This is a genomic window from Bacillus cereus group sp. BfR-BA-01356 (assembly GCF_022663635.1).
GTDB classification, from domain to species: Bacteria; Bacillota; Bacilli; order Bacillales; family Bacillaceae_G; genus Bacillus_A; species Bacillus_A cereus.
Window position 1 is genome coordinate 173,014 of the sequence record NZ_JAKUFX010000001.1, and the last position, 55,125, is coordinate 228,138.

Genomic DNA, 55,125 nt, shown 5'->3' on the forward strand with positions numbered 1-55,125 from the left:
TGTATGCTTCTTCGCAAACATTTAGAAGGTGGATTTATTGAAAAAATTGAACAAATCGACTTAGAACGCATTATTCAAATTACAGTTCGCAGTCGTAATGAGATCGGAGACGAATCATTAAAAACATTAGTAATTGAAATAATGGGACGACATAGTAACATTATCTTATTAGATACGAAAACAAACGTGATTTTAGATAGCTTAAAACACGTTTCATTAGCCGTAAACCGTCACCGAACTGTATATGCTGGTGCTGAGTACGTCGCGCCACCAGCCCAACATAAAATCAATCCTCTGCAAATTGAAACCGCAGATGATTTTATTAGACCGCTAGACTTTCTATCTGGAAATATGGATAAACAACTCGTCGGTGCTTTCATGGGAATATCCCCATTATTTGCAAAAGAAGTAGTAAAGAAAGCCGGTATGGTAAACGAGAAAGCATTATCAGAAGCATTTTTCTCTGTACAAACACCATTACTATCTCATGCATATACACCTACAATGATTACTGCAAATGGAAAAGAATTCTTTTATCTTTTCCCTCTTACACACTTGCAAGGAGAAGAAAAAACATTCTCATCAGTGAGCGAATTGTTAGATCGTTTCTTCTTTGGCAAAGCAGAACGTGATCGTGTAAAACAACAAGCTCATGATTTAGAACGCTTTATGCAAAACGAAAAAAATAAAAACGAGAAAAAACTCATTAAACTCGAAAAAACACTGCAAGATGCTGGAAAAGCAGATAAATATCAACTATTTGGAGAGCTACTTACAGCCAATATGTACGCTTTAAAAAAGGGCGATAAAGATATTGAGGTCGTTAATTATTACGATGAGAATGGTGGAACTGTAAAAATCACATTAGATCCTTTAAAAACACCATCTGAAAATGCACAACGCTATTTCCAAAAGTATCAAAAAGCAAAAAATTCAGTTGTTGTTGTAGAAGAACAAATTGAAAAAACAAATGAAGAAATTCTTTATTTTGATAGCTTACTTCAACAAATGGAAGCTGCTTCTTCAAAAGACATTGAAGAAATTCGTGAGGAATTAGCTGAAGAAGGTTATGTGCGCAATCGCAAAACGAAAAACGCAAAGAAAAAGCCTACTAAACCAGTATTAGATAAATATGTAGCAAGTGATGGCACAGAGATTTTCGTTGGTAAAAACAATAAACAAAATGATTATTTAACAACGAAGTTTGCCCGCCGTGATGAAATTTGGTTACATACGAAAGATATACCTGGCTCTCACGTTGTCATTCGTTCTTTAGAGCCTGCTGAAGAAACTTTACTAGAAGCTGCCAAAATTGCTGCCTATTACAGTAAAGCGAAAGAGTCTAGCTCTGTACCTGTTGATTTCACCAAAATACGCCATGTCAAAAAACCGAGTGGTGCAAAACTTGGTTTTGTTACGTACGACAATCAGCAAACCGTATATGTAACACCAGATGCTGATATTGTAATGAAATTAAAAGCATAAATAAAAAAATGCGTTGCTTGTATGCAGCGCATTTTTTATATGTTTTCAATTTCGTTGCTATATCCATTCAATATTGTCAAAAAAATTGACAGTATCATTTCACATTTGTATAAATTTTTTTACAGCATGTAAATAAAGTACAAGTGTAACTCCAATCATTTTTCCCCATCCCCCTGCTATTCATTGAAGCAATCTAGATTTTATGAACAAACCGTCTCCCACAAATTACGGGCTATTTTTTTATCTCCCCTAAAATATATGTTGTCCCTACTATCCTTTCTTCAAATATACATTTTGGCACGCTATTTGCTTTATTCAATACTATGAATAGGAGGAATTAACATGACTTTAAAAATTAATAAAATCCAAAATCAACTACAAAACTATGAAATTGACGGGTTACTTATTACAAAAAAAGAAAATCGCCAATATGCAACAGGCTTTACAGGTAGCGCTGGCGTCGTCTTAATCTCTGCCGATCAAGCTGTTTTTATCACTGATTTCCGCTATGTAGATCAAGCGAAATCACAAATAAAAGATGCTGAAATTATTATGCATAAAGGAAATTTAGAAAAAGAAATTGCACATCAAGTATCGAAATTAAACATTCAAAAACTTGGAATTGAAGAAAACAACATGACATTGCAACAATATAAAAACTTGCAAAAATACGTACAGGCGGAAATGATTCAAGTGTGCGAAATTATCGAAAATATTCGTATCATTAAAGACACGCCTGAAATAGAAACAATGAAAATTGCAGCTAATATCGCGGACGAAGCATTTCACCACATTCTTACGTTTCTAAAACCAGGAATAAGTGAAAATGCTGTACGAGATGAATTAGAATTTTTCATGCGAAAAAAAGGTGCTGCATCTTCATCATTTCAAATTATTGTAGCTTCTGGTGTTCGTTCTTCTCTTCCACATGGAGTTGCATCAAATAAAATAATTGAACGAGGCGACATCGTTACATTAGATTTCGGTGCACTTTATGACGGATATTGTTCTGATATAACACGTACTGTAGCAATAGGGGAACCATCGGAAGAATTCAAAAAAATATACAATGTTGTACGAGAAGCGTTAAAACGTGGGACTGAAGCGATTAAGCCTGGAGAAACCGCGAAAAGTATCGATGATGTAACAAGAAACTACATTACAGATTGTGGATATGGTCAATATTTTGGTCATTCTACTGGTCATGGTCTTGGCTTAGAAATACATGAACCTCTTCGCTTATCCCAAGAAAGTAAAGCTACATTAAAAGAAGGTATGGTTGTTACAGTTGAACCAGGTATTTACATACCAAACTGGGGCGGTTGTAGAATTGAAGACGATATCGTCATTACAAAAGACGGATATGAAGTTATTACAAAATCAAATAGAGAACTAATTGTAATCCCTTGTTAAAATCATGGCCTTTTTAAAAGGAGTTTTTCTCTACACATAGAATTCCTTCTCTGGAGTATTCGTTTAAAGAGGGGGAATTTAAATTGAATTTTGTAATTGATAAAATAGAGGGTTTACAAGTAGAATTTTCAAATCTTGTTTCCATGATGAATTACGCTCGCTATACAACAATGCAAGCAGTGGAAGGTTTAACAATTGAAGAACTTGATTATTTATATGATAAGGACGCAAATTCAATTGGTATGTTATTGTACCATATGGCTGCTATTGAATTTTACTACCAAATTCATACCTTTGAAGACCGTGAACCGACGGAAGCTGAATTAGAACATTGGTTACCTGCTATTGAGTTAGGGAACCTTGGACGCGAGAAAATAAAAGGAAAATCTATAAAATTTTACATCAATACATTACAAGAAGTACGTTCCAAAACGATTGCAACATTTCAATCATTACCTGATGAATGGCTGTTTAAAACAACAGACTTTTGGTATGACAAACCAGCTAACAACTACTTTAAATGGTTTCACGTTTTTGAAGATGAAATCAATCATCGCGGACAAATTCGTTTAATTAAAAAAATGCAAAAAGCCCATTCAGTAAAATGAGAAAATGCCACCGAATAAGGTGGCATTTTCTTTTATTCATTAACGAATAACTTTTCGTTTAATTTTTTAGTGACTATCGCTACCAACATTAAAATGCAAATTAAATATAGTAATTTCGCAATAAACAACCATCCTTGAAACATTACAATTCCATCTATTATTTCATTTCCTTTTAATAACAAAAATGGGATCATACTAATTATAATGATAAACTCGATACTGAAAAGCATTTTCTTTTTTCGACTATATGCTTTCCATTCATTCCAGCGATACATAGGAGCAAAAATCAATACGCCAATACATAATATAACTGGTACCCATCCACTGTTAAGAAATTGCCCTGAAATAACTGATAATAGTAAACAAACGAGCACACCATAATATCCTATTCTCTCTCTTATTCGTACTCCCCCATTCTACTTCTCCTCAAATTCCATTTTTAGGATCAATTGTATTGTAACATCCATTTATCGTCCTTACCATTACAGTACATGAAATTTTACTTTTTTCTTTTTCCTATACTCACATACTTTCACTGCTTTCATACAATAAACTACACGAATGCCTAAAGGATGTGAATGTTATGGGAGTTGAATTAACGCTATTACACGCTCTCTACATTATTTGTTTACTCACTATTATTACATTTTTTATTCTCCGGAAAGATACGACGATTATTTGTATCGTTTTTATCTTTTTATTAGCATTAACTGCAACAAGTTCTATCCCTCTTGCCATTAGCGGGATTTTTCAAAGTTTCATTTACGCCATTACTGAGCTATTACCAACTATATTAATCATCTCCATTATCGTATCAATGAGCAATTTACTCGTTCATACTGGCATAAATGATACGATGATTTCACCATTTACAAAAATGATTCGTACACCTACACTCGCCTACTGGATTATCGGCCTTTTAATGATGACCATTTCTTTCTTCTTTTGGCCTTCTCCAGCTGTCGCCTTAATGGGAGCTATTTTATTGCCGGTTGCTGTACGTGTCGGTCTTCCTCCAATTGGGGTTGCAATTGCTATGAACTTATTCGGACACGGCATCGCCTTATCTGGCGACTTCGTTATTCAAGGTGCACCGAAATTAACTGCAGACGCGGCTGGTCTCCCTGTTTCCAGCGTCGTATCTGCAAGTGTTCCACTTGTTATCGTTATGGGCATTGTGACAACTTCCGTCGCTTTTTTCTTCTTACGAAAAGAGTTTCATACAGGCTTATCTATACAAGAATCTATTCCATTAACTGCGTCTTCTAAAACGCTCACTTCATTATCTCCTCGCACAAAGAAATGGCTCGCTATATGTATCCCTACCGTATATATCATTGATATCCTTTGCATGATTCAATTTAAACTACAAGGAAGCGACGCAACTGCACTTATCGGCGGAACGACTGTTATTATGATTATCATCATTTCACTCATCGCCTACAAAGGTAATGGACTAAATAAAACAACCGATTATTTTATAGAAGGGCTCCAATTTGGATTTAAAATCTTTGGTCCAGTTATTCCAATTGCTGCACTCTTTTATTTAGGAGATAGCGGCTTTGTGAAAATTATCGGAGACTATTTACCGAAAGGTTCACATGGAATCATTAACGACTTAGGGATTGCCTTATCTCAAACGGTCCCTTTAAACCAATACGTATCGGCGGGAACATTAACTATCGTTGGTGTCATAACAGGCTTAGATGGATCTGGTTTTTCCGGTATATCGCTTGCTGGTTCCATTGCAAACCTTTTCGGAACAGCTTTAGGTCATGGAACAGCTACATTAACAGCACTCGGACAAATTGCGGCTATATGGACCGGGGGCGGGACGTTAATTCCTTGGGCGCTTATTCCTGCTGCTGCAATTTGCAAGGTAGATCCATTTGAACTGGCACGCCGAAACTTTTTACCGGTTGTTATCGGTTTAATTGTCACCACTATCTTTGCGATGTTTATTTTATAACGTAAGCAAGTGTTCTCTTGCTTACGTTTTTTCTTGTAAAATTCATCATGAATTACTGGTTTTCAACAGGGATTCGTTATCCCTTAGCGAAATTATATTAGGAGAGTAATTTTTTCAAAACGTTTACGAGAAACAGATTACTGCAATTAGAAAAGGGGACATAACTATGAATGAATTGATTTTCGTCTTATTAATTTGTCCGTTACTTATCTTTATCGTTTCTGTTATTGGAACGCGCAAGTCGAAAACGTATTACGTAATGCCGATTGTAACGTTTGCTAGTTTTTTAATAATAGGTGTTATCGCCTTTACTCCAAAATTTTTCTTTTGGGTCGGCATGTATAGCATTTTCTCATTTATTGTTTCTTATGTGACTCTATTGTTTGTAAGAGGATATAAGCTTGCAGAAAGCACTAAGTAGTTAAGGAGATTGTAATATGATTTTCTTTGATATTGATGGAACTTTACTTGAATTTTTAACAATGATATAAAAAAACGACCGCGTTCCCCCGCAGTCGTTTTTTTCGTGTTACGCTGTGATCCAAGCTTCGTTAGCTGGATTTTTACGCCACTCTTGTAATTTTTTCGTTTCAGCTTGTCCAATCATACCTTTTTCTGCTGCTACTTCAGTTAATGCACTGTAATCGCTTAAAGAGTATGATACTACGTTAGCTGCTTCTAGTTTTTCTTTTCCTGCTTCAAGCTCGTATGTGAAGATTGATACGATTCCTAATACTTCACATCCAGCTTCGCGAAGTGCTTCTACACATGTAATTGCACTACCGCCAGTTGAAATTAAGTCTTCTACTACTACGACTTTTTGACCTTTTTCAGCTTTTCCTTCGATTTGGTTCCCTTTACCGTGACCTTTTGCTTTACTACGTACGTAGCACATTGGTAAATCCATACGATCGCTTACCCATGCAGCGTGCGCAATACCAGCAGTTGCTGTTCCTGCAATAATTTCTACAGTTGGGAAGTGCTCTTTAATTAACTCTTCTAATCCAGCTGCAATCGCTTGACGTACTTTTGGATAAGATAAAGTTAAACGGTTATCACAATAAATTGGTGATTTCATACCTGAAGACCAAGTGAATGGATCATTCGGTTGTAAAAATACTGCTCCAATTTCTAATAAATGCGATGCGATTTCTTTTTTCATACTGTTACACCTTCCCACTGTTGTTTTACTGTTTTATACGCTTCAAGCGGATTTTCTGCTTTTGTAATACTACGTCCAACTACGATGTAGCTTGAGCCAAGTTCCCTCGCACGTTTCGGTGTTGCTACGCGCACTTGGTCATTTACATCATCGCTTGCAAGACGAATCCCCGGTGTTACTGTTACAAATTCATTTCCGCATACTTCACGTAATTTTGGAACTTCAAGTGTTGAACAAACAACGCCATCAAGTCCACTTTCTTTCGTTAATTTTGCATAATGAGCAACCGCTTCTTCTAACGTTTTCTCAATGCCGATCTCTTTTTTCATCATAGCTTCCGAAGTGCTTGTTAGTTGTGTAACTGCAATACAAATCGGTCTCTCTTTTCCTTCTTGCTTACCTTCCTCTAATCCCTCAATCGCAGCTTTCATCATGCTGCTTCCCCCAGCAGCATGAACATTTACCATATCAACATCTAGACTAGCTAGGCTACGCATAGCGCTTTTTACTGTATTCGGAATATCATGAAGTTTTAAATCTAAGAAGATCTTATGTCCCTTTTCTTTTAAGTACGTAATAATCGCAGGGCCTTCTTTGTAAAATAACTCCATACCTACTTTGACAAATAACTCTTCCCCTTCAAAGTGGCGTAAGAATTGTTCTACTTCTTGTTTCCCTGGAAAATCTAGTGCAACGATTAACGACTGTGACATGTTTGCTTCCAGCTCCTTCCTTGACATTCCGAAATGTGATCAAATCCTAATTCATCTAATAATGCTGGTAACTCTTCAATAATTGTCGGACATACGAACGGATCGATAAAGTTCGCTGTACCTACTGCAACTGCGCTTGCGCCAGCATAGAAGAATTCAATTACATCTTCAGCTGTTTCAATACCACCCATTCCGATAATTGGAATGTTAACCGCTTGGCTTACTTCATGTACCATGCGAATTGCTACTGGCTTAATCGCAGGACCTGATAATCCGCCTGTACGGTTTGCTAAAATTGGTTTAGCTGTTTTTAAATCTAGACGCATACCAAGCAATGTATTAATCATCGTTAAACCATCTGCACCTGCATTTTCAATCGCTTTTGCAATTCCTACTATGTTTGCCACGTTCGGTGACAATTTCACGTATACAGGTACTTCAGAAACCTCTTTTACTCGCTTCGTTAAATCAGCAGCAATTTCAGGATTTGTACCAAAGGCGATACCACCTGTTTTTACATTCGGACAAGAAATGTTTAATTCTAGTGCATGGACATTAGGCGCTTTAGAAATTTCCTTCGCAACCGCTACGTAATCCTCAGCTTGTGAGCCTGCAACGTTTGCAATAATTGGAAGGTCAAATTGTTCTAACCATGGTAATTCCGAATTCATTACTTTGTCTAATCCCGGGTTTTGAAGTCCGATTGCATTTAGCATGCCGCCTGGTGTTTCAGCAACACGAGGCGTTGGATTTCCATAACGTGGTTGTTCTGTCGTCGCTTTAATCATGATTGATCCTAGTACACTTAAATCGTAAAACTGTGCATATTCACGACCAAACCCAAAGCATCCAGATGCCGGTATAATTGGATTTTTTAATGATAATCCTGGTAATTCAACTTGCAATCTGTTCATAGTACAACCTCCCCGATTGGAAATACTGGTCCGTCGCTACACACCTTCTTGTAAGAATGTCCACTTGGATCTTCTTGTAAGTGGCATACACATGCGAAACAAGCTCCAATACCACAGCCCATACGTTCTTCTAATGAAATATAGGCTTTTTTCTCTTTGTAACGTCCTTCTAATGCACGAAGCATCGCTAGCGGACCACATGAATAAAGAATATCAAAGTCAATTCCGTAATTATCAATTACATCTGTGACAAATCCTTTTGTACCGTGTGTACCGTCTACTGTCGCAACGTACGTATCACCAAGTTCTGCAAATTTTTCTTCATAGAAAACTACATCTTTCGTTTGAAAGCCTAAGATGTGAATAACACGTACACCTTTTGCAACGAGGCGCTGTGATAATTCATAAAGTGGTGGTACACCAATTCCCCCACCTACTAGTAAAGCTGTTTGACCAGCTTCTGCTTCTTCTACAGGAAAACCGTGTCCTAATGGTCCTAGTACATCTACCATTTCACCTTGTTTTCTAGTTGCTAATGTTTTTGTCCCTTGTCCTTCGGCACGATATAGCATTGTAAATTCGTTCTTCTCTTGATCTACATTACAAATACTAATTGGGCGGCGCAGAAGGGGCGCAATGCCCTCTGCTACCTTAATGTGTACAAACTGCCCTGGTTCGTTCATTTGCTGTACTAACGTTCCTTGAAGCACTAATTCGTAAATATTTTTTGCGATTTCTTTTTGGTTAACGACGATCATATTTTGCTTTTGCATCATGCATGTACCACCTCGTGACGCTTTGTTTGCGTAATTTCTTTCATTGAATGAGCTGAGAATGTCATAGATTCTAATACTCGTAAGATTGCTCTTGTTGTATCAAGTGATGTTAAGCAAGCCACACCATTTTCTACTGATTCACGGCGAATGCGGAAACCATCACGCGCTGGTTGTTTACCTTTTGTTAATGTGTTAATTACAAACTGTGCTTTTCCTTGACGGATAATATCTAGTAAGTTGTAGTCTTCAGAATCAATTTTGTTTACAACTTGTACTGGGATATTTTGCTCTTCTAATGATTGTGCTGTTCCAGCTGTTGCTAATAAGTTATAGCCGATTTCGTGGAAACGTTTTGCAATTTCCATCGCCTCTTCTTTATCTTTATCCGCTACAGTAATGATTACTGAGCCGTGCGTTGGGATGTTAATTCCAGAAGCAACTAATCCTTTATACAATGCTTTTTCAAGCGTTAAGTCTTTACCCATTACTTCCCCTGTTGATTTCATTTCAGGTCCTAATGTTGTATCAACTGAGCGTAGTTTCGCGAATGAGAATACCGGAGCTTTTACATATACTTCTTTCTCTTCTGGGTGATAGCCAGTTCCGTATCCTTGCTCTACTAGGTCTTGCCCTAAAATAACTTTCGTTGCAACATTCGCCATCGGTACGCCTGTAATTTTACTTAAGAACGGTACTGTACGGCTTGCACGTGGATTTACTTCAATTACGTACACTTGATCTTTGAATACTACAAACTGGATATTTAGTAATCCAACAATGTTTAATCCTTTTCCAAGTGCAATTGTATGTTCAATGATTTGTTCTTTTAGTTTTTCAGATAAACTTTGTGGTGGATATACTCCAATTGAGTCACCAGAGTGAACTCCAGCGCGTTCAATATGTTCCATAATACCTGGAATGAATACATTCTCACCATCGGAAATTGCATCTACTTCAATTTCTTTACCAACCATGTAACGGTCGATTAATACTGGGTGATCTGCATGAACTTTAACTGCATTTTTCATGTAGTGCAGTAGTTCTTCTTGGCGATATACGATTTCCATCGCACGTCCACCTAGTACGTAAGATGGTCTTACTAATACTGGGTAACCAATTTCTTCTGCGATTGCTACCGCTTGTTCTACAGTCGTTGCTGTTTTACCAACTGGTTGCGGGATGCCAAGTTTTGTTAAAGCAGCTTCGAATTTATCACGATCTTCTGCACGGTCTAAGTCTTCAAGTGATGTTCCTAAAATTTTCACACCGTGTTCTTCTAGTTTCGCTGCTAAGTTAATTGCCGTTTGTCCACCGAACTGAACGATAACACCTTCTGGTTTTTCTAAATCGATAATATGCATTACATCTTCAATCGTTAATGGTTCAAAGTATAATTTGTCAGAAATACTGAAGTCTGTTGAAACTGTTTCTGGGTTGTTGTTAATGATAATTGCTTCATATCCAGCTTCTTTAATTGCCCATACTGAGTGAACTGTTGCGTAATCAAACTCAACACCTTGACCAATACGGATCGGACCAGATCCTAGAACTACTACACTCTTACGATCTGTTACAATCGATTCATTTTCGTCCGCATATGTGCTGTAGTAATATGGCGTTGCAGATTCAAACTCTGCCGCACAAGTATCTACCATTTTGAATACTGGCATCATATTATTTTCTTTACGCATATCGTAAATTTCGCGCTCCGTTTTGTTCCAAGCTGCTGCAATGTAGTGATCGCTGAAGCCCATTTCTTTTGCAGTTTGTAGTACTTCCATATTTTCTACATTCGCTTTTACTTCACGTTCCATATTTACGATGTTTTCAACTTTTTGTAAGAAGAAGAAGTCCATTTCACACCATTCATTGATTTCTTCTTTCGTTACACCTTGGCGAATTGCTTCTGCTACAATAAACAGTCGTTCATCATCCGCTTTAATGATACGTTTTTTCATCGTTTCTTTATCAAGTTCTTTTAAGTGGTCTAATTCTAAGTGATAAATGCCAAGCTCTAAAGAACGAACTGCTTTTAGTAATGATTCTTCTAAGTTACGTCCGATTGACATAACTTCACCAGTTGCTTTCATTTGTGTTCCAAGCGTTCTGTTCGCTGATTCAAACTTATCAAACGGCCAACGTGGAATTTTTGAAACAACATAGTCTAACGCTGGCTCGAAGCAAGCGTAAGTTTTTTGTGTTACTGGGTTTACGATTTCATCTAACGTTAAGCCGACTGCAATTTTTGCTGCTAATTTCGCAATTGGATATCCAGTTGCTTTAGATGCTAGTGCAGATGAACGACTTACACGTGGATTTACTTCGATTACATAGTATTGGAAGCTATATGGATCTAGTGCAAGCTGAACGTTACATCCACCTTCAATTCCTAGTGCACGAATAATTCGTAATGACGTGTTACGTAACATTTGGTATTCACGGTCGCTTAGCGTTTGGCTCGGTGCTACAACGATTGAATCACCTGTATGAACACCAACTGGATCGATATTTTCCATGTTACACACTACAATTGCGTTATCATTTGAATCACGCATTACTTCGTATTCAATTTCTTTACAGCCAGCAATACTTTTCTCCAATAAACATTGTGTTACTGGGCTATGTTTTAAACCACTTGTTACGATTTCAATTAGCTCTTCTTCGTTATGACAAATTCCGCCGCCCGTTCCTCCTAATGTGAACGCTGGTCGAACGATTACTGGGTAACCAATTTCGTTTACAAATCCATATGCTTCATCAAGGTTATGAATAATTTCACTTGGTGGTGTTGGTTCATTTAAATCTTGCATTAATGTACGGAATAAATCACGATCTTCCGCTTGCTCGATTGCTGATAATTTTGTTCCTAAAATTTCAACTCCGCACTCGTCAAGTACGCCTGATTTTGCAAGTTCAACAGCCATGTTTAAACCTGTTTGACCACCTAATGTTGGTAGGATTGCATCAGGACGTTCTTTACGAATAATACGGCTTACGAATTCTAATGTTAATGGCTCGATGTATACTTTATCAGCTGTTGCAGTATCCGTCATAATTGTTGCTGGGTTAGAGTTAACAAGGATTACTTTGTAACCTTCCTCTTTAAGAGATTGACAAGCTTGTGTACCAGAGTAGTCAAACTCCGCTGCTTGCCCAATTACAATTGGTCCTGATCCGATTACTAAAATTGTGTTAATGTCTAGGCGTTTTGGCATAACTCTTCCCCTTCTTTCTTGAATTTTTCAATCATTGTTAAGAAATCTTCGAATAAATCATTTGCATCTTCTGGTCCCGCTGAAGCCTCTGGATGGTATTGTACTGTAAATGCCGGGAACTTCTTATGACGAAGACCTTCTACCGTTCCATCGTTTAAAGCAACATGTGTAATTTCAAGATCTGTATTTTCAACTGATTCTTCTTCTACTGCGTATCCGTGGTTTTGAGATGTAATTGCTACTTTTCCAGTTGCAAGATTTTTTACTGGATGGTTTAAACCACGGTGACCAAATTTCAACTTACTTGTATTTGCACCTGATGCTAGAGCGAACAATTGATGTCCTAGGCAAATTCCGAATAAAGGAACTTTACCGATAATGTCTTTTAACATTTCAATTGCTTCTGGTACATCTTTCGGATCTCCAGGTCCATTACTTAACATAATTCCATCTGGGCTAAGGCGTAAAATTTCTTCCGCTGTTGTGTTGTAAGGAACTACAATTACATCACAGTCACGCTTATTTAATTCTCGTAAAATACCATGTTTCATACCGAAGTCTACTAGTACAACTCGGTGACCACGACCTGGGCTTGGGTATGGATCTTTCGTTGATACGCGTTTTACATGATCTGTAAATACTGTCGCTTTTAATTGGCTTACAATGTACTCTACATCTGCATCCATGTTACAAAGGCGTCCACGTAATGTACCGTATTGACGAATTTTTCTCGTTAATTTTCTCGTATCAATCCCTGCTAATCCTGGGATATTTCTTTCTTTCAAGTAATCATTTAACGAAATTTCATTACGGAAGTTTGATGGGTGATCACAAATTTCGTTTACGATTAAACCATTTACAGATGGGTGAATGGATTCAAAATCGTCACGGTTAATGCCGTAGTTTCCGATTAATGGGTACGTGAATGTTACGATTTGACCGCAATATGATGGATCAGATAATGTTTCTTGATATCCAGTCATTCCTGTTGTAAATACAACCTCACCTGACTTTTCGATTTCGCCTCCGAAACCTGTTCCAATTAATACTGTTCCATCTTCTAAGATAAGTTGTCTTTTCATACTAATGCACTCTCCTTTTGCCATGCGATCTTACCACCAACGATTGTCATTACCGGCCATCCTTGGCATTTCCAACCTGCGAATGGTGTATTTTTTCCTTTTGATAAGAATGTTGTTGGGTCAATCTCTTCTTCTTGTTCTAAATCAATGATTGTAATATCAGCTGCTCTACCTTCTTTTAGGCGACCTGCTTCTAAGCCGAATGTATCAGCTGGCTTTTCTGTTAAGAATTGAATTAACTGTTCTAGCGTAATAACTCCCTTTTTCACAAGGTTTGTGTATAGAAGCGGGAATGCTGTTTCAAAACCAGTAATTCCAAACGGTGCTCTTTCAATTCCTTGTGCTTTCTCTTCCGCTGTATGCGGTGCATGGTCAGTTGCGATCATATCGATCGTTCCATCTAATAAACCTTCAATTAATGCTGCATGGTCTTCTTTTCCACGAAGCGGTGGGTTCATTTTAAAGTTAGGATCAGCTGATGGGATATCATCTTCACATAACACTAGGTGATGCGGTGTTACTTCTGCTGTTACTTTAATTCCAGCGCGTTTCGCATCACGGATTACACGTACAGAACCTTTCGTACTTACATGACATACGTGATAGTGGCAATCTGCTGCTTCAGCAAGCAGTATATCCCTTGCAATATGTACAGATTCACATACTGATGGGATACCGTTTAATCCGTGTTTCTCAGAAAACTTCCCTTCATGTACACAACCTTTATTAATAAGCGTATTCTCTTCACAGTGCGCAACTACTGCCATATCTAATTTTGCTGCACGTTTCATAGCCGCTAACATCATGCTCGCATCTTGTACGCCTACGCCGTCATCTGTGAAAGCAAATGCTCCAAGTTCTTTTAATGTTTCGAAATCTGTCATTTCAGAACCAGCTTGACGTACTGTAATTGCTCCGTATGGTAGTACGTTAACATGAGCTTTTTCTTCAATACGTTTTTGCAAGTCTTCCATATGTTCTCTGCAATCTGGTACCGGGCGTGTATTTGGCATTGCGCAAATTGTAGTGAATCCACCTTTTGCCGCTGCTAGTGTACCTGTTTCAATTGTTTCTTTATGTTCACCACCTGGTTCACGAAGATGTACGTGTACATCTACTAATCCAGGTGCGATTAACTTTCCGTTCACATCGATTACTTCAGCATTATCTGCCGTAATATTTTCTGCTACCTTAGCGATTTTACCGTCTTGTACGAGAAGATCCGTTGCTACGATTTTTCCTTCTTCATTCATATAACGACCATTTTTAAACAAATAATTCATGTTTCATTCCTCCTAATACATTTGGTAAGGCGCGTTTTAGTACAGCCATTCTTACGTAAACTCCATTTTCCATTTGTTTAAATATACGTGAACGCTCACACTCAACAAGTTCACTTGCAATTTCAACATCACGGTTTACAGGAGCTGGATGCATAATAATGCTTCCTTCTTTCATACGCTTTTCTCTTTCTACTGTTAATCCGTGTTTCTCATGATATTCTTTCATAATGTCTGTTTCATAATGATCATGACGCTCATGTTGTACACGGAGTAACATCATTACATCAACTTCTGGAACAAGTTCATCTAATGGTTTGTATGTTCCAAATGTGTTGTCTTCATCTTGCCACTCTTCTGGACTTGCAAAGTAAATTGTTGCACCAAGCTTCGTTAATGCTTCTGCATTAGAACGTGCTACTCGGCTATGACGAACATCTCCTACTATTGCAATCTTCAAACCTTCAAATCTTCCAAACTCTTGTTTAATTGTAAGAAGGTCCAGTAGGCACTGTGTTGGGTGGTTTCCGCATCCATCTCCAGCATTTAAGATTGGAATATTCACCTGATCTTTTAGTTCATCGAAGTAGCGATCTTGCTCGTGGCGGATGACCACTGCTTTTGTTCCGATTGATTCTAGTGTTCTTATCGTATCGTATAGAGTTTCTCCTTTTTGTACGCTAGATGCATCAGCTGAAAAGTTTAAAACATCAAGTCCTAATCTCTTCTCAGCAACTTCAAAGCTAAATCTCGTTCTCGTACTATTCTCAAAGAACAAGTTCGCAACAAAAGTTTGCTCTGTCGTTTTGCTCTCTTTTCCATTCGCAAAATCTTCTGCATCTTTTAGGATTTCTGAAATTTCTACTTCCGATAATTCACTCATCGTTAACAAATGGCTCATCGTCATCCCTCATCTTTCTGATTTTTATGTTACCACTTTTGAATTTTTATAACAACCTTTGCATAAAAATACCCTAATCGTGTGAGACTAGGGTGCAAGAAAGAAGCCACCCTTTCCGGTCTCACAGGACTGAATTAAAAGGTTATTATTATGAAGCAATCTGCTTAGATTGTTTTATTTGTTTCGTTTCCGGTAGTAGTAGATTTAACAGTACACCTACAATTGCTGCTAGTGCCATTCCTTCTACTTGGAATGATTCTCCTACATGAAGTACCGCTCCACCAATACCGATTACTAATATTACTGATGCAATCATTAAGTTTCGTTTGTCACTTAAATCTGTTTTATCATCTACCATCATGCGTAATCCGCTTGATGCGATTACACCGAATAGTAAGATTGATACACCACCCATAACTGGTGTTGGGATCGAATGAATCAGTGCAGAAATCTTACCGATAAATCCGAACATGATTGCGAATACTGCTGAACCGATGAATAAGTATACACTGTATGCTCTCGTAATTGCTAGCACACCGATGTTTTCACCATACGTTGTATTCGGTGGCCCACCGATTAGTGACGCGATTAATGTTGCTACTCCGTCACCGAAGATTGAACGGTGTAAACCTGGTTTTTCAATTAAATCTCTTTTAATAACATTTCCAAGAACAATTTGATGTCCGATATGTTCTGATATTGTTACTAGTGCAACTGGTACCATCAAGAGTACAATCTTCCATGAAAACTCTGGTGTGTATGTTACAAATGGTACTGTGAAATCTGGTACAACAAACCATTTTGCCTCAGCTACCGGCTTTAAGTCTACTAGCCCTTGGAAGTAAGCGAAGATATATCCGCCGATAATGCCAAGTAACACTGGTATGATACTGAAAAATCCTCTTCCAAATATCGAGCATATAATTGTAATTGCTAATGTTACTAACGCTACTGAAAAGTGTGTAAAGCTATATTTGCCATCCGCACCGTTCATCGCCATGTTAACTGCTGTATGTGCTAAAGCTAGACCGATTACCATTACTACTGGACCAACTACGATTGGTGGTAGTAATTTCATAATCCACTCTGATCCTGATTTCTTAATTCCGAGTGAGATTAAGATGTACACAAGTCCTGCTAGCAAACCACCAAGCATTGCCGCTCCCGGTCCACCTGCCGTTTTCGCTGTTATAATCGGTGCGATAAAGGCGAATGATGATCCTAGATAAGCAGGTACTTGACCTTTCGTTATAAGAAGAAACGCTAACGTTCCTAATCCACTTGATATTAATGCTACTGATGGATTCAATCCTGTTAAAAACGGAACAAGCACTGTTGATCCAAACATCGCGAACAAATGTTGTATACTTAAAAATAACCATTTTCCCGGTTTCGGTACTTCATTAACGTCTAACACTGGCTTTTGTTCCATTGTTACATCCTCCTTCAGTTTAAATCTTTGCAATAAAAAAACTCTTTGTGCCTGTGCACAAAGAGTCCTACACTTTCGTATGCCAAATTTGACATATGAAAGCCAAGACCCTTTGGCAGCCTCACAGGACTACATTTAAAAGGGCTTTACTTATCGTATATGCTTACTCGATCTTGTTGATCTGTCTCTTGCAAATCAACTTCGATACGCTCTTCACTTGATGTTGGAATATTCTTCCCTACATAATCAGCGCGAATTGGTAATTCGCGATGACCTCTATCAACAAGAACCGCCAATTGGATTTGAGATGGTCTACCTAAATCCATAAGAGCATCCATTGCTGCTCGAACTGTTCTTCCTGTATATAATACGTCATCCACAAGGATAACTTTTTTCTTCGTAATATCTACAGGGATATCAGAACCTTTTACAAGTGGTTCTTTATTTTTCGATTGTAGTGTTAAATCATCACGATATAACGTAATGTCTAACTCTCCAACTTCCATTTCTTTTCCTTCAATTTGACCAATTCGTTCTGCCAAACGTTGTGCAATAAAAATTCCACGAGTTTTAATTCCGACAAGAACACAATTATCGACACCTTTATTTCGTTCCACGATTTCATGACTAATTCGTGTTAAAGCGCGGCGAATCATTTGGTCATCTAAAACGACAGCTTTCTCTTGCATGCTCTACACCTCCAAGCTTTTTTCTTGCGTGAGAGTAATGGTATAAAAAAAGTCCTCTCAGCGTGTGCGAGAGGACTTTTGAAAAAAGGGTACAACATACCCTAAGTATTTCAAACCGTTACCTTCTCAACCTCACGGGGCTGTGTTAAAGGATCATTATTTAACTGTTGTCAGTATCTCAGTTTTCTTATGATTTGTCAATACTATTTTCGTAAAATATTTAATGCGTCTTCAAACACTTCTGGAATCGGTGCCTCAAACTGAATATATTCATCAGTACGAGGATGATCAAAGCCTAAAATACCCGCATGAAGTGCTTGTCCATTCATATCTAACGTTTTCTTCGGACCATACTTCGGATCTCCTGCAAGTGGATAGCCAATATATTTCATATGAACACGAATTTGGTGTGTACGTCCCGTTTCTAAGCGACATTCTACAAGTGTAAAGTCTTTAAAGCGTTCTAACACTTGGAAATGCGTAACAGCGTTCTTACCATTTTCATCAACTGTCATACTTTGACGCTCTTTCTTATCACGAGCAATCGGAGCATCAATCGTTCCCTTATCATGCGGAATCACACCGTGTACAATCGCTTTGTAACGTCTCGTTACTGTTTTTGCTACAAGCTGATTTACAAGCGATTCATGTGCCATATCATTTTTAGCAACCATTAATAGTCCAGATGTATCTTTATCGATACGATGCACGATACCTGGACGCATTACACCGTTAATGCCTGATAAGTCTGTACAATGGTGCATAAGGCCATTTACAAGTGTACCACTTGTATGCCCTGGTGCTGGATGTACAACCATACCACGTGGCTTATTTACAACAAGCACATCTGCATCTTCATAATAAATTTCTAAATTTAAATCCTCTGGTTGAATATCTAACTCTTCTGGTTCAGGAATTGTTACTGTAATTTCATCTTCTTCTTTTACTTTATAATTCCCTTTTACCGCTTTCCCGTTTACTGTCACAACTTCATCTTTAATCCATTGCTGCACTTGCGTACGTGACCATTCGTTATTTATCCCTGTAACGAATTTATCAATTCGCTCGTTTTTTTGCTCTGCTGCAACTGTTACTTGTACTACTTCACTCATTCAATTACTCCTTCGCTTTCTTGCCTTCTAATAATGTTTGAATAATAATTAATACAACACCAATACATAATGCTGAATCAGCTATATTGAATACTGGATAGTTGTACGAGAAAATATACACGTGAATGAAATCCACTACTTCTTGTCTAAATACACGATCAATAAAGTTACCAATTGCCCCGCCCAAAATTAGGCCTAACGAAATACCTAGAAGCTTGTCTGTTTTCGCATACTTTTTCATATAAAATACAATAAACACTACAAAAACAACTGTAATAATGTAGAAGAACCACATTTTATTTTCTAAAATACCCCAAGCAGCGCCTCTATTTCGATGTGATGTTATGTATAATACATTGTCGATAATCGGAATACTCGTACCCAATTCCATGTTCTTTACAATTAACCACTTCGATATTTGATCGATAGCAATGACGAATAACGCTATTACATAATATATCATTTTCATTTCCCCCACAAAGACAGTGTACCTCAAAATTTTAGCATAGCTGCTACCTTTTCACAATGAACCTTTATAGAAGAATAAAATAAATTAAAAAAAGGTAATATAATATCGTTGTGCGTATTCATACATTTACCTTTTCATAAAAGAATTCATGAATCGTACGGGCAGTCGGCATTGTCTTCATTTGCTTTGTCGAAATTAATCTCCCCGTATCTTCACAAATACCATACATGTCTATTTCCATTTTAAATAATGCGCGTTCTACATCCTTTAAATCCTCTTTTATATCATGTAATAGCAATTTTTTCTTTATCTCTTCCTTAATTTCATATCCAAGCTCTTGGCTGAACTCGACATCATATTTGTGCATTACTTCTTTAGCTAGTCTCTCTTGCAACTCTTTTCTCATCAATTGCAATTCTTCTTTTATTTCCATGTAAATTTCATTCACGTGTACATTCCTCCTAGCTGTAATGTACAGTTAGTGTGTCCGAAATTTATTTGCTTACCTCACACACATTTTTCCTTCACAGGAAAGAGTCTGAAAGTGATTTTGATATGCCATCAACAAAAAAACTGACTGCATCAATAGCAGTCAGCTTTTTTTATTATTTTACATAGTTTTCTTTAACAACTGTTGCACAACGCTCACATAATGTTTCATGTTCAGCATCTTTACCAATTGTTTCTGAAACTACCCAACAACGTTCACATGTTTCACCAGTTGCTTGAGCAACAACAACCGCTGTATGTTCATACTTCGGTGCATCTGCTGGCGCTTCATCCATCATACCACCAAGTTTATACTCAGAAACGATGAATAATTGCTTTAAGTCTTCGCTAATAGACTCTAACATAGCTTTCATTTCTGCAGTTGGATATAGCGTAATGCTTGCATTTAATGACTTACCGATTACTTTTTCATTACGAGCTACTTCTAGTGCTTTTAACACGTCATCACGTAATGTCATAAATGCATCCCATTTTGTTTTTAACGCTTCCGCGTCATCTAATTGTACAGCTTCTGGCATATCAGTTAATTGTACACTTTCTTCTGTTACGCCTGGAATGTATGGCCATACTTCATCAGCTGTATGCGGTAAGATTGGTGTTACAAGTTTCGTTAACGCAACAAGAACATCATATAATACAGTTTGAATCGCACGACGATCTTCGTGGTTTGCACCTTCAATATATAAAATGTCTTTTGCAAAGTCTAAATAGAATGAACTTAAATCAATTGTACAGAAGTTATGAATTGCATGATACACAGCAGCGAAGTCGTATGTCTCATATGCTTCTTTAACTTTTGTAATTAAGTCATTTAATTTCACTAACATGTAACGATCTACTTCACGAAGTTCAGCTACAGCTACTGCATTTTCACTTGGCTTAAAGTCGTCTAAGTTTCCTAATAAGAAACGGAATGTGTTACGGATTTTACGATACACTTCTGCTACTTGTTTTAAAATATCATCTGAAATACGTACGTCAGATTGATAGTCAACAGAAGATACCCATAAGCGTAAAATGTCTCCGCCTAATTGATCCATAATTTTCTTCGGTACGACGATGTTTCCAATCGACTTACTCATCTTACGTCCTTCACCATCTAGTACGAAACCGTGACTTAGTACGCCTTTATATGGAGCTTTACCTGTTACAGCAACTGCTGTTGATAATGAAGAGTTAAACCAACCACGATACTGGTCAGATCCTTCTAAATATAAATCAGCTGGACGCTGTAAATCTTCGCGCTCTTCTAATACCGCTTGGTGAGAAGAACCTGAATCGAACCATACATCCATGATGTCTGTTTCTTTACGGAATTCCCCATTTGGGCTACCTGGATGTGTAAATCCTTCTGGTAATAGATCTTTCGCTTCACGCTCGAACCATACGTTAGAACCGTGTTCACGGAATAAATCTGCTACATGGTTAATTGTTTCATCCGTAATAATTGGATCACCATTCTCAGCATAGAATACTGGAATTGGCACACCCCATGCACGCTGACGAGAAATACACCAGTCACCACGGTCACGAACCATATTATGAAGACGAGTTTCTCCCCATGCTGGTACCCATTTTGTTTCTGCTACAGCTTCTATTAATTCTTTACGGAATGCTTCAATAGATGCAAACCACTGTGCTGTCGCACGGAAAATAATTGGTTTTTTCGTTCTCCAATCATGTGGGTATGAATGTGTAATGAATGTTAGTTTCAGTAACGCGCCTACTTCTTCTAATTTTTCTGTAATTGGTTTGTTAGCTTTATCATAGAATAAGCCTTCAAATCCAGGTGCCTCATTTGTTAATACACCTTTATCATCGACTGGGCAAAGTACTTCTAATCCATACTTTTTACCAACAACGAAGTCATCTTCCCCGTGTCCTGGTGCTGTATGAACACAACCTGTACCTGCATCTGTTGTTACGTGGTCTCCTAGCATAACTAATGAATCACGATCGTAGAATGGATGTTTTGCAACTGTGTACTCAAGTTCGCTACCTTTTACTGTTTTCACAACTTCAGCATTTTCCCACTCTAACGTTTTTGCAACTGTCTCAAACAGCTCAGAAGCAATGATATATTTCTCATCGTTTACTTTTACAATGCTATATTCAAGCTCTGGGTGAACAGAAATACCTAAGTTTGCAGGTAATGTCCAAGGTGTCGTTGTCCAAATGATGTACTTTTCATCACCTTCTAATACGTTCTTTCCATCTTTTACAGGGAATGCTACGTAAATAGATGCTGATTTTTTATCTTGATATTCAATTTCAGCTTCCGCTAAAGCAGATTCACTCGTTGGAGACCAGTAAACTGGTTTTTGACCTTTATAGATATAACCTTTTTTCGCCATGTCACCAAACACTTTAATTTGTTGTGCTTCATAAGCTGGCTCTAAAGTAATATATGGATTATCCCAATCTGCACGTACACCTAGACGCTTAAATTGTTCACGTTGACGTTCTACTTGTTCATATGCATACTCTGCACATAACTTACGGAACTCAGCAACTGTCATTTCTTTACGTTTTACACCTTTATTTGTTAAAGCTTGTTCAATTGGTAAACCGTGCGTATCCCATCCTGGAACATATGGCGCACTAAAACCAGTCATTGATTTATAACGAACAATAAAGTCTTTTAATACTTTATTTAATGCATGTCCCATATGAATGTCACCATTCGCATATGGAGGTCCATCATGCAATACAAATAAAGGACGTCCTTTTGTATGTTCTTGTACTTTTTCGTAAATATTCATTTCAGCCCATTTTTCTTGCATTGCAGGCTCACGTTTTGGTAAATTCCCACGCATTGGGAACTCTGTTTTTGGCATCAGTAATGTATTTTTGTACTCCATGCTCAATTCCTCCTTACATGTATAAAAGAAACACTTAAAAAACGGAATAAAAAAGAGACCTTCTCATCCCAAAAAGGGACGAGAAAGTCTCCCGCGGTACCACCCTAGTAGATCATATACATGTGTATAGAATCCTCTTTATATTCTTAACGCGAATACACGCCTACGCTTACTCTATTTGTTCAGCGCGGAACTCCAGGGTGATATTCCCACTATCTCCTTATCCTGAGCTTACACCATCCTCAGTTCGCTATATAAGGTTTGAAAAGGTACTTATCCCTATCTTCGTTTTTCTTAATAAATATGTTGTTTAAAATTATATGTAATAATGAGAAAAACGTCAAGCTTACACTGTTTCTTCTTTTTTCAACAGTTCATCTACTTCGTCTTCTAATTCAATTAGTTTATCCCAATCATCGTTGTTTAACATCTCAAGCTGTGTTTCTAATAACATACGGAAACGAGTTCGGAATACTTTCGCTTGTTTCTTTAGCTCTTCAATATCAAAAGCAACTTTTCTTGATTTTACTAATGCTTCGTTAATAATACGATCAGCATTCTTTTCAGCTTCACGCACAATTAATTTCGCTTCTTTTTGCGCATTACGTTTTACTTCTTCCGCTGCTTCTTGTGCAACGACGATAGATTTGTTTAACGTATCTTCAATATTAGAGAAATGATCTAACTTCCCTTCTAACTGCGCAACTTTTTCTTCTAAAGCTTTTTTCTCACGAATGACCAATTCATAATCTTTGATAATTTGATCAAGAAACTCATTTACTTGATCTTCATCATAGCCACGGAATCCGCGACCAAATTCTTTGTTATGAATATCTAATGGTGTTAACGGCACAACGCCACCTCCAAGTAGTTATCTAAATTTCCTCTTTCAATTATATCTTTTCTTCGACAAAATAGGAGGATTTCCTTCTAAAAAACCAATCATTTTAGTATACCATACAAAATTCTCCATTTGTCGCGTTTTGTTCTACCTTCTACAGAAAATAATTTACTTCGGCCATATCCTCTAACAGAAAAAACATCTCCTGGATAGCATTCATAAGAAGTTTGCTCCACTGTTTTCCAATTGACTTTTACTAAACCATTTTTTATGAAAGGTTGTACTTTCTGTCTAGATAAATGTAACATTTCAGCTAACATAACATCTAAACGAAGTGAAGAAACCGTTCCAGATTTCTCTCCCCACGTTTCATCTATCTGTAGAATTTGTTCTCCTTGCACTGACGCTAAAGAGACTTTTACTTTCCCTATTGATTGTAAGTTCATCTCAATATACGATACAATTTCTTTCGCAACTACAATTTGGGCACGATTTTCTTGCAGCAAAATATCACCACATTTTTCTCTTGTTAAACCAAGAGACATAAATGTACCTAATATTTGCCTATGTTCTAGCGTATAAAACTTGGAAGGATAGTCAATTTCTAATACTTCTACTTGAAATTCTTCTTCATTTAATTCTAGATAGTCTGGATAAATAAGTGCTCTTTTACGCTCTGCATTAGGCGTTGCACCACCAAATTGCACAGCAACATCACCTTGTCCTATTACCATAGAAACAATTTGTTGTTGCCTAGGATCAAGAAAATCCGTTAACTTCACTTGATGGTATTCCGCCGCTCGCTTCCACTCTAGCACTTTATCCACAAAGACCTCCTCATCAGGCCTAAAATGTTCGTAGATGCTCATGTATTTACCTTCTTACTATAAAAAATAGCTTAATAAACTGAACAAACCAGTTTTAGCAAGTTTCAACGCAAAGATCGCAACGATTGGAGAAATATCAATCATTCCAAGCGGCGGAATAAAGCGGCGGAATGGTTCTAAATACGGTTCACAAATACGTGCCAGGAACTCTCCAAAAGCTGATTCCTTTGCACCAGGAAACCATGATAGGAGAATGTAAATAATAAGTGCCCACGAGTAAATCTCGATAGCATAACTTAACACTATAAAAACTGTTGTCATGGCGTATTACCACCTCTTTATATTTGTTTCTTCTTCTTCACCGAATAACTCTGAAATCGCACCAACAATATCTACATTTTCAGGTGTACACATAAATGTTTTCGGTCCTATTTTTTGAATGTCCCCGCCTATAGCGTATACAGTACCACTTAAAAAGTCAACGATACGTACCGCTTGATCAGTAGACATTCTCTGCAAATTAATTACAACAGCTCGTCTACCTTTTAAGTGGTCCGCAATCCCTTGTGCTTCCGAATATGTGCGTGGTTCTAATAAAACAACTTTTGAAGATTGTTTTGCTGTTTCAATACTCACAACATTTTGCTTCGGTTGCGCTTTCGGAAACGTAACGTCTTGTTGTTCTGGTGGATCTTGCTGCTTTTTCATGTCTGTTTGCTCCTTTTCATAACCATATTGAGCTGCTTCTTTTTCTTCCGGTGTATCAAAAAAGAAGTATTTTACTTTTGACCAACTCATAATAAGATTCTCCTTCCTTTTACGCTTTCCCTACTAAAATCGTTCCCAAACGAATATATGTAGCCCCTTCTTCAATTGCAATTGTGTAATCATTGGACATTCCCATTGATAATTCTTTACATGGCGCATGTAATAACTCTAGCTCCTGCACCTCTGTTTGCAGCATACGTAATTCCTTAAAACAGCGTCTGATTTCTTCCTCTTCTTCTGTAAATGGAGCCATCGTCATTAGTCCAACCACTTCAATTTTATCGAATTCTTGCAAACTTTGAATAAAAGAAACAACCTCTTCTATTGCCAATCCTTGCTTCGATTCTTCAGATGAGGTTTTCACTTGAATAAAGCATTTCACTTTCTTATCAGCACGTTTCTGAATTTCTTTCGCCAGCGAAAGACGATCTAACGAATGTAAATAATCAATTTCATTAATGATTTCTTTTACTTTTCTCGTTTGTAATGAGCCAATAAAGTGCCAATTAACTTTTGAACCGAAATGCTCGTATTTCTGTAAGAAACCTTCATTTCTATTTTCACCTAAATCGATAATTCCAGCTTCAATTACTTCGTTTGTTTTTTCAATCCCTACAGTTTTTGTAACTGCAACAAGTTTAATATCTTGCAACGAACGTCCAGCTCGAGCGCAAGATTCTTTAATAGCTTCGTTTACAATTACTAAATTTTCTTGTACTGTCACTTGCTTCCTTCCTCCTTAAAACCTATGAAACTCAACATTCTTCCTGTCTTACCTTGATCACGACGATGAGAGAAAAATAGTTGCTCTTCACAGCTTGTACAAAGAGATGACATTACAATATGCTCTTCTTTTATGCCTGCTTGTACACATAATATACGATTAATTTCTTTTAAATTAATTGCGTACTGCCCGTCAGAAATTTTTTGATGAGGAACAGCACCGCTAACTACTTCCTGTGCTGCTGTTAATACACGATCATCCACAACATAACAACAAGATCCGATCGACGGCCCAATTGCAACATGAATTTCATCACTTGAAATACCTTCTGCATTCCACTTTTGAATCATTTCCTTTGCAATCTCTTGTACAGTGCCTTTCCATCCAGCATGCGCAAGTCCTATCATACCATGTGATGGTGCATAAAAATAGAGCGGAACACAATCCGCGTAACAAGACGTTAACAGAACATCTTCATTACTCGTATAAATGCCATCTGTTTTTGAAATGCCGTCCTCATATGAATAGACACCACTTCCCTTTTCCTGTTGCCCTACTTTTTCAACATGATGAGCATGAACTTGTTCAGAGCAAATCCAGTTTTCTAATGGTTTTTGTAACTTATTTGCTAAAATGCGTCTGTTTTCATGAACGTTCTCCACGATATCATTCACATGTAATCCTAAATTCATCGCATGAAAGGAGCCCGTACTTATCCCACCATCTTTTGTCGTAAATCCAGCAGTAATGTTTCCAAGTTCTTTCCACGCTTGTAAATACAGTATACCGTCCACATATTTAAATGGTTCTCTCATAATAAAGCGGCTCCTTTTAATTAAAATAACAGAAAAAAGCATGGTACTTCCTGTCTATTTTACCATACTTTTATTTTTTCATAATCCTAACAGAAAAAAAAGAGGAATTTGTAATATTCTTTATGAAATTGTCGGTGTTTGTATTGATTCTGTTACAGAATTAACAGGATTTACTCTTACAAGTATGACATCCTCCCCAATTTTCACAATTTCCTTCCAAGGAATTACAATCTCAACATCTTTTCCAAAAATACCTAGCATACGTGTCTGTTTGGAAATAATAACAGAACAAACTTGCCCTGTGTTCATATCAATTTCAATATCTCCAATATTCCCAATCCTTTTTCCATCTGAAATATTTATAACATCCTTCATCTGTAACTCTGAAATTCGTATCACCATTTTTATCCTCTCCCTTATATGACAAATTGGAAACTGTTTCTCATATTTACAGGAAGCCATCTATACGAAACACCATGCTAGTTTCATTATATGAACACTAATCCCCTACTATGAGCACAAACCATATTACATATAAAAAGGTCTCACCATAATTGGTGAGACCTTATCCTTGAATCGTTTTATTCATTTGTTTAATAGCTGACTTCTCTAAACGTGATACTTGCGCTTGGGAAATCCCAATTTCTTCTGCAACTTCCATCTGTGTCTTTCCTTGGAAGAAACGTTTTCTAATAATCATTTTCTCTCTATCATTTAAACGCTTCATTCCTTCTTTCAATGCTAATTCTTCAACCCACTGCTCGTCCTTTTGTTTTTCATCACTTAACTGATCCATAACAAAGATAGGATCTCCCCCATCATTATAAATCGGTTCAAATAATGAAACTGGATCTTGAATCGCATCTAAAGCAAATACTATCTCTTCATGAGTTACTTCTAGCACTTTTGCAATATCCATTGCTGTTGGTTCTTTTGAATTTTCTGCAATCAATTTTTCTCTTACTTGCAAAGCTTTATACGCAATATCTCGCAATGAGCGCGATACGCGAATCGGATTATTATCACGCAAATATCTGCGTATTTCCCCAATAATCATCGGCACAGCATACGTTGAAAATTTTACATTTTGGCCTAAATCAAAATTATCAATTGATTTCATAAGTCCGATGCAACCAACTTGAAATAAATCGTCAACATATTCTCCTCTGTTATTAAATCTTTGGATGACGCTCAGTACAAGACGTAAGTTTCCATTCACTAATTTTTCTCTTGCGCTTATCTCTCCACTTTGCATTTCACGAAATAATTTACGCATTTCATCATTTTTTAATACTGGAAGTTTAGCTGTATCAACACCGCAAATTTCTACTTTGTTTCTCGTCAAAGTGTTCCCTCCTATCGGGAGTTGCTGTACAGTGTAAAGTATTTCCTTTGAAGGGGATTTTATGCATGTGGTTTTTTCACGATTTTTTATTTAAATTATCTTTCCTAATACAACTAAATAGAATAAGACCAGCCTACATAACGGCTGGTCTTATTCTTCACACCATTTTATTAAATTCTTTTCGTAATCTTTTTATAATTCTTTTTTCTAAACGCGAAATGTATGACTGTGAAATCCCAAGCATATCCGCCACATCTTTTTGCGTCTTTTCCTCTCCTCCAGCAAGCCCAAACCGAAGTTCCATAATTTGTTTTTCACGATCATTTAATTGGTGTAATGCTTTCATTAAAAGGTGACGATCTACAGTAGCTTCTAAATCTTTTGTAATAATATCATCATCTGTACCTAACACGTCAGACAATAACAGTTCATTCCCATCCCAATCAATGTTTAGTGGTTCATCAAAAGAAACTTCCGAACGATTTTTGTTATTTCGACGTAAATGCATTAAAATTTCATTTTCTATACAACGCGATGCATATGTTGCTAATTTTATTTTCTTTTCTGGATTAAATGTATTTACCGCTTTAATAAGGCCGATTGTTCCTATACTAATCAAATCTTCAATATTTACCCCTGTATTTTCAAACTTTCTTGCTATATATACAACGAGCCTTAAGTTACGTTCAATAAGTAATGACCTTGCTGCCTGATCTCCTTTTGGCAATTTATTCAAAAGAACTTCCTCTTCTTCTTTTGTTAACGGTGGTGGCAACGCTTCACTTCCACCAATATAATAAATTTCATCGGTCTTAATTCCTAATTTCAGCAATACTTTATACCAAAGGTATACTAAATAAAATTTTAATTTCATCATATTATCCCGCCTCTCATTTATTAAGCGATCACCATTTTTTGCGAAATCAACATTTTTGGATGCACAATACATTGATACTCCCCATTAGTAGACAGCTGTTGTGTATTTAATCCAATTAATACTTTGTTTACAACAATAGAACTACCTTCATGGTCAACTTGCACACTGTCAGGCTTAATTGCCCACAAAAATTGACTCTCTACTCCTACTGCACGGAAAGGAATTAAGCGTAATTTGGTCGCCCAACCAGAATCATTTTCTGGTATTTGAGGAATTTCTGTTTTGGAATAAATTTGTTCTGTTAACCAAGATGGTAAGCAATGTTCTAATGATGAAACATGCATAATCATAACAGGTGTTTTTGTTAATGGGTCATAAAGTTGGTTCCCACTGTCAATAAGACCTGCGAGTTCTAGTTCTTCTTCGGCTAATTGAATTTTTACTTTCACAATTTGATCATAGTGTATTTTCGTGACCTCTACGCTTTCAATACGCTTTTTAGAAAAATAATAAATTACTGGAAAACCAAAAATAACAAATAACCAACTAATTGGATCACCGTAAGAAATTGACTGAGATTGAACCAATCCATTTACCATTTCATTCGTTTGCAAAAAGAAATGAGTTCCAATTAATCCTCCGCCAACCATAAAGGTTACAAAGTAAAAAGTAAAAACAGTTTGTGCATAATTTCTAAATGTTGTAAACCCAAATGCTGTATACACAATAAGTAACGAGTACAGTAGTTTCATAATTGGATGTGTCATCATAGAAGCAAAAGGAGTAAAGGCAAAAATAACAATAGTTGAACCTATAAATGCCCCTAACACAAGCCTCCATCTTTTGATTTTCTTTTTTAACACGGTAGCTGTTAATAAAAGCAAAAGAAAATCAATGCAGGCGTTTAACAACCAAACAACGTCGGCGTAAACAACCAAACAATTCACCTCTTTTTTCAAGTTGAGACTAGTATAATGCATATCCAATAGGAAAGTGTGTCAATTTGCGGAGGTGTTTTTTTGTTATTTTGTGATTTCTAGACATAATCTGTCGGTAAAAAATAAAAGTACAAATTCATAGAATGATATACTCTTATTTTCACAAACAAAATATATTGAAATATACGAAATAAAAAAAAAGACCTGCTTAGCAGGTCTTTTCCATAAAAAACAAAAAGGAGCATGAAAGCTCCTTTTTTTATCGTCTACGACGGTTACGTAAAAATGCTGGAATATCAATATCATCTGAATCTGAATGACGCTCATGTACAACTGGCTCTTCACGCTTCATTTCACGTTTTACTTCACGCTGTTTTGAAGGTTGAGCTACTGGTTGTTGCTGTTGTTGCGTGTGGTTCGCATTCGGACGAATAATTGGTTTTGGTGGTTGAGTTGCAATGCTATCATCAAAACCAGTTGCAATTACAGTTACAACGATATCATCTTTTAATCCTTCGTTAATAACAGAACCGAAGATCATATTTACTTCTGGATCTGAAGCTGAAGCTACGATGTCTGCCGCTTCTTGTACTTCATATAAGCTTAAGTTAGCGCCACCCGTAATGTTCATGATAACACCTTGAGCTCCATCAATAGATGTTTCTAGTAATGGGCTAGAAATCGCTTTTTTCGCAGCTTCTGCAGCACGATTTTCCCCATTACCAGAACCAATACCCATTAAAGCAGAACCTCTATTAGACATAATTGTCTTTACGTCTGCAAAGTCTAAGTTAATTAAACCTGGCGTTGCAATTAAATCCGAAATACCTTGAACACCTTGACGTAATACGTTATCAGCTTCACGGAATGCTTCTAACATTGGCGTATTTTTATCAACAATCTCTAATAAGCGATCGTTTGGAATTACAATAAGAGTATCTACATTTTCTTTAAATGCTGCAATACCAGATGCTGCTTGCGTCGCACGCTTACGTCCTTCAAAAGTAAATGGACGTGTTACAACACCTACTGTTAAAGCACCTAATTCTTTTGCAACTTGAGCAACAACTGGAGCTGCACCAGTTCCAGTTCCACCGCCCATACCGGCAGTTACGAAGACCATATCCGCACCACGAAGTGCTTCTTGAATCTGTTCTTTACTTTCTTCTGCAGCTTTTTTCCCTACTTCAGGGTTTGCGCCTGCACCAAGTCCACGCGTTAATTTTCCACCAATTTGCATTTTTGTTTCAGCTTTTGATAGATTTAATGCTTGTGCATCAGTGTTCACAGCGATAAAGTCTACACCTTGTACACCGTGTTCAATCATACGGTTTACAGCATTGTTTCCGCCACCGCCGACACCGATAACTTTTATATTCGCTAATTGATCTTGAGTAGTATCAAACTCTAACATGTCGAAATCCCCCTAGAACCTCATTTTTCGTGTCCAATTTTAATCCCATAAATAACGGAATACACGTTTTACTTTTGACATCATGCGGTCATCATTTTGATTATTATTGTTTTGATTACGAGTTTTTTGTTTCGTGGGTTGCTGTTGTACCGGCGTTGGTGCTGGTGCTGGTACTGGTTCAAAATACTCTTGCTTTTCCTGCACATTTTTCCCACGTAATTTAGCTTTTTGATAAGAATGTTTAATTAATCCAACTCCACTTGTATATTGGGGCTCACGCACACCAATATAATCAGGAGTTGCTACACGAACATTTTCATGTAAAATATCATATGCAAGATCAAGAACACCTGGCATAGAAGCAATTCCGCCAGTTAGTACATAACCAGAAGCCACTTGCTTTACTCCTAACTTACGCACTTCATCTTGAACAAACATTAAAATTTCCTCTACACGAGCCTCTATTATATCCGATAATTCCAACTGAGAATATTGTTCTGTTTGATCACTTCCCATAATAGGAACCGTAAACATCTCTTCTTCAGATGCTGTATCATAAAAAGCATGTCCATATTTCAACTTAATTTGATCTGCATTTTCTGTTGAAGTTTTCAACCCAATCGCAATATCTTTCGTTATATGGTCTCCACCTAATGGTAATACGCTCGTCGCTTGTAACTCTCCATCTTTAAAAATAGATAAAGTTGTAGATCCTCCCCCCATATCAACAAGGGCTACTCCTCTATTTTTTTCATCTGAAGATATTGCAACTGTTGCAGCCGCTAAAGGTTGAAGACAAATATCAACAATTTCAAGACCTGCTTTTTCTACACAACGAAGTAGGTTATGTAGTAAAGTTCTCGAGCCTGTAATAAGTGTACCTTCCATTTCTAATCTTACACCGATCATCCCGCGTGGATCGTTAATCTCGTCAAGACCGTCTACGATGAACTGTCGAGGTACCACATCAATAAACTCAGGTTCTGGAGCAATTGACACAACTTGTGCTGCATCTAGAACGCGTAAGACATCTTCATTCCCGATTTCACGATCTTCATTTGAAACAGCGACTACTCCGTGACAAGGAAGTAGCTGTACCTGGTTTGCATTGACACCTACTACAACTTGCTCAATGTGGATTCCCACCATGCGCTCAGCTTGTTCAATTGCTTTTTTAATTGATCGAACAGTCTCGTCTATATCAACTATCGATCCCTTCTTTAAACCATTTGATTTTACATTTCCAACACCAATAATGTTTAAGCTGTCATTAACCATTTCACCAATGATGACTTTAACATTGGATGTACCGATGTCAAGACTAACATATATTTCATTGCTGTTCATTCTTTGGCACCTCCTTCTTTATTTATACCATACAACTCAATATATGGAACAACAATCGCAACTTTACTATTTATAAGAAAAATATTCAACGTCTTTATACGTTTCCCTTTTTTAACCCTATATTTTTCTTATTTTTATTTAGCATTCAATTAAGAATATCGCAGTAAACTATGAATAACTGCTTATCTTGAAATAATTCTATTTCGAGTGTAAAGTTTACCGCCAAGTATAAGTCTACACTAAGATGTACTCATAGAAAAGTGAAACTTGTACCAATACTAGTATGAATCTAAGAATTTTTACATATTTTTCATCAAATGAACCATTCTTCTAAATTCGTATACACATAATAGAACATTCGTTTCGTTTTTTCTGCTATAAGTAACGAAAACTACCATTCTATTCTTTTTTTTCTTCCGCACCTAATTCTTTCGTATATGCACCTACTTCTAAGTCAATTAATACCTTCTTACCTGGCTCAATTGTTTTTAAAATAAGCGGATAGGCTTCCATACGTTTTGCGAAATTTTGAATTGTAGTGCTCACTTCATAACCTTCATTCATATATAAAGTAAGATGATCTTCATTCGCATTCGTTGGTGAATAGCGAATCTCCGAAATAGATTTTAAAATAGCTGGTGTTAATTTTTCTAGTTCAGCGATTAACTCCTTCATTTTCTCTTCTTTAAAAGGTTCGAAAATCGGTGCTGCAACAGGAAGTTTTCCATTAGGTAGTACATCAAGTGTTTTTCCATTCTCTAATAACGGTTGTAATTTTCCCTCTTTATTTATATAACCAATCGTTACATATTCTTCGATATGAATATCAATATTGTTTGGAAAACGTTTTTTTACATTTACTGCTTTAATTTCTTTTCGCTTCGTTAAGTTTTCTTCAGCTTTATGTGCTGTCACTCGGAAATAACTTGTATCATATGTCACGCCTGAATCCTTCATTACTTGTTCATCCGTCATATAGTGATTTCCAAACACACTAATCTTTTTTATATTACTAAGCGGAGACCGAAAATAAATTAAAAAGAGCACTAATAAAAATAAAATTGATATGTATAAAATCAATCGATGATTAACATTTTTTTTGTTTTTTTTCTTTTGATTTTTCAATTTTGGTACACGATCTTGTAGTTTAATCACTTTACTATTATTCATGTACGATCCCCCTATGTAACATAAAGAACGGCATGTTCCTCATGCCGTTCTTATCTTCTTATTATAACATAAATGATAATGAGCGGAACGAATAACCGTTATCTTCCAATGATTTCTACTTCTGTGTGCATATCTACATCAAATTTATCCTTAATTGTATGTTTTATTAATTCAATTAAAGACAATACATCTTGCGCTGAAGCTCCCCCGGTATTAACAATAAAATTGCCATGCATTTCAGAAATTTGAGCTCCACCAATCCTATAACCACGAAGCCCTGCTTTTTCTACTAAATCTCCTGCAAAATGTGGGATTGGATTCCGAAATACACTTCCTGCACACGGGTGATTCCATGGTTGCGTTTCACGGCGGTAATCTTTATTATTTTGCATGCTACGTACAATTTCTTCACGTTTTCCCGCCTGTAATTGAAACACCGCCTCTAAAACAATACCAGGACGTTTCGTTTGCAATACAGATGCCCGATAAGAAAACTCCAGTTCTTTATTCGTTAACCAGTCAATTGTACCGTCTTCAAACAGAATGAGAGCCTTCGATAATACACTCGATATATCCGATTTATGTGCACCTGCATTCATATATACTGCACCACCGACACTTCCTGGAATACCGCTTGCAAACTCCAATCCAGCTAACCCTTGACGACTAAGTAAAGTTGACAATTTAATAAGAGGATATCCACTACCAACTCTTACCTTATGTTTTTCGACCTCTAAGTGATCTAATCCTTCTCCTAAACGAATAACAACACCTTCTATGCCTTGATCAGATACAAGAAGGTTTGAACCGCGACCAATTACAGTCCACTTCGTTTTGTATTGTTTTACTAACTGTAATGTTTTTTCAATACCGGCTACATGCTTTGGCACAATTAAAATATCCGCTGGTCCACCTATTTTCATAGTTGTATAACGTGCTAACGGCTCGTTAACTAAAACACGACCAACGTCTGCTTCTATAAGCTCATTTACTAATTGTTCCATAGACAATCTCCCCCATATTAAGTCTCCTTATGACAATAATATGCAGGGCGTTCACCTAACGTTATCCCTCTATTTACGGGCAGTACAGCTCCTAAATCAAAATTAGGCGATAATAAAGAAATTAGGCGGAATGAGGATACCAGTAAACATCCGATTAGTGAAAGGTAATAATCAACGAGAGAGAATCACTCCCCGCTGATTAAAGCCTCACTTTATTTTTTTACAAGCTTATTCATTACTTCATACAGCTTATTTGCTGCATCTGGAATACCTAGTTGCTTAGCAGCTAGCTTCATATTTTGTAATGTTTGTGCATCTAATAAAATCTCATCAATATCACGAATAAGCGTTTCAGCTGTTAAATCTTTTTCTAGTAACATTTTTGCCGCTCCTTTATCAACAACTGAACGTGCATTCTTTTCCTGATGATTATTTGTTACATACGGACTCGGTATTAACACACTTGGTTTTCCTAACGCTGTTAATTCTGCAAGTGTTGTTGCCCCAGCCCTTGAAACAACAAGGTCTACACCAGTTAGTACCTCTGGCATATTATGAATGAACGGCTTAATAATAACATTGCTTGGGTTCCCTTTTTGCTTCACGGCTTCCATCACTTTGTCATAATGTACTTCACCTGTTACATATAGTATTTCGTAGCTTTTGTTCCCAAACTGTTCAATTGCTTCAACGAAGGCATCGTTAATCGGTCTAGCCCCACGACTTCCACCAAATATAAGTACAGACTTTTTAGGAAGAGAAAGCCCAACTGAACGTTTCCCCTTCATTCCATTTTGATCCATTACCTCTGATGCTCGTGGATTACCTGTCATTACCACTTTTGACTCTGGAAAATGCTCTATAGCTACTTCAAAACAAACAGCAACTTTATCAACATAACGGCTTAAAAACTTGTTCGTTACACCTGGTACACTATTTTGTTCATGTACAATAGTTGGAATACCTAATTTGGCTGCAGCGTATACAACTGGTCCACATACATATCCACCCGTTCCAATTACGATATCCGGATTAAAACGACGAATATATCGTTTACTATCCTGTACACCTTTTAGAAAACGCATTACTGTTTTCACATTATCTAATGATATTTTTCGTTTAATTCCACTTATAACAATAGATTGAAATGGTATACCTGCTTTTGGAACGATTGTACTCTCTAGTCCATTTTCCGTACCAATATATAAAAATCTTGCTTCTGGATTTAACTTTTTTATTTCTCTAATTAAAGCAAGAGCTGGATAAATATGACCACCAGTACCCCCACCACTCACTAATACACGCACTACTAACTCCTCCGCTTCTCTTTTCTTATTTCCATTATATTTATTTCTATATACATATTGCATTTTTACACACATACGAAAAACCCTGTCTTATAAACAGGGTTTAGTAGCGAGAATGGCGACTTATATTTAATAATACACCTACTGCCATTAACATTAATGTCAAACTTGATCCACCATAACTTAAAAACGGCAAGGTAATACCCGTAACAGGCATCAGTCCTGTTACAACACCAACATTAATCATTACTTGAATCGCAATCATCGCCACAATACCTACTGCTAAAAACGTACCATATAAATCTGGCGCTCCTAATGCGATACGAATCCCGCGCCATAATAATAGACTAAATAATAATAACACAAATGAACCACCAATAAAACCTAATTCCTCGGATAAGATCGCAAATATAAAGTCAGTTTGTGGTTCAGGTAAATAAAGAAATTTTTGTCTACTTTGTCCAAGTCCAAGCCCAAATAATCCACCAGGTCCAATTGCAAGTAATGATTGGATAATTTGAAATCCACTCCCGAGCGGATCTGACCACGGATCTAAATATGATGTAATGCGTTTCATTCGATACGGTGCTGATGCAATTAACCCTACAAATCCTTCTACACCAATCAAACCAAACATTGCAAAGTGAAAGACCCTCGCTCCCGAAATGAATATCATAATGATACATGTCCCAACCATTACCGTTCCTGTCCCAAGGTCTGGCTGTAACATAATCATCCCAAAAGCAAGAAACACAAAACTAAGAGCCGGTAATAAACCACGTTTAAAAGATGTAATCAATTTTTGCCGTTCTGCTAAAAACTTTGCCAAGAAAATAATCATCGCAAACTTCATAAATTCTGACGGTTGAATCGAAAATGCTCCGATTCCAATCCAACTTCGTGCTCCTCCTCGAACAAGACCTACTCCAGGAATAAGAACGAGAATAAGAAGAATGAAGCAAACTAGCAAAATCACTTTTGAATACGTACGCCACACCCAATAATCAATTTTCATAATAAAAAACATAGCTACTACACCAAGACCCGCAAACAGTAATTGTCTTTTTGCAAAAAAGAATGAGTCCCCCATTTTATAAGAGGCCCAAACTGCACTCGCACTATAAACCATAATCATTCCGATTGTCAACAATGAAAGTGTTACGATGATGAGCATAAAATCAGGCGTTTTCTTCATTACCCACAAACACCACCTCTTTAGGCAGAACCTTTTGCCCTATGTAACAAAACATCAGTAGGTGTTAGCCTACTGATGTTTTGATTTACTTTATATAAGTTTATGTACAGCTTGTATAAAAATGTCTCCTCTTTCTTCAAATGTTTTAAATTGATCCCAGCTTGCACACGCTGGAGAAAGAAGAACGACATCACCATCTTTAGAATGAGCATAAGCTTTCACCACTGCTTCATCTAAAGTATCGACACTTTCAATTATATCTAATCCTGCTTTTTCTGCCGCTCTTACTAGTTTAGGAGCTGTTTGTCCAAATGTTACAATCGCTTTTACATTTTTGAAATACGGAATTAAATCATCGAATTCATTTCCGCGATCAAGCCCACCTGCTAGTAACACAATCGGTTGTGTAAACGCAGATAGTGCTTTCTCAGTCGCTAACATATTCGTTGCTTTTGAATCATTATAAAACTTACGGTTGTTAATCGTTGTTACATATTCTAAACGATGTTTTACACCCGTAAAACGTTTTAACACGACCGTAATTGCTTCATTAGAAGTACCTAATAATTTCGCAATACTCATCGCAGCTAAAATATTTTCTAGATTATGTTGACCAGGTAAAACGATATCGCTTACTTCAACAACTTTTTCACCTTTGAAATAAAGAGCGTTATCTTTTATACACGCACCATCTTCAATTTCTTTCGTTGTCGAAAACAGGATTTTTTGACCTTTAGAATACGCAGACAAAGCCATCACATCCGCATCATCCGCATTTATTACACTATAATCATTTTCTGTTTGGTTTTTAAAAATATTTGCTTTTGCTAAACCATATTCTTTCTTCGTCCCATGATAATCTAAGTGGGCCTCAAATAAATTTAAAAACGCAGCAATTTTGGGTTGGAACAATTCTACTCCCATCAATTGAAACGATGAAAGTTCTGTAACTACAACTTCATTTTCTTTTGCATCCTGTGCTACTTCACACGCTACAGTTCCAATGTTCCCTGCAATTACAGGATGCTTTTGTCCTTCTTTTAGCATTTCAAATGTCAGCATTGTCGTCGTCGTTTTACCGTTAGACCCCGTAATCCCAACAAATGGTGCTTCTGAAATACGATATGCTAATTCAACTTCCGTAACAATCGGAATTTGTTTTTCTTTCGCAGCAACTAATATTGGATTAGAATACGGGATTCCTGGATTTTTTACTACAAGAGAAATATTTCTCTCTAATAATTCTAAAGGATGACCACCGCATACAACGTCCATTCCTTTTGCTTGTAATTCTGCAGCAAGTACATTCTCTGCTAAAGGCTTTCCGTCATTTACAATAACATTTGCCCCTAGCTTTTGTAACAATGTAGCTGCTGCATAACCACTTTTTGCAATACCCAATACAAGAATATTCTTATTTTGAAATTCAGTTACAGTTTTCAATTACATCCACACCCCGATATAAATTCCTAACACAGCTAATAAAAATCCTGCAGACCAAAACGTCACAACAACACGCCACTCTGACCAACCACATAATTCATAATGATGGTGTAATGGACTCATTTTAAAGACACGTTTTCCTGTTGTTTTAAATGAAATGACCTGAATGATAACCGATAAAGTTTCCATTACGAATACTCCGCCAATAATTACAAGTAGCAATTCTTGTTTTAATAAAATCGCTACAGCTGCAATGGCTCCACCTAAAGCTAATGAACCTGTATCTCCCATAAACACTTTTGCTGGATTCGCATTGAATACTAAAAATCCAAGTACAGCTCCTACAACTGCCATACAGAATATCGCTACTCCAAATTGCTCTTGTGCCACAGCAATAATACTAAATGCTCCAAATGCAATAGCAGCTGTTCCTGATAATAAACCATCTAAACCGTCAGTTAAGTTAACTGCATTTGATCCACCAATAAGCATAAATAGTACAAGTACGAAATACGCCCAACCTAATTCAAACTTAACATCCGTTCCCGGAATCATGATGTATGTGTGGAACGCTTGCCCTTTTCCAATTAAAAAGAATGCAATAGCAATAACAAGCTGACCTACTAATTTTTGCTTTGATGTTAAACCAAGATTTCTCTTCTTAACTACCTTTATGTAGTCATCTAAAAATCCAATCAATCCGTAACCAAACGTCACTAATAGTAATAACGAAACCTCTGCACCTAAATAATTAAACTTAATCGCCATAATAAGTGAAGTTACCATCATAGATACGTATATGACGATACCACCCATTGTCGGTGTCCCTGATTTTTTTTGATGTGACTTCGGTCCCTCATCACGAATACTCTGTCCGAACTTTAATTTTCTTAAAAATGGAATAAACAATGGCGAAAGGGCAACAGAAATTAAGAATGCTACCCCAGCCGTTACTAATAAACCTTGCTCAAGCACATGTAGTCCTCCTCTCACGTTGTTACTCTTCGTTGTTTAAACGCCCTGTAATTGCTTCTTTAGCAACTTCACGATCATCGAAATGATGAACTTCTTTACCAATAATTTGATACGTTTCATGCCCCTTACCAGCAATAATAATGATATCATCTGCTTTCGCTTTAGCGATTGCATGGTGTATTGCTTCTTTTCTATCAATGATCATTTCATAATTTTTCCCGCTTGCACCATGTACCATATCATCTAAAATAGCCGCTGGATCTTCACTTCTTGGATTATCTGATGTATAAATTGCATGAGTTGCATATTTTGTTGCAACACTTGCCATTATCGGTCTCTTCGTTCGGTCCCTATCGCCGCCACAACCAACGATACAATACACATCACCTTTTGCAAATTGTTTTGCAGTTTTTAATACATTTTCTAAACTATCTGGCGTATGTGCGTAATCAACAATAACTGTATAATTTTGCCCTCCATCAACAACTTCAAAACGTCCTGGAACCCCAGCTAAATCCTTTATAACAGCAATGATTGTTTCTAATTTCACACCCGAAACAAGTCCTGCTGCTGTTGCTGCAAGTACGTTATATACATTAAATTTACCTATTAATTTCATCGTAACATTTACACTTTCATATGGTGTGACAAGCGTAAATGTAGTCCCGCCACTCGTCATAACGATATTTTTTGCCATAATGTCACTTGTTGTATCAATACCATATGTTACAACTGTTGCTGCAGTACTTCTCATATACTCTTCTGTTACATTATCATCGCTATTCAGCACAGCGTACTTTTCACGATTATGATTATAACTATTGCCAAGCTGTGCAAATAGTAACCCTTTTGCATGTTTATATTCTTCCATCGTTTTATGATAGTCTAAATGATCTTGTGTTAAATTCGTAAACACCGCTACATCGTAATCACATCCGTGTACACGACCAAGATTTAACGCATGTGACGAAACTTCCATTACCGTGCTGTCCACACCTTGTTCAACCATTTTTGAAAACGTCTGTTGAAGTGTTAGTGCATCTGGTGTTGTATTTTTCACCTCAAATGTTTCATCACCGATTTTCATATTAATCGTTCCAATTAGCCCTGTTTTATGACCATGTGCTCGCATAATCTCATCCATAATATGCGATGTTGTTGTCTTTCCATTTGTACCTGTAATTCCGATTAAATGTAACTTGTGTGTCGGTTGACCATAAAAATAATCAGCTAAAACCGCTAACGAACGAAAAGTATTTTTCACAAGTACAACTGGAACGTCAACATCAATTGGTCTTTCCGCAACAATAGCAGCCGCTCCTTGTGCCGCTGCTTGCTTAGCAAAATCATGGCTATCAACCGTATATCCTTTCATACATACAAATAAGCTTCCCTCTTTCACTTTACGTGAATCAGCTTCTATAGATGTGATTTCTGGATTTTCTTTTGGAACAACTGGAAAATCATGCAAACATGATACAAGTGTATGCAACTTCATTTCACTAAACCCTCTCTACATTGTTTATTTATCTTTTTTTCAGTAAGCAACACATTACCTCCTATATAAGGAGGTAAGTGCTACTGACCTATTTATGAATGAGACACTTACTGTCTCAAATTAAGTAACTGTTCTATAAAGAACTCACTTCCACCAATTGTACCATAAAACGTACTATGTTACCTTTAATTCCCGAAGTAAATTCTAATTTTTGAGCCTTCTTTTACTTTAGCTCCCGCTTCTGGTGATTGTTTAATTACTTTCTCTCCATCTCCACTTATATCAAGCTTCAAATCGACGAGTTGTGTTTGTAAGTCTTTCTTTTTCATTCCAATTAAATTCGGAACTTCCACAGTTGGTGTATCGCCCCATTTATATTCTTTCTCAACTTGTTCTTTTCTCGGTTTCACTCCCATAACAGGAAGCGCATCTCGAAGGATATTCCCGACAATCGGAGCTGCTACCACTCCACCAAACTGTGTAACCCCTTTTGGATTATCAACAGCAACATACACAACAATCTCTGGATCATCCGCTGGAGCAAATCCGATAAAAGATACTATATAATTATTCTCTAAATATTTACCATCTTTCACCTTTTGAGCAGTACCCGTTTTTCCACCTACACGATATCCATCAATATAAGCACCTTTACCAGAACCTTTCGCTACAACATTCTCTAATGCATAACGAACTTTTTCTGAAGTTTCCTTGGAAATAACTTTTCTTTTCTCAACAGGTGTCTTTTTACTAACAACTTGATTATTTTTCGGATCAATAAACTCCTTAGCTATATACGGCTGATACAATGTTCCACCATTTACAGCCGCCGCTACAGCTGCTACTTGTTGAATTGGTGTAACAGAAACCCCTTGGCCGAATGAAGTTGTTGCTTGCTCTACTGGACCAACTTTATCTAAATTAAATAAAATCCCACTGCCTTCACCTTGCAAGTCAATTCCAGTCTTCTGCCCAAAACCAAAATTACGAATGTATTTAAATAATCGGTCTTTACCAAGGCGATCACCAAGTTCAATAAATCCCGGGTTACATGAGTTTTGAACGACTTCTAAAAACGTTTGACTGCCATGACCTCCTGCTTTCCAGCATTTCAATCTAGCTCCACCTACTTCAGCTGCTCCATCATCATAAAACGTATCCTTCTCTAAGTCTACTAAATTTTCATTCAATGCTGCAGCTAATGTAATGATCTTAAATGTTGAACCAGGCTCATACGTACTCCATACAGGTAGATTTCTGTTATACACTTCTGGAGAGACACTTTGAAAATCCGCTGGGTCAAAACTCGGTCGACTAGACATACCTAAAATTTCACCATTTTTAGGATTCATTGCAATCGCAATCATACCGTCAGGATTATAAGTTGACTCCGCAATATTCATTTCTCTTTCCATAATCCTTGTAATACGCGCATCGATTGTTAATCCTAAATTTAAACCAGCTTCTGGCTTTTTGAAATCATCACCAACATTAGGCATCCTTTGTCCTTTCGCATCTGCAAAAAAACGCACATGACCTTTGTCCCCATTTAGCTCTTTATCATAATATTTTTCTAGTCCCATAAGACCTTGGTTATCGCTACCTGCAAAACCTAATACATGTGATAAAAAGTTTCCAAATGGATAGTACCGGATAGAATCCTCTGCGATATACACGCCCTTCAAACTTAATCCTCGTACTTCTTTCGCTTTGTCATGTGATATTTTCCTTCCGCCTTTATCTAACCTTACAATCGATTCTTTTTTTGTAATCCTTTTATAAATCTCATCTTTTTCCACACCTAATACTGCAGCTAACTTCTCTGCAGTCTCTGCTGGTTTTTCAATTTGCCTCGGTACAACAAAGACAGTTGGAGCACTTTTATTCGTGGCAAGTTCCACACCATTTCGGTCTAAAATTTTCCCACGTTCGGGTTCAAAAGTAATATTACGACTCCATGAATCTTTCGCACGATCCGTTAACATATTCCCAAGAAAAAATTGCACATATCCAAGACGAATATCGATAATAGTGAAAATAAGTATACCTGATATAAGTATAAAAATAAGTCGTTTTCTAACTGTTACATTTGATACACGCATATCGGAACAAGCCTCCCTTACGCCTAGCTTGTTCCAATATATGCTTGTACTTATTTAATTAGAACTTATTCTCTTTTACCATTACGGCTTTTCTGCTTCTTGCTGTGGTTCGAGTGGCGGTACGAGTGTGACACCTAATTCTGTACCAGGTTGTAATAATGTTCCTTCCGCCACACTTTGTTCTGTTACGTATCCTGTACCAGAAGGTTTCAAGTTAAGCTGTAATGTCTTCGCTAAATTCATAACATCACGCAGTGCCCATCCTTGTATATTTGGCATTGTAGGCTTATCTCCTACCAAGAAGACTCGGTCGCCTTTTAATGTTTGTTCAGTCGCTTTTGGTACTTGTTGCTGTACTTTCCCTTCACCTAGTACGATTGGACGAAGTTTTGCTTTATCAATCGCTTTCCCCGCTTCAGCCATCGTTTTACCAGTTACATCTGGAACAGTAGTTTGTTGTTCTTTCAGATGTTTTTTCGGATCTTTCACTTCATTTGGCTTAATCTTTAAATACTCTAAACTATTTTTTGTTACATATTTAAAAATATCAGCTAAAGGTTGTGCGCCGTTCTCGTCATCTTTTAATTTCGGCTGTTTAACAGCTACATACACGACAAGTTGTGGATCGTCCATTGGTGCCATACCTAAGAATGAGAATATATAATTCTGTCTTCCTGTCATATAGCCGCCTTTTCCATCCGGAATTTGCGCTGTACCTGTTTTACCACCAACTGAATATCCATCAATTTTATAAGCTGTCCCTGTACCTTTCGGAGATGTAACAACACGTTCTAATAACTGTCTTACTTGCGCTGCTGTTTCTTTTGTAACAGGTTTTCCTACTTCTTCTGGCTTATGTTCTAATTTTACTTTGTCTGTTATCGGATCTACAATTTTATCAATTGCATAAGGTTTCATCATTTTTCCATCATTTGCAATGGCCGTTGCAGCTTGTACAAGCTGAATTGGTGTTACAGTGGAACCTTGTCCAAAAGCTGTTGTCACTTGTTGTATTTGCTGATCAAATAAAATTGTATTCGATCCTTCACCTGATAAATCAATGTTCGTTTTTTCATCTAATCCAAAACTATGAATATATTTTCGGAAACGTTCTGGACCAAGTTTTTGATCTCCTAAAATTGCAAACGCTACGTTTGAAGAACGCTCTACCCCTTCATCAAACGTGATAGAGCCCCAACCAGCACCGCCATTATGATCTTTTATTTTCCTATTTCCGACTTGATATGTCCCGGATTGATAATAATCTTGTCCTTTGTACACACCTTCATTAATAGCTGCCGCTAACGTAAAAATTTTCATTGTTGATCCAGGTTCAAATGCATTGGCAATCGCGTCATTGAAGAAATATTTAATTTGGCGATCATTAGGGTCATAACTAGGTTTAGTAGACATCGCTAATATTTTCCCAGTTTTCGGATCTGCAACAATCCCTATTAAACTTTCTGGCTCATATTGCTTACTTGCTGCTTTCATCGCGTCTTCTAAATAACTTTGGACACGTTGATCAATTGTTAAATAAGCGTTATCTCCATTTTTAGGTGCCTTTACATTAACTTTTCCCCCATCAAGGGACACACCTTTACGATCACCTGTATATGCTACTTCTCCGTTCGAAGCACTTAAGTATTTATCCAAGCTTTTCTCTATGCCAAATTGACCTACCGAGGTTCCATTCTCATTTGGTTTTGCATGACCTATAACGTAAGATGCAAAATCACCGTTTGGATACACCCTTGCATTTTCTGTAATAAAAGATATTCCCGGCAACTTCAACGCTTCTATTTGTTCCTTCTTTTCTTTCGTCAAATCCTTGCCTAACGTTCCAAATTCGACTTGACTTCTACCTTCCTTGTTTAAAGAAGCTAAAATATCCTCTTCGCCTTTTCCAAGTACTCCTGCAATTTTCTTTGCAGTATCTTCTTTATTCTCAACTGAGTTAGCACCTTTTAGTGCAGCTACCATTTTGTAAGAGTTTGCGTCTTGCGCTAACACATGACCGTTTTGATCATAAATGGTTCCTCGGTTCGCTTCAAGAACTCCTGTTTTACTATGCTTTTGTTTAGCAAGTGCATCTAAATCCTGATTATGAACTGTTCCTGTTGATTGTATGTAAAAAAATCGGGCTAATAACAGCAAAAAGAGCAGGAGGAAAAATATCATAAAATAACCTGCTCCCTTATTGGTATGAAATTTAGTCATATTCTTCTTCATCGTTCCTTCACACCTATTGCCTTATTTGAGGCCTTTCACATTATTCGCATTAATTTCTAGCCCGTGTTTTTTTGCAACTTCAGCGATCCGTTCATAGCGACTTAACTTCTCTACTTCAGCTTGTAATTCTTGATTTTCTTTTTGCTGCTGTACAATTTTTTCTTCTATCGTCGCTGCTTCTACATTAACTTGATAAAGGCCTGCTTTATTTCCAATAAACGCGACACAGGCATACAATAAAAAGCCAATAAACGCTACATACAACAGTTTTTCGATTCTTGTAATTTTCGCTTTAACCTTCGGCTTAGCCATCTGCTGTGGGGGCGTTTGAATTTGCACCTCTTCTTGCGCTTGTTGTTTGTACTTTACAGCTAAATTAGTCATACCTCTCTCTCCCTTTTATCGTTTTTCAGCGATTCTCAACTTCGCAGAACGCGCACGATTATTTTCTTCTAGCTCTATATCAGAAGGTAAAATCGGTTTTCTTGTAATAAGCTTTAATTTCGGCTTAAATTCATCAGGAATAATCGGTAATCCTGGGGGCAATTGTGGCGTTGTACTATTTCGCTTAAACGTTGTTTTACAAATACGATCTTCTAATGAATGGAATGTTATAACACTAACCCTTCCACCTGGCTTAACCATCTCAATAGCAGATTCCAATGCTTCTTCAAATACTTTTAATTCATCATTTACAGCTATACGAATTGCCTGAAACACTCGCTTAGCAGGATGCCCACCCGTTCTGCGAGCAGGAGCCGGAATACCTTCTTTAATTAGCTCTACTAATTCTCCTGTCGTTTCAATAGCTTTATTCTCACGATAAGCTTCAATTTTTCTTGCAATTTGTTTTGAAAATTTCTCTTCACCGTATTGGAAGAAAATCCTTACAAGTTGTTCATATGACCAGCTATTTACAACATCGTACGCTGTTAATGGGGCATCTTGATCCATCCGCATATCTAGCGGTGCATCATGATGATAACTAAAGCCTCGTTCTGGTGTATCTAATTGTGGGGATGAAACACCTAAATCAAATAAAATACCGTCTACTTCTGTTATACCTATTTCCTGCAGTTTTTCAGCTAAATAACGGAAGTTACTCTTTACTGTTATAAACTGTTCACCGTATGAAGAGAACTTTTCTTTCGCGTTTTGAATCGCTATCTCATCTTGATCAAACGCTATTAATTTTCCACCTTCAGTTAATTGGGATAATAAATAAGAACTATGTCCTCCTCCCCCCAGTGTACAATCTACATATGTACCATCTGGCTTTATATCTAAGCCGTCTACTGTTTCCTTTAAAAGCACTGTTACGTGTTTAAACATTGTTGCACCTACTCTTTTTCCAATTAATTATGTTGAATGTATCCCTTCCTCTAAACACATATTTCACGCTTAGAGAATGAAATAATACGAAAGAACGACTCATTTAACTTACCAACAAAGGCAACATACTATACAAATCGCTATTTTCTTTTATTATATACTAAATTTTATCATCTTTTGCGGGAATTTAAATAAAAAACTGTCGAAAAAACGAATAATACGTTTACATTTTGTGCTATTTTGTCATATATTTAAGTATCCAACACAATTGCCATATTTAACACTTTTTTGATTGATAATTCAGAAAAAAATCACTTCACAGTAAATTCAACGGAATAAAAATAAAATCCTGCTCCAAAGAGCAAGATTTTATAGTTTTATAACATGATGTTTTCCGTCCCAAGAAAAAGGTTTTTCCATTACACGATCAACGAAATCCAAACCAAACTGATTTAAATAATAACATACATTCCACACACGTTCTTGCGGTGCACCTAATGGACGAAGTGCGAATTGTATACGGCGGAATTTATTTAGCTGAACCTCATACTTTTTCTCAACATTTCTTTTCAACATTCTTTCCAGCAGTTCAATTTGTTCATTAATTTTCAATTCGTTTTTCCCTGCAAACGCACCTAACCCTGGCTCTATTTTCTTTACAAATTGCTGTAAAGATGTATGAATATCGGCAATTTCTTTTTTCGCCTTTTCAAAATGATCATCAATCGGTTCCTCTATTTGATTAGACAACCAGTTTTCACGCAATTTATCGACATCATTTAAAAACGGATCACTTTCTCTCAATTGCAAATCAAATAAATCCGTCGCTATATCTCTCTCCACATAAGTAATTGTAAGACGAGGAACGACAGGTGGCATTTGAAAACCGACAGTATGGAATACTTGTTGTAATTCACTCCAATAAGCTAATTCTCCTGGACCTCCAATAAATGCGAGCGTAGGAAATACATACTCTTGCATAAGAGGACGTGTTACAACATTATTACTAAAACGTGCCGGATTTCTCTCCATCTCTTCAATCAACTCTTCGTATGAAAAGGAATGCGCCCCATCCTTTCCAACAAACTTACCTTGTTGATCTTCAAGCAATACTCGTTCATTATCTATTTCCATGAATATATGCACTGCATGAGACTTCGTTTCAATAATCGGTTTGTATCCTAGTTCTTTCATTACTTCTTGCTGATTACGAAGCCCCTCTTGTATCTCTTTATACTTACTTATAATTCGCTTAAAAAATGGAATTTCTAACTTTCTTAATTCAGGATGATGTGAATCAACAAGGATTAAACCAGAATTAGCAAAGATTTTCGTAATAAGATGAGCAAAGAAATCTACATACGTATTCGATTTTTTCAAAGCATCATCAACAAATTTTAATACATCCTTTGTAAAATTTGTTTCTGGGTATGTTTTAAAAATCTCTTCAATCCAATTTCTACAATCTTCAACAGAAAGTTCAGACTCAGAAGCACTCGCTTTTTTCGGATTACGGTCATAAAAAATAGTTTTTTTCATCTTTTTATTTTTCGCTACAAAAGTATGGTTAATCTCATCCATATCATGGTCTTCACCCGCAATCCAGAAGACAGGGACAACTTTAACTCCTAAACTTTCTTCCTTTTCCTTTGCAAGCTGTAAAATTGAAATAACTTTATGAATTGTATAAAGCGGTCCAGTTAATAACCCTGCTTGTTGTCCAGCTATAACAACATATGTATTTTCATCTCCAAGCGCTTTTACATTTTGAAGTGTAGATTCTCCCGCTTGTAATTTTGTATTATATTCTAATAAATGCGCTACTAAATCTTGGCGGAAAAACTCCCTTTCACGCAAATCATGTAAACGTTGTTTAAAAGCATCTTCTGTTAACATATAATCAAAACATGACTGTATCTCTTTTTTACCGTTCATATAGTCCGCTACAACACCTTGTTGCGGAACAGAGATTTCTTTTATCTCCATATAATTCTTCCTTTCGTATCCAGTTCTCTCACCAATCCACATTGTAGTCAATGTTTCACGTAAAAGCAAAGAATAACACTTATACTCTTGTTTCTAACCCTTTTATTGCATCGAACAAAAATTGAAGTGTCGGAACTGGTAGTTGCTGTTTCTTAGCTTCTTCTAATACATATCCAACAATCGCATTAATTTCCGTCTGTCTATTCGCTCTTACATCCGCTAACATAGAGGATGTATTACGAGACGTTCCTTCACACACATTTCGTACCATTTGCCATACCATTTCTTTTTCTCCTCTAATAAGAAATGCGACCTCCTGAAACACTTGCTCCATCATTTGATAAAAAAAACGATTCGTGATTAATTCACCATTCTTAACTCCCAATAGTGCTGTCAATGGATTGATACATACATTTACTACTAATTTTTTGTGCATAATCTCTTCCCAATCCGTTTCTATTTGAACTGGAAAATAAGTAACAGGAAAATAACGGCATATTTTCTTGAAATGTATAGATTGACCACAAACCACTCCAAATTTTGTTACCCCTATCCCAGTATGATGAACGATATGCCCTCCCTCTTTTTTCGCACCATGTTCTACAATACCAACAGCTATATTTTCACTCCCTATTTTCAGCATCTTTTGAAGATGCGACATTCCATTTTGCAAAAAGATTAATGATGATGCCCCTTCCACAAACGGTAGTACGTCATCTATATGATATTGCTTCACAGAAATAAATATATAATCTAAATTTTGTGCTACCATACTTTCTATCGGTAAAACAGATGGATATACTGTTTCACATCTTCCATCTCTAATACAAGTTACACCTGTTTCATTCAACTCTTCAGCCTGCTTAGCCGTTCTTGTAAACAACGTAACATCTTGGTTACTTTTTTGTAAATAAAATGTATACAATAGACCAATAGCACCTGGTCCGACAATTCCAATTTTCATTTTCACACAAGGGATTCACATTAAGCGCCCTTGCCTCCCCTCCTTTTTATATCTTTTTAAAGTACATGAGCACGCCCTATAATTTCGTTGTCCTCTGCCAAACAAATACACTCTCTTTTTTCGCTATGTATAATACTGCCTATTAATACACTTATACTCTTAGTTTAGCAAATCCTCAAAAAAATAATAAAAGAAATATACTATCTTCTTCATAAAAATAAAAAAATGAGTTATACTATCATTGTAAATATTTTTACTTTTCTGCATTCAACAAGATAACAAAAGGATGTGATGTAATGGGATTCCCAAAAGTTGAGCGCTTGCTCATCAATTATAAAACGTTAGATGAATTCAAAAAATTTAAAGGGTGCGGAGCCCAAGAACTATCTATGCTGGAAGAATTGCAAGCAAACATTATTGAAAACGACAGTGAATCTCCATTTTATGGCATTTATTATGGTGGGTCACTAATCGCACGTATGAGTCTATATATGAAAAGAAACGGCGGAGAACCATTCGAAATTACAGGTCCTTACCTAGAACTTTATAAACTTGAAGTATTACCAACTTTTCAAAAACAAGGATTCGGGCAAATGCTTGTAAATCATGCGAAACAAATGCAATTTCCTATTAAAACAATAGCACGTATTCATTCAGCTGGTTTTTGGGATAAATTAAATTTCAACCCCGTATCAGTAACTGATGGTGATTTTTATATTTGGCATCCAGAAACAAATTTGAATGCGGTTACAAACGAAGAATCGGCTTAAGAAATAAAAAAACAGCTGTATAACAGCTGTTTTTTATTTCTTAAGCTTCTCTAACTTCTCATTCGAGCGAGCATTGTTTCTTTCCGCTACCATTACACTTCTTTTTTGATCGATATAATCAAGTAATGTTCTATACTCTTCTTCATATACTGATAATCGCTCCAGAAGGCGCTCTCTTTCTGTTTGTAATGATTCAACTTGTTGTTGCAACACCGTTAAAGAGTTTTCATCTTTATAATTTTGCAAGAAATCAATAACATCATTCAACGTAATTGACGTAGGTTCTAACACCTTTGTCTCTTTCACTTCATAATGTTCTACTTTACGAAGTTGCTTTGCTTCCTCAATACGTTCTTTATATTGCTTTCTTACGTAAGAATTCCACCTAAACCCACATGCTGCTGGTGTACGAGATAAATTTTTTCCCACTTCCTTAAAGGCAGAAAGTTGTGTTCCACCTTCTCGAATATGCCGGAGTACTACTTCTGCCAGAAGCAAATCTTCATCATCAGTCCAAGCATCTTGTCTTGTTGTCGCCATCTCTCTAGTCCTCCCTATGCATTTTTTATTAAGCATATGCAGTTACTAGAAAAGATAGAATACAACAACTAAAGATTAAGACAAAAAAAATAAACGCAGAAGATATCTTCTGCGTTTATTTTCCCGCAATTACTTGCTGATTACTTCTTTACCTTTGTAAGTACCGCATGCTTTACATACACGGTGAGCTAATTTCGCTTCACCACAGCTTGGGCACTCTACCATACCAGGTACTGATAATTTGAAATGCGTACGACGCTTTCTTTTTACTGTTTTAGAAGTTCTTCTAAAAGGTACAGCCATTCTTCCCACCTCCTTAAAAGAAATAGTTATTTTCATATGAAGGCCTGAACCAGTCTTCCGATTATTTGTCAAAAAACTTTGCAAGTCCTGCCAATCTTGGATCAACAGTCTTTTCTTTGTCTTCTTCCGAAATCACTTGCCAGTCTTGACCTTGCGTCGGTGCTCCACCAGAAACATCATCACTGAAAATTTGCATTGGAATCTCCAAAAGTATATTTTCCTTGATTACGGGCAGTAAGTCAAGTACTTCTCCTTCTAAAGAATGAATTTCAGCTTCAGTTTCAAATTCTTCTTGTGAAGTTTGGAACACCTCAGTTGTTTTAATGTCAAATGGTAATGTCACATCTACTAAAGAGCGAGAACATGGTAAAACCATGCTTCCAGTTATATGTAGATGAAACGTAAACTTACCGGAGCCAAAATCAACTCTTCCCGTTACATGAACAGGATTAATTTCACGAATATCTTTCTCGACCTCTTTTAGCTCACTTACATCTACCATCTCATCCAATGTCAATCCTTTATTTCTCAATTTATTCAATTGATGGATGGACCATTTCATATCATATCACCTCAAGGCAACAAACAAAATTATAGCTAGCCATTTTATATTTGTCAATGTTTTTTCTTTACACCTCTAAAGAAGCATTGTGTCCATTATGTGTTAAAACGTGTGTTTTTGTCCAGCTATATTTTCTATTTTAGACAAAATGGACATAAAGTAAATAATAAATGTGGTACAAGTTGTGGTCAATGTGGTCTGCGTGGTCAAAAGAGAGTGGTCGTTTGTGATCACTCTCTTCTTATATATATTCCCCTATACTTTTCTTGTTATTGCCTACAGAATTAAATTTCTTGGATTACATATACTTTTACAAACACATCATATTTTGCTGCCAGTTGCTCCAACTTCTTTTCTCTATATTTTGTAATGGTGAAGAAATGGATAACTGGCACTTTTCCTTTATATTTTTGCTTATATATTTTAGTAAACTCTTCATAACATTTTAATTTCTCATCATTGACTACCATCTTTTGAGTACGATCTATTTCTACTGCGTGAAGTATCCTATCTTCATCACGAAACTTCACATCTGGAATAATCTTCTTTTTCTTATCATCTTTTATATACCTTATTTCTGTTTCAATCTGCCAATCATCCGGACAAAATAGTTGTAACCATGCTTCATTACGTAAAATAGCATGCGCTACTCTACTATGATGAACTACTTTTCCTTCACCAAATAACTTGTGCCCTGATTGATTTAAATAATAAACATATTCTTTATTATGAGTTAATTTACTCGTGTAAGAAGAGAGATCCTTCATAATTCGATTTGCATTTCTTATCCCACCCATTTCATGCACACTCATTAAATGCCTTCTTGTTGCAAACTGTAGCTTCCTAATCGTCGCAAGTATCGCCATTTGACGGTTGATTTGCATATGCGTTTGCATCCTCATGTTTCTCCACCTCATATTGTTTTAAATAATTCCACATCATTTCATTACTAATATAAGGAACTTGTATTTCGGTAAGCCTATCCGTTTTAAAAATTGCACGTCCAGGAATGCTTTTTATTGATTCTAATCCTGGTTCATCTATAACAACGCTTGAAGCTGTTTGAGTCGGTAATCTAAAACCTAATTTTGCATCACTATTTTGTTTCACTTGACGTGGTAATGTATCTCCTGTCGGATACTGTGTACAGAAAATTAATCTAAATCCTAAAGCACCACCTATACGCGCTATATGAGAAAGCATTTGTTGACAAGCTCCCAATAATCTTTGTTGCTCCTTTTTCATACTTTTATCAGGGCACAATTCAGCGCCTTCGTCTACTATAATGAAAGAGCGCTCTTTAATACTTGTTTCTACAACGTTTGTATAATGTCTATCTTTCATGTATTGCATTTTCTCTTCCATCTTCTCAAGAATATCCTTTAATACCATAAAGGCTTCTATGGGCTTCTCAGCAATGAAAACTATTTGTTTTAAATTCTTATATGGCCCGAACTCCAAACCGCCTTTTAAATCAATAATGTATAAATTTATATGCTCTGGTTGCGCTAAAGTAAGTGAAGTAACTACATTCTTTAGAAACACCGTCTTACCCATTCGGGTGAGACCACCTAGTGTCATATGTGGAGTTTTATCAAAATCATGGTAGATAAGTTTTTCTAAACTTTGGCCCATTGGTACACGCCATTTCCCTTGTGTCACTAAATCCGTAGACCATGACCATTTTTTCGGTATATCTCTATGAAAAACACGAATATTTAATTTGTAATTGTCGTAATCAATTCGAACGGGTTTGTTCAATCCTTCAGAAACAACATCCTCAACCTTTTGTATTAATTTAGATGGCATCCCTACCGGTAATCGATATACATAAGTTGTGCTTCGATCATCATTTTTTTGCTCAAGAAAAACCGGATACTGTAATCTCTCACCAATCCGGATAGCAATTCCACTTACCTCAAAAAATACTTGTATCTTTTTACGGTCATCATCTTTACTTTTAAGTTTATCACCAAGTATAGCGAATAATAATCCAGCGATCGGTACCGATAATAGCTCCAACATAAAATCACTCCCTATATCCCTCTTATAGAGGGTATATATCCCTGTTTCAAGGAATACGTGCATACAAGCTAAGCTCCTTATGACATAAAGAATAATAAGATTCCACATCGCATTCCTTCATAGAAACATAACTAGAACATAACGTAGAAGGTATAGAAACGAGCCTGTAAGCGTTGTGTACAAAGTAATACGTGGAAGCCAATGTGGAACACTCTTCCCCATTTTTTCTGCCACCTTCATTGCAACTACTGACAAACCTGTCGCCGTCCAAATAACTACCGCTTCTCCTGCGAGTGTCATACCTATTCCTCCTCTTCTTTTTCACGGAATATAATACCTTTTCTTGAAAGGACTACATCATAACAGTCCATTAGGATTTCCCAATTTAAAATGTCTTCTTCCTCACCGTATAGATCTTCTTCGATAACCTGGGATAAACTGAAATATCTTTTATATTCCTTGTTATTAAACACTTCATGATTTTTCATATGATTCATAATCGATTCTGTTTCTGATCTTGATTTTGATTCGTTATACATTTGACGTAATTCTTTTGAAGGATGTAGATATGGAGTTGTATTCAAGTGGTTATACTGCCAACGCATGTAATCTTCTCCCCTCTTGATGTCCTTAGTTCCACTTGGTATTCCTCGTGGTCTTGATATAGGTATATGAACTAGAAAATAAAAACTTGTTTGTCCATCTTAAAAAAAGTAAATAGGAATTTTCACTTTGTTATCGAATATACGATGATGAGGTGAATAGATATGAAATGTAGGCTCAAAGAAATTTTAGATGATCGGATGATAAAACAAGGAGCGTTAGCAAAAAGAGTGCAAATTACACCACAGCAACTAAGTCAAATCGTACATGGTAAAAGTGAGCCTTCTTTACGAAATGCTATTAAAATCGCAAAAACATTAAATTTACATGTAGAAGATATTTGGATTGAAGAAGAATCAAATATTAAATAAATTTCAAGGTGGAGATTACATGAAAGCCATAAGATCTATTTTTAACGCATATCGTATATTCGGTAAAATATTGAAACCTATATTGCGCGCATTAAATAAGAAGTAAATTTTAAAAATCGTAGAAATAAAAAAAGAGCCGTCAACTGTGTACTGACCCCTGTCAAGTAGACAGTAATTAAAACGCATAGTTAAGAAGCCTGAGTTCGATATTCGTATGGACTCAGGTTCTTTAATTTTTTCTGAAAACGATGGTGGT

Annotated in this window: 54 protein-coding genes and 1 other annotated feature (1 of these 55 only partly in view); of the genes, 7 read left to right on the plus strand and 47 right to left on the minus strand. The window is 36.6% G+C overall.

All coding sequences use genetic code 11. The annotated features are described in order from the left end of the window. The 3 genes from MR168_RS00810 to MR168_RS00820 all read left to right on the plus strand — a co-directional run. Positions 1-1,485: the 3' portion of an Rqc2 family fibronectin-binding protein gene (locus MR168_RS00810; protein WP_000863286.1), read on the plus strand. The gene continues 225 nt to the left of window position 1, outside the view; only the last 1,485 of its 1,710 coding nucleotides appear in the window; its start codon lies beyond the left edge, outside the window; its stop codon occupies positions 1,483-1,485. A 342-nt stretch (positions 1,486-1,827) separates the two neighbouring features. Continuing rightward, positions 1,828-2,898 carry a M24 family metallopeptidase gene (locus MR168_RS00815; RefSeq protein ID WP_000172800.1) on the plus strand — a complete coding sequence of 357 codons (1,071 nt, stop codon included), beginning with the start codon at positions 1,828-1,830 and terminating at the stop codon, positions 2,896-2,898. An 83-nt stretch (positions 2,899-2,981) separates the two neighbouring features. Beyond that, on the plus strand, positions 2,982-3,506 hold the full coding sequence (locus MR168_RS00820; protein ID WP_001012051.1) for a DinB family protein: 525 nt from the start codon (positions 2,982-2,984) through the stop codon (positions 3,504-3,506). 32 nt (positions 3,507-3,538) lie between these two features. Here MR168_RS00820 and MR168_RS00825 read toward each other — a convergent pair whose 3' ends face one another. Next, a complete protein-coding gene (locus MR168_RS00825; RefSeq protein ID WP_049107494.1) occupies positions 3,539-3,907 on the minus strand; it encodes a YoqO family protein in 369 nt (122 codons plus the stop codon). 182 nt (positions 3,908-4,089) lie between these two features. Between MR168_RS00825 and MR168_RS00830 the strand changes: the two genes are divergently transcribed. Further along, complete coding sequence (locus tag MR168_RS00830) at positions 4,090-5,475, plus strand: hypothetical protein (RefSeq protein ID WP_006928318.1); 1,386 nt, start codon at positions 4,090-4,092, stop codon at positions 5,473-5,475. Between the two features lie 166 nt (positions 5,476-5,641). Beyond that, entirely contained in the window at positions 5,642-5,896 is a 255-nt protein-coding gene (locus MR168_RS00835; RefSeq protein WP_006928316.1) for a YbeF family protein, read from the plus strand. A gap of 108 nt (positions 5,897-6,004) precedes the next feature. Here the strand turns inward: MR168_RS00835 and pyrE are convergent, their stop codons facing one another. From pyrE to panE, 39 genes are all read right to left on the minus strand, one after another. Next, positions 6,005-6,637, minus strand: coding sequence for an orotate phosphoribosyltransferase (gene pyrE / locus MR168_RS00840; protein ID WP_000711443.1), 633 nt, complete (start codon positions 6,635-6,637; stop codon positions 6,005-6,007). Continuing rightward, positions 6,634-7,350, minus strand: coding sequence for an orotidine-5'-phosphate decarboxylase (gene pyrF, locus MR168_RS00845; RefSeq protein WP_006928308.1), 717 nt, complete (start codon positions 7,348-7,350; stop codon positions 6,634-6,636). The genes pyrE and pyrF overlap by 4 nt, the downstream gene beginning before the upstream one ends. Continuing rightward, complete coding sequence (gene pyrD / locus MR168_RS00850; protein WP_086411766.1) at positions 7,335-8,264, minus strand: dihydroorotate oxidase B catalytic subunit; 930 nt, start codon at positions 8,262-8,264, stop codon at positions 7,335-7,337. The genes pyrF and pyrD overlap by 16 nt, the downstream gene beginning before the upstream one ends. Further along, entirely contained in the window at positions 8,261-9,040 is a 780-nt protein-coding gene (gene pyrK, locus MR168_RS00855) for a dihydroorotate oxidase B electron transfer subunit (protein WP_000983359.1), read from the minus strand. The genes pyrD and pyrK overlap by 4 nt, the downstream gene beginning before the upstream one ends. Continuing rightward, complete coding sequence (carB, locus tag MR168_RS00860; protein ID WP_086411767.1) at positions 9,037-12,255, minus strand: carbamoyl-phosphate synthase large subunit; 3,219 nt, start codon at positions 12,253-12,255, stop codon at positions 9,037-9,039. Before carB ends, pyrK begins: the two co-directional genes overlap by 4 nt. Continuing rightward, entirely contained in the window at positions 12,240-13,337 is a 1,098-nt protein-coding gene (locus MR168_RS00865) for a carbamoyl phosphate synthase small subunit (RefSeq protein ID WP_086411768.1), read from the minus strand. The genes carB and MR168_RS00865 overlap by 16 nt, the downstream gene beginning before the upstream one ends. Next, complete coding sequence (gene pyrC / locus MR168_RS00870) at positions 13,334-14,620, minus strand: dihydroorotase (protein ID WP_001108367.1); 1,287 nt, start codon at positions 14,618-14,620, stop codon at positions 13,334-13,336. Before pyrC ends, MR168_RS00865 begins: the two co-directional genes overlap by 4 nt. Then, the gene (gene pyrB / locus MR168_RS00875; protein WP_000018861.1) at positions 14,604-15,518 is read right to left on the minus strand and encodes an aspartate carbamoyltransferase; all 915 of its coding nucleotides are present in this window, start codon (positions 15,516-15,518) and stop codon (positions 14,604-14,606) included. The genes pyrC and pyrB overlap by 17 nt, the downstream gene beginning before the upstream one ends. Positions 15,519-15,666: 148 nt before the next feature. Further along, the gene (gene uraA, locus MR168_RS00880; RefSeq protein ID WP_000435928.1) at positions 15,667-16,950 is read right to left on the minus strand and encodes a uracil permease; all 1,284 of its coding nucleotides are present in this window, start codon (positions 16,948-16,950) and stop codon (positions 15,667-15,669) included. Positions 16,951-17,096: 146 nt separating this feature from the next. Next, positions 17,097-17,639 (minus strand): bifunctional pyrimidine operon transcriptional regulator/uracil phosphoribosyltransferase, encoded by a 543-nt coding sequence (gene pyrR / locus MR168_RS00885; protein ID WP_001156491.1) that lies wholly within the window; start codon positions 17,637-17,639, stop codon positions 17,097-17,099. A gap of 203 nt (positions 17,640-17,842) precedes the next feature. Continuing rightward, positions 17,843-18,751, minus strand: coding sequence for an RluA family pseudouridine synthase (locus MR168_RS00890; RefSeq protein WP_086411769.1), 909 nt, complete (start codon positions 18,749-18,751; stop codon positions 17,843-17,845). Positions 18,752-18,755: 4 nt separating this feature from the next. After that, positions 18,756-19,214 (minus strand): lipoprotein signal peptidase LspA, encoded by a 459-nt coding sequence (gene lspA, locus MR168_RS00895; protein ID WP_000642180.1) that lies wholly within the window; start codon positions 19,212-19,214, stop codon positions 18,756-18,758. A gap of 124 nt (positions 19,215-19,338) precedes the next feature. Next, positions 19,339-19,668 carry a TraR/DksA C4-type zinc finger protein gene (locus tag MR168_RS00900; protein WP_001002955.1) on the minus strand — a complete coding sequence of 110 codons (330 nt, stop codon included), beginning with the start codon at positions 19,666-19,668 and terminating at the stop codon, positions 19,339-19,341. Positions 19,669-19,825: 157 nt separating this feature from the next. After that, positions 19,826-22,591: an isoleucine--tRNA ligase gene (ileS2, locus tag MR168_RS00905; RefSeq protein ID WP_000455951.1), complete on the minus strand. Its 2,766-nt coding sequence runs from the start codon at positions 22,589-22,591 to the stop codon at positions 19,826-19,828. 71 nt (positions 22,592-22,662) lie between these two features. After that, positions 22,663-22,886, minus strand: a binding site (T-box leader). Between the two features lie 51 nt (positions 22,887-22,937). Next, the gene (gene divIVA, locus MR168_RS00910) at positions 22,938-23,444 is read right to left on the minus strand and encodes a septum site-determining protein DivIVA (RefSeq protein ID WP_001131611.1); all 507 of its coding nucleotides are present in this window, start codon (positions 23,442-23,444) and stop codon (positions 22,938-22,940) included. Positions 23,445-23,533: 89 nt separating this feature from the next. Then, positions 23,534-24,301, minus strand: coding sequence for a YlmH family RNA-binding protein (locus tag MR168_RS00915; protein WP_002164454.1), 768 nt, complete (start codon positions 24,299-24,301; stop codon positions 23,534-23,536). Positions 24,302-24,316: 15 nt separating this feature from the next. Next, entirely contained in the window at positions 24,317-24,580 is a 264-nt protein-coding gene (locus MR168_RS00920) for a YggT family protein (protein WP_000214232.1), read from the minus strand. A 6-nt stretch (positions 24,581-24,586) separates the two neighbouring features. Continuing rightward, the gene (locus MR168_RS00925) at positions 24,587-25,057 is read right to left on the minus strand and encodes a cell division protein SepF (RefSeq protein ID WP_000119129.1); all 471 of its coding nucleotides are present in this window, start codon (positions 25,055-25,057) and stop codon (positions 24,587-24,589) included. A gap of 19 nt (positions 25,058-25,076) precedes the next feature. Beyond that, positions 25,077-25,751: a YggS family pyridoxal phosphate-dependent enzyme gene (locus MR168_RS00930; protein ID WP_000218005.1), complete on the minus strand. Its 675-nt coding sequence runs from the start codon at positions 25,749-25,751 to the stop codon at positions 25,077-25,079. Continuing rightward, entirely contained in the window at positions 25,748-26,566 is an 819-nt protein-coding gene (gene pgeF / locus MR168_RS00935; RefSeq protein ID WP_001209008.1) for a peptidoglycan editing factor PgeF, read from the minus strand. The genes MR168_RS00930 and pgeF overlap by 4 nt, the downstream gene beginning before the upstream one ends. 120 nt (positions 26,567-26,686) lie before the next feature. Beyond that, the gene (locus MR168_RS00940) at positions 26,687-26,968 is read right to left on the minus strand and encodes a YlmC/YmxH family sporulation protein (RefSeq protein WP_000236750.1); all 282 of its coding nucleotides are present in this window, start codon (positions 26,966-26,968) and stop codon (positions 26,687-26,689) included. 163 nt (positions 26,969-27,131) lie between these two features. Further along, positions 27,132-27,911, minus strand: coding sequence for an RNA polymerase sporulation sigma factor SigG (gene sigG / locus MR168_RS00945; RefSeq protein WP_000197753.1), 780 nt, complete (start codon positions 27,909-27,911; stop codon positions 27,132-27,134). A 157-nt stretch (positions 27,912-28,068) separates the two neighbouring features. Continuing rightward, complete coding sequence (gene sigE, locus MR168_RS00950; RefSeq protein WP_086411773.1) at positions 28,069-28,788, minus strand: RNA polymerase sporulation sigma factor SigE; 720 nt, start codon at positions 28,786-28,788, stop codon at positions 28,069-28,071. A 20-nt stretch (positions 28,789-28,808) separates the two neighbouring features. Further along, the gene (gene spoIIGA, locus MR168_RS00955; protein WP_000261975.1) at positions 28,809-29,726 is read right to left on the minus strand and encodes a sigma-E processing peptidase SpoIIGA; all 918 of its coding nucleotides are present in this window, start codon (positions 29,724-29,726) and stop codon (positions 28,809-28,811) included. A 259-nt stretch (positions 29,727-29,985) separates the two neighbouring features. Next, entirely contained in the window at positions 29,986-31,140 is a 1,155-nt protein-coding gene (gene ftsZ, locus MR168_RS00960) for a cell division protein FtsZ (protein ID WP_000888984.1), read from the minus strand. 39 nt (positions 31,141-31,179) lie between these two features. Beyond that, positions 31,180-32,487, minus strand: a complete 1,308-nt coding sequence (gene ftsA, locus MR168_RS00965) for a cell division protein FtsA (protein WP_242291169.1) — start codon at positions 32,485-32,487, stop codon at positions 31,180-31,182. Positions 32,488-32,886: 399 nt separating this feature from the next. Next, the gene (gene divIB / locus MR168_RS00970; RefSeq protein ID WP_001065794.1) at positions 32,887-33,657 is read right to left on the minus strand and encodes a cell division protein DivIB; all 771 of its coding nucleotides are present in this window, start codon (positions 33,655-33,657) and stop codon (positions 32,887-32,889) included. A 98-nt stretch (positions 33,658-33,755) separates the two neighbouring features. Continuing rightward, complete coding sequence (gene murB, locus MR168_RS00975; RefSeq protein WP_000437024.1) at positions 33,756-34,661, minus strand: UDP-N-acetylmuramate dehydrogenase; 906 nt, start codon at positions 34,659-34,661, stop codon at positions 33,756-33,758. Between the two features lie 212 nt (positions 34,662-34,873). Then, entirely contained in the window at positions 34,874-35,968 is a 1,095-nt protein-coding gene (gene murG / locus MR168_RS00980; RefSeq protein WP_086411774.1) for an undecaprenyldiphospho-muramoylpentapeptide beta-N-acetylglucosaminyltransferase, read from the minus strand. Between the two features lie 103 nt (positions 35,969-36,071). Next, positions 36,072-37,163: a stage V sporulation protein E gene (gene spoVE / locus MR168_RS00985; protein WP_086411770.1), complete on the minus strand. Its 1,092-nt coding sequence runs from the start codon at positions 37,161-37,163 to the stop codon at positions 36,072-36,074. Between the two features lie 90 nt (positions 37,164-37,253). Further along, the gene (murD, locus tag MR168_RS00990) at positions 37,254-38,606 is read right to left on the minus strand and encodes a UDP-N-acetylmuramoyl-L-alanine--D-glutamate ligase (RefSeq protein WP_000860116.1); all 1,353 of its coding nucleotides are present in this window, start codon (positions 38,604-38,606) and stop codon (positions 37,254-37,256) included. Further along, positions 38,607-39,581 carry a phospho-N-acetylmuramoyl-pentapeptide-transferase gene (mraY, locus tag MR168_RS00995; RefSeq protein WP_000893060.1) on the minus strand — a complete coding sequence of 325 codons (975 nt, stop codon included), beginning with the start codon at positions 39,579-39,581 and terminating at the stop codon, positions 38,607-38,609. Positions 39,582-39,603: 22 nt separating this feature from the next. Further along, positions 39,604-41,079 carry a UDP-N-acetylmuramoyl-L-alanyl-D-glutamate--2,6-diaminopimelate ligase gene (gene murE / locus MR168_RS01000; protein ID WP_000766320.1) on the minus strand — a complete coding sequence of 492 codons (1,476 nt, stop codon included), beginning with the start codon at positions 41,077-41,079 and terminating at the stop codon, positions 39,604-39,606. 185 nt (positions 41,080-41,264) lie between these two features. Next, the gene (locus tag MR168_RS01005) at positions 41,265-43,181 is read right to left on the minus strand and encodes a stage V sporulation protein D (protein WP_001266234.1); all 1,917 of its coding nucleotides are present in this window, start codon (positions 43,179-43,181) and stop codon (positions 41,265-41,267) included. Positions 43,182-43,262: 81 nt separating this feature from the next. Then, entirely contained in the window at positions 43,263-45,413 is a 2,151-nt protein-coding gene (locus MR168_RS01010) for a penicillin-binding protein (RefSeq protein WP_000739963.1), read from the minus strand. Positions 45,414-45,434: 21 nt separating this feature from the next. Continuing rightward, positions 45,435-45,797 carry a cell division protein FtsL gene (gene ftsL, locus MR168_RS01015; RefSeq protein WP_000182804.1) on the minus strand — a complete coding sequence of 121 codons (363 nt, stop codon included), beginning with the start codon at positions 45,795-45,797 and terminating at the stop codon, positions 45,435-45,437. A gap of 15 nt (positions 45,798-45,812) precedes the next feature. Then, entirely contained in the window at positions 45,813-46,745 is a 933-nt protein-coding gene (gene rsmH, locus MR168_RS01020; protein WP_000472508.1) for a 16S rRNA (cytosine(1402)-N(4))-methyltransferase RsmH, read from the minus strand. A 369-nt stretch (positions 46,746-47,114) separates the two neighbouring features. Continuing rightward, positions 47,115-48,731, minus strand: a complete 1,617-nt coding sequence (bshC, locus tag MR168_RS01025) for a bacillithiol biosynthesis cysteine-adding enzyme BshC (protein WP_016123283.1) — start codon at positions 48,729-48,731, stop codon at positions 47,115-47,117. 79 nt (positions 48,732-48,810) lie between these two features. Then, positions 48,811-49,695: a 2-dehydropantoate 2-reductase gene (gene panE, locus MR168_RS01030; RefSeq protein WP_033687782.1), complete on the minus strand. Its 885-nt coding sequence runs from the start codon at positions 49,693-49,695 to the stop codon at positions 48,811-48,813. A 296-nt stretch (positions 49,696-49,991) separates the two neighbouring features. Between panE and MR168_RS01035 the strand changes: the two genes are divergently transcribed. Further along, positions 49,992-50,465 carry an N-acetyltransferase gene (locus MR168_RS01035; RefSeq protein ID WP_000506694.1) on the plus strand — a complete coding sequence of 158 codons (474 nt, stop codon included), beginning with the start codon at positions 49,992-49,994 and terminating at the stop codon, positions 50,463-50,465. A 33-nt stretch (positions 50,466-50,498) separates the two neighbouring features. Here MR168_RS01035 and MR168_RS01040 read toward each other — a convergent pair whose 3' ends face one another. The 7 genes from MR168_RS01040 to MR168_RS01070 form a co-directional block, all read right to left on the minus strand. Then, positions 50,499-51,005 (minus strand): RsfA family transcriptional regulator, encoded by a 507-nt coding sequence (locus MR168_RS01040; protein WP_000246467.1) that lies wholly within the window; start codon positions 51,003-51,005, stop codon positions 50,499-50,501. A gap of 129 nt (positions 51,006-51,134) precedes the next feature. Further along, the gene (gene rpmF / locus MR168_RS01045) at positions 51,135-51,308 is read right to left on the minus strand and encodes a 50S ribosomal protein L32 (protein WP_001984764.1); all 174 of its coding nucleotides are present in this window, start codon (positions 51,306-51,308) and stop codon (positions 51,135-51,137) included. 61 nt (positions 51,309-51,369) lie between these two features. Then, positions 51,370-51,870, minus strand: coding sequence for a YceD family protein (locus tag MR168_RS01050; protein WP_000872149.1), 501 nt, complete (start codon positions 51,868-51,870; stop codon positions 51,370-51,372). A gap of 284 nt (positions 51,871-52,154) precedes the next feature. After that, complete coding sequence (locus MR168_RS01055; RefSeq protein ID WP_031303055.1) at positions 52,155-52,772, minus strand: replication-relaxation family protein; 618 nt, start codon at positions 52,770-52,772, stop codon at positions 52,155-52,157. Then, positions 52,714-53,895 (minus strand): FtsK/SpoIIIE domain-containing protein, encoded by a 1,182-nt coding sequence (locus tag MR168_RS01060; RefSeq protein WP_086411772.1) that lies wholly within the window; start codon positions 53,893-53,895, stop codon positions 52,714-52,716. The genes MR168_RS01055 and MR168_RS01060 overlap by 59 nt, the downstream gene beginning before the upstream one ends. A 117-nt stretch (positions 53,896-54,012) precedes the next feature. Further along, positions 54,013-54,195 (minus strand): hypothetical protein, encoded by a 183-nt coding sequence (locus tag MR168_RS01065; RefSeq protein ID WP_016099698.1) that lies wholly within the window; start codon positions 54,193-54,195, stop codon positions 54,013-54,015. Positions 54,196-54,197: 2 nt separating this feature from the next. Then, complete coding sequence (locus MR168_RS01070) at positions 54,198-54,500, minus strand: hypothetical protein (RefSeq protein WP_078186699.1); 303 nt, start codon at positions 54,498-54,500, stop codon at positions 54,198-54,200. A gap of 162 nt (positions 54,501-54,662) precedes the next feature. Between MR168_RS01070 and MR168_RS01075 the strand changes: the two genes are divergently transcribed. Further along, a complete protein-coding gene (locus tag MR168_RS01075; RefSeq protein WP_021728012.1) occupies positions 54,663-54,869 on the plus strand; it encodes a helix-turn-helix transcriptional regulator in 207 nt (68 codons plus the stop codon). Positions 54,870-55,125: the final 256 nt, after the last annotated feature.

What these genes read in the sequence shown, in the direction of transcription:
- MR168_RS00815 (WP_000172800.1), top strand. Translation starts at nt 1,828, where the DNA reads ATGACTTTAAAAATTAATAAAATCCAAAATCAACTACAAAACTATGAA.
- MR168_RS00830 (WP_006928318.1), top strand. Translation starts at nt 4,090, where the DNA reads ATGGGAGTTGAATTAACGCTATTACACGCTCTCTACATTATTTGTTTA.
- MR168_RS00835 (WP_006928316.1), top strand. Translation starts at nt 5,642, where the DNA reads ATGAATGAATTGATTTTCGTCTTATTAATTTGTCCGTTACTTATCTTT.
- pyrE (WP_000711443.1), bottom strand. Translation starts at nt 6,637, where the DNA reads ATGAAAAAAGAAATCGCATCGCATTTATTAGAAATTGGAGCAGTATTT.
- pyrF (WP_006928308.1), bottom strand. Translation starts at nt 7,350, where the DNA reads ATGTCACAGTCGTTAATCGTTGCACTAGATTTTCCAGGGAAACAAGAA.
- pyrD (WP_086411766.1), bottom strand. Translation starts at nt 8,264, where the DNA reads ATGAACAGATTGCAAGTTGAATTACCAGGATTATCATTAAAAAATCCA.
- pyrK (WP_000983359.1), bottom strand. Translation starts at nt 9,040, where the DNA reads ATGATGCAAAAGCAAAATATGATCGTCGTTAACCAAAAAGAAATCGCA.
- carB (WP_086411767.1), bottom strand. Translation starts at nt 12,255, where the DNA reads ATGCCAAAACGCCTAGACATTAACACAATTTTAGTAATCGGATCAGGA.
- MR168_RS00865 (WP_086411768.1), bottom strand. Translation starts at nt 13,337, where the DNA reads ATGAAAAGACAACTTATCTTAGAAGATGGAACAGTATTAATTGGAACA.
- pyrC (WP_001108367.1), bottom strand. Translation starts at nt 14,620, where the DNA reads ATGAATTATTTGTTTAAAAATGGTCGTTATATGAATGAAGAAGGAAAA.
- pyrB (WP_000018861.1), bottom strand. Translation starts at nt 15,518, where the DNA reads ATGAGCCATTTGTTAACGATGAGTGAATTATCGGAAGTAGAAATTTCA.
- uraA (WP_000435928.1), bottom strand. Translation starts at nt 16,950, where the DNA reads ATGGAACAAAAGCCAGTGTTAGACGTTAATGAAGTACCGAAACCGGGA.
- pyrR (WP_001156491.1), bottom strand. Translation starts at nt 17,639, where the DNA reads ATGCAAGAGAAAGCTGTCGTTTTAGATGACCAAATGATTCGCCGCGCT.
- MR168_RS00890 (WP_086411769.1), bottom strand. Translation starts at nt 18,751, where the DNA reads ATGAGTGAAGTAGTACAAGTAACAGTTGCAGCAGAGCAAAAAAACGAG.
- lspA (WP_000642180.1), bottom strand. Translation starts at nt 19,214, where the DNA reads ATGATATATTATGTAATAGCGTTATTCGTCATTGCTATCGATCAAATA.
- ileS2 (WP_000455951.1), bottom strand. Translation starts at nt 22,591, where the DNA reads ATGGAGTACAAAAATACATTACTGATGCCAAAAACAGAGTTCCCAATG.
- MR168_RS00915 (WP_002164454.1), bottom strand. Translation starts at nt 24,301, where the DNA reads ATGAGCATCTACGAACATTTTAGGCCTGATGAGGAGGTCTTTGTGGAT.
- MR168_RS00920 (WP_000214232.1), bottom strand. Translation starts at nt 24,580, where the DNA reads ATGACAACAGTTTTTATAGTGTTAAGTTATGCTATCGAGATTTACTCG.
- MR168_RS00925 (WP_000119129.1), bottom strand. Translation starts at nt 25,057, where the DNA reads ATGAGTTGGTCAAAAGTAAAATACTTCTTTTTTGATACACCGGAAGAA.
- pgeF (WP_001209008.1), bottom strand. Translation starts at nt 26,566, where the DNA reads ATGAGAGAACCATTTAAATATGTGGACGGTATACTGTATTTACAAGCG.
- MR168_RS00940 (WP_000236750.1), bottom strand. Translation starts at nt 26,968, where the DNA reads ATGGTGATACGAATTTCAGAGTTACAGATGAAGGATGTTATAAATATT.
- sigE (WP_086411773.1), bottom strand. Translation starts at nt 28,788, where the DNA reads ATGATGAAATTAAAATTTTATTTAGTATACCTTTGGTATAAAGTATTG.
- ftsZ (WP_000888984.1), bottom strand. Translation starts at nt 31,140, where the DNA reads ATGTTAGAGTTTGATACTACTCAAGATCAATTAGCGAATATAAAAGTT.
- ftsA (WP_242291169.1), bottom strand. Translation starts at nt 32,487, where the DNA reads ATGAACAGCAATGAAATATATGTTAGTCTTGACATCGGTACATCCAAT.
- divIB (WP_001065794.1), bottom strand. Translation starts at nt 33,657, where the DNA reads ATGAATAATAGTAAAGTGATTAAACTACAAGATCGTGTACCAAAATTG.
- murB (WP_000437024.1), bottom strand. Translation starts at nt 34,661, where the DNA reads ATGGAACAATTAGTAAATGAGCTTATAGAAGCAGACGTTGGTCGTGTT.
- spoVE (WP_086411770.1), bottom strand. Translation starts at nt 37,163, where the DNA reads ATGAAGAAAACGCCTGATTTTATGCTCATCATCGTAACACTTTCATTG.
- murE (WP_000766320.1), bottom strand. Translation starts at nt 41,079, where the DNA reads ATGAAGTTGCATACACTTGTATCATGTTTGCATGATTTTCCAGTTGTT.
- MR168_RS01005 (WP_001266234.1), bottom strand. Translation starts at nt 43,181, where the DNA reads ATGCGTGTATCAAATGTAACAGTTAGAAAACGACTTATTTTTATACTT.
- MR168_RS01010 (WP_000739963.1), bottom strand. Translation starts at nt 45,413, where the DNA reads ATGAAGAAGAATATGACTAAATTTCATACCAATAAGGGAGCAGGTTAT.
- ftsL (WP_000182804.1), bottom strand. Translation starts at nt 45,797, where the DNA reads ATGACTAATTTAGCTGTAAAGTACAAACAACAAGCGCAAGAAGAGGTG.
- rsmH (WP_000472508.1), bottom strand. Translation starts at nt 46,745, where the DNA reads ATGTTTAAACACGTAACAGTGCTTTTAAAGGAAACAGTAGACGGCTTA.
- bshC (WP_016123283.1), bottom strand. Translation starts at nt 48,731, where the DNA reads ATGGAGATAAAAGAAATCTCTGTTCCGCAACAAGGTGTTGTAGCGGAC.
- panE (WP_033687782.1), bottom strand. Translation starts at nt 49,695, where the DNA reads ATGAAAATTGGAATTGTCGGACCAGGTGCTATTGGTCTATTGTATACA.
- MR168_RS01035 (WP_000506694.1), top strand. Translation starts at nt 49,992, where the DNA reads ATGGGATTCCCAAAAGTTGAGCGCTTGCTCATCAATTATAAAACGTTA.
- MR168_RS01040 (WP_000246467.1), bottom strand. Translation starts at nt 51,005, where the DNA reads ATGGCGACAACAAGACAAGATGCTTGGACTGATGATGAAGATTTGCTT.
- rpmF (WP_001984764.1), bottom strand. Translation starts at nt 51,308, where the DNA reads ATGGCTGTACCTTTTAGAAGAACTTCTAAAACAGTAAAAAGAAAGCGT.
- MR168_RS01050 (WP_000872149.1), bottom strand. Translation starts at nt 51,870, where the DNA reads ATGAAATGGTCCATCCATCAATTGAATAAATTGAGAAATAAAGGATTG.
- MR168_RS01055 (WP_031303055.1), bottom strand. Translation starts at nt 52,772, where the DNA reads ATGAGGATGCAAACGCATATGCAAATCAACCGTCAAATGGCGATACTT.
- MR168_RS01060 (WP_086411772.1), bottom strand. Translation starts at nt 53,895, where the DNA reads ATGTTGGAGCTATTATCGGTACCGATCGCTGGATTATTATTCGCTATA.
- MR168_RS01065 (WP_016099698.1), bottom strand. Translation starts at nt 54,195, where the DNA reads ATGACACTCGCAGGAGAAGCGGTAGTTATTTGGACGGCGACAGGTTTG.
- MR168_RS01070 (WP_078186699.1), bottom strand. Translation starts at nt 54,500, where the DNA reads ATGCGTTGGCAGTATAACCACTTGAATACAACTCCATATCTACATCCT.
- MR168_RS01075 (WP_021728012.1), top strand. Translation starts at nt 54,663, where the DNA reads ATGAAATGTAGGCTCAAAGAAATTTTAGATGATCGGATGATAAAACAA.